The organism is Streptomyces sp. NPDC001513 (genome assembly GCF_042894695.1).
GTDB lineage: Bacteria > Actinomycetota > Actinomycetes > Streptomycetales > Streptomycetaceae > Streptomyces.
Genome location: NZ_JBIAVU010000019.1, coordinates 1 through 57142, shown reverse-complemented (window position 1 = coordinate 57142; position 57142 = coordinate 1). Strand labels below are relative to the sequence as shown.

Sequence of the window (57142 nt, the reverse complement as noted above, 5' to 3'; positions counted from 1 at the left end):
TGCCCGACTACCTCGGCTGGGACTGGACCTCGAAGGCCGGGATCCCGATCGTGTGCGTACCGGGCTGCCCGATCCAGCCGGACAACTTCTCGGAGACCCTGACCTACCTGCTCTACCAGGCGGCCGGCTCGGCCCCCATGATCCCCCTCGACGACAAGCTGCGCCCGACCTGGCTCTTCGGAGCCACCGTCCACGAGGGCTGCGACCGCGCCGGCTACTACGAGCAGGGCCAGTTCGCCGAGACCTACGACTCCCCGCAGTGCCTGGTCAAGCTCGGCTGCTGGGGTCCCGTCGTCAAGTGCAACGTCCCCAAGCGCGGCTGGATGAACGGCATCGGCGGCTGCCCGAACGTCGGCGGCATCTGCATCGCCTGCACGATGCCCGGCTTCCCCGACAAGTTCATGCCGTTCATGGACGAACCCCCCGGCGCCAAGGTCTCCACGAAGGCCAGCGGCGCCTACGGCGCCCTGATCCGCAAGCTCCGGGCGGTCACCGCCCACACCGTGGACGAGGAACCGAAGTGGAGGCACGGCGGCCGCAGCCTGACCACGGGCTACCGCCCGCCCTGGTGACGGCCGCTCGTCCCCTCTCCCGCAGCGCAAGCGCACCGCAGCAACTCCCGCTCCCCGCATCGAAGAAGGGTCACGGCAGACACGATGGCAGCGAACACGAAGGCGGCCGGCGACGGCAGCGGTCTGGTGGAGATGTCCTGGGATCCGATCACCCGGATCGTGGGCAGTCTCGGCATCCACACGAAGATCGACTTCAAGCAGAAGCGCGTCGCCGAGTGCTATAGCACCTCGTCGGTCTTCCGCGGCTACAGCGTCTTCATGCGGGGCAAGGACCCCCGCGACGCGCACTTCATCACCAGCCGCATCTGCGGGATCTGCGGTGACAACCACGCCACCTGTTCCGTGTACGCGCAGAACATGGCCTACGGGGTGAAGCCGCCCCACCTCGCCGAGTGGATCATCAACCTCGGCGAGTCGGCGGAGTACATGTTCGACCACAACATCTTCCAGGAGAACCTGGTCGGGGTCGACTACTGCGAGAAGATGGTCCGCGAGACCAACCCCGGTGTGCTGGAGCTCGCCGAGCGCACCCCGTCCCCGCACGCCGGGGAGCACGGCTACAAGACCATCGCCGACATCATGCGCTCCCTCAACCCCATCGAGGGCGAGTTCTACCGCGAGGCCCTCCAGGTCAGCCGCTACACGCGCGAGATGTTCTGCCTGATGGAGGGGCGCCACGTGCACCCCTCCACGCTCTACCCGGGCGGCGTCGGCACCATCGCCTCCGTCCAGCTCTTCACGGACTACATGAGCCGCCTCATGCGGTACTGCGAGTTCATGAAGAAGGTCGTCCCCCTCCACGACGACCTCTTCGACTTCTTCTACGAGGCCCTGCCCGGCTACGAGGAGGTCGGCCGCCGGCGCGTCCTGCTCGGCTGCTGGGGCGCCCTCAACGACCCCGAGTACTGCGACTTCACGTACGCCAACATGACCGACTGGGGACGGAAGATGTTCGTCACCCCGGGCGTGGTCGTCGACGGCAAACTGGTCACCAACGACCTCACCGAGATCAACCTCGGCATCCGCATCCTGCTCGGCAGCTCGTACTACGACGACTGGCAGGGCCAGGAGCAGTTCGTCACCCACGACCCGCTCGGCAACCCGGTCGACCCCCGCCACCCGTGGAACCAGCACACCATCCCCGCCCCGCAGAAGCGGAACTTCGACGACAAGTACAGCTGGGTGATGTCCCCGCGCTGGTTCGACGGCAAGGACCACCTCGCGCTCGACACCGGCGGCGGCCCCATCGCCCGCCTGTGGTCCACCGCCCTGTCCGGGCTCGTCCACACCGACTACGTCCAGGCCACCGGGCACAGCGTCGTCATCACCCTGCCGCGCACGATGACCAAGCCCGAGACCCGCTTCGAGTGGAAGATCCCGAAGTGGAGCAACGCGCTGGAGCGCAACCGCGCCCGCACCTACTTCCAGGCGTACGCGGCCGCCATCGCCCTGCACTGCGCCGAGAAGGGCCTCGCCGAGGTCCGCGCGGGACGCACGCAGACCTGGGAGAAGTTCGAGGTCCCGGACGAGGGTCTCGGCGTCGGCTTCACCGAGGCCGTACGCGGCGTCCTGTCGCACCACATGGTGATCCGCGACGGGAAGATCGCCAACTACCACCCGTACCCGCCGACGCCCTGGAACGCCAGCGTCCGCGACAGCTACGGCACACCGGGACCGTACGAGGACGCCGTGCAGAACACCCCGATCTTCGAGGAGAACACCCCGGAGAACTTCAAGGGCATCGACATCATGCGCGCGGTGCGCAGCTTCGACCCCTGCCTGCCCTGCGGCGTCCACATGTACGTCGGCGGCGGCAAGACCGTGAAGACCATGCACGTGCCCACCGGCCTGAGCGGACTGGGCGGATGAGCGCGGTGCTCGACGCCGCCCAGGCGGGGCGCAGGGTCGAGGAGGTGCTCGACCGCATCGCCGCCACGGGCGACCGGGCGGCCTGCGCGGCCGCCGAGGAACTGGTGCGGGTCCTCATGGACTTCTACGGAGCCGGGCTCGCCCGGCTCGTCGGGGGAGTGGGCAAGGGCCCGCTCGACGCGGTGCTCGACGACGAACTCGTGGCGAGCCTGCTCTCCCTGCACGGCCTGCACCCCGAGGACGCGCCCACCCGGATCGCCCGCGCCCTGGGCTCCGTGGCCGACCCGGTGGAACTGGTCGGCTTCGACGAGAGCACCGGCGTCCTGCGGCTGCGCCCCGGGGCCGCCTCCGGCGGCTGCGGCTGCGGCAGCGGCGGTCAGGACGCCGCCCGGCGGACCCTGGAGGACACCCTCGCCTGCTTCGCGCCCGAGGTGACGAGCGTGGAGATGGAACCCGCCGCGGCCCCGCCGCCCGCCCTGCTCCAGATCGGCACCCGGCCCCCCAGCCCGGCGCGGGTGTCGTGACCGGGCCCGGAATCCGTACGGACGGCCCGCGCGCCCCGCGCGGGCTGCGCCGGTTCGCGGGCCCGCGCCCGCCCCGGCCCGAGACCTGCGAACTGTGCGGGGTGATCGTGCCCGGGGAGTCCCACCGCCACCTGGTGGAGACCGAGAAGCGGACGCTGCTCTGCGCCTGCACCCCCTGCGCCCTGCTGTTCGACCGGCCGGGCGCGGCCACCGGACGGCTGCGGGCCGTCCCCGTCCGCTACCTCACCGACCCGGGCCACCGGCTCGACGACGGCGCGTGGGAACTCCTCCAGATCCCGGTCGGGGTCGCGTTCTTCTTCCGTAACGCCGCCCTCGACCGGCTCGTCGCCCTCTACCCGAGCCCGGCCGGAGCCACCGAGAGCGAACTCGCCCCGGAGACCTGGCAGACCGTACTGGGCGCGGGCCGGCTCGCCGAGCTGCTCGAACCGGACGTGGAGGCGCTGCTGCTGCGCCGCTCGGAGGGCCGCACCGAGTGCTACCTGGTGCCCATCGACATCTGCTACGAGCTGGTGGGGCGGATGCGGCTGCTGTGGCAGGGCTTCGACGGCGGGGCGGAGGCCCGGGCCGCACTGGGCGCGTTCTTCGCACAGGTGGAGAGCCGGGCCAGGGTCCTGGCGGAGGAAGGGGTCCGATGACAGCGATGCCTTCGACGCCGGTGACGCCCATTACGTCGGTGACCACGGGAACGACGGAGACGGCGGGGATGACGGAGCTCGGCTTCACCTGCACCGGGGTGCGGGCCGACCCCTACGCCGCCGGCCCCACCCTCGTCTTCCGGCTGCGCATCACCGCCGCCGGGGGAGCCCGCGTCCACGCCCTCGCCCTGCGCTGCCAGATCCGCATCGAACCGGCCCGGCGCGGCTACGGCCCCGCCGAGGCCGAAGGGCTGGCGGACCTGTTCGGGGAGCGCTCCCGGTGGGGGACCACGCTCAAGCCCGTGCAGTTCGCCCAGGTCCAGGCGATGGTCCCGAGCTTCACCGGGGAGACCGAGACCGACCTGGTCGTGCCGTGCACCTACGACATGGACATCGCCGCGACCCGCTACTTCGAAGCCCTGGCGGACGGGGAGGTACCGCTGCTGATGCTGTTCTCCGGCACCGCCTTCACCGGTGACGGCGGCTTCCGGGTCGAGCCGGTGCCCTGGGACCGCGAAGCCGCGTACCGGATGCCCGTGGCCGTGTGGCGCGAGATGGTCGAGCAGCACTTCCCCGGCTGCGGCTGGCTCCGGCTGCCCCGCGACACGATGGACGAGCTGCTCGCCTTCCGTTCCCGCAACGCGCTCGCCTCGTGGGAGGCGACCGTACGCGCCCTGCTGGACGCGGCCGCCCCGCCGCCGCAGCCACCCCCGCCGGGGGCGCCCCGGCCGGGTGCGGTCCTGCCCCGTCGCACCGGGAGGACCGCCCCGTGACCGGTTCCCCGACCACGACGACCACCACCGCCGCCGAGTCCCGCTTCACCGTCGCCCGGCAGGTGGCCGACGCCGTCCTCCTCGAGGGGTACGTGCTCTACCCGTACCGGGCCTCGGCGGCCAAGAACCGGCTGCGCTGGCAGTTCGGCGTGCTCGTCCCCCCGGCGTGGGGCCGCGCGCACGACGAGCACGCCTTCCAGCAGACCGAGCTCCTGATGGAGCCGCGGGGCGAGGCGACGCTCGCCCTGGAGCTGCGGTTCCTGCGGCCGCAGCGCCGTACGGTCCACCAGGCCCTGGAAGACGGCCGTTTCGCCGAGGTGGCCGAGCTGCACCTGGAAGACCGCGTACTGGTCCCCTGGGACGAGGGCGTCGAGGAGCGGGTCGAACTGTCCGTCCCCGTCGCCGAGCTGGCCGCCGGGGAGGTGACCGTCCCCTTCCGCCGCCCGGCCCGCGACGAGACCGAGACCGTCCTCGACGCCGCCGGGCGGACGGTGGGCCGCCTGGTGCGGCGTACCGAGGAGACCGAGGGCCTCGTCCGGCTCCGTGCCACCGAACTCGACGGTGCCTACCGGGTGTTCCGGCTCCGGGCGGTGGTGGAGAACACCAGCCCGTGGGCCCCCGCGGCCGGGTCCGGAAACGGCTCCGCCGACCGGGAGGCCGCCCTGCCGTACGCGCTGGTCGCCGCCCACCTCCTGCTGGGCCTCGACTCCGGCTCCTTCCTGTCCATGACCGACCCGCCCGAGTGGGCCCGGGAGGCGGCGGCGGCGTGCGTCAACCGCCACACCTGGCCGGTGCTCGCGGGCGAACCCGGCCGCGCCGACGTGGTCCTGTCCTCCCCGATCATCCTGGAGGACCACGCGGCCATCGCCCCCGAGAGCGCGGGCGCGATGTACGACTCCACCGAGATCGACGAGATCCTCGCCCTGCGCACGGCGGCCCTGACCGACCGGGAGAAGCGCGAGGCACGCGGTACGGACGCCCGGGCGGCCGCCGTGATCGACCTCGCCGACTCGATGCCCCCCGAGGTACTGGACCGGCTGCACGGCGCGGTGCGCGCCCTGCGGGAGATCACCGGCCCGGACCAGCCGCCCCTGCTGACGGAACTCCCCTCCGAGGACACGGTGTTCAGCCCCGACACCCCCTGGTGGGACCCCGCCCGGGCGGAGACCGCGGACCCGGCCCGTGACCGGATCACGATCGCCGGCGCCTCGGTCGGCCCCGGCAGCCGGGTCCTGCTCCGCCCCGGACTGCGGCGCACCGACGCCCAGGACCTCTTCCTCCACGGCCGCGCCGCGCTCGTCGAGGCGGTCCTGCACGACGTCGACGGCGGGGTCCACCTCGCCGTCACCGTGGAGGAGGACCCGGGCGCGGACATCCGCCGCGAGCAGGGCAGGTTCCTCTACTTCCAGCCCGACGAGGTCACCCCCCTGGAGGACGCGTGAGCGGCAGGGTCCTGATCGCGGGCATCGGCAACGTCTTCCTCGGCGACGACGGCTTCGGCGTCGAGACCGTACGGGCGCTGTCCGCGCACCCGCTGCCCGACGGGGTCGAGGCGGTGGACTTCGGCGTGCGCGGGGTCCACCTCGCCTACCAGCTCCTCGACGGCTACGACACGCTCCTGCTGATCGACGCCACCGCACGCGGCGGCGAGCCGGGCACGCTCTACCTGATCGAGATCGAGGCCGACGGGGGCGGGGATCCCGGCACCGCGGGCCCCGCGGGCCCGGCGCCCGGCGCCCCCGTCCTCGACGGCCACCACATGTCCCCCGACGCCGTCCTCGCGCTGCTCGGCACCCTGTGCGCCGGGACCGGCACCACCCCGCCACGGCGCACCCTGGTCCTCGGCTGCGAACCGGCCTGCCTCGACGAGGGCATCGGGCTCAGCGCCGCCGTGACCGCCGCCGTCCCGGAAGCCGTACGCATGGCCCTGGACCTGATCCGCACCCCGGCCCCCGACGAAGCCGGCGGCCCCCACCGCGAACTGAGGAGAACCCCATGAAGAACGCCGTCATCGGCGGGGCCGCGGCCGCCGCCCTCGCCGCGGTCCTGGTCCTGGTCCTCCCCGACCTCAGGCGCTACCTGCGCATGCGCAGGATGTGACGCCGCTGCCCCTGCCGCGCCCGAATGGCGTACGGGGCGCGCCGCGCACCGGCGTGCCCGACCGTGACGACCCCGTCCCGCCGGTGTAATGAGCCCCGGCAGGACGGAGTCCCATGCACGAGATGTCCATCGCCATGGCCGTTGTGGGCCAGGTGGAAGAGGCCGCCCAAGCGGGCGGCGCGCGCGCCGTCACCTCCGTACGGCTGCGGGTCGGCGAGCTGGCGGGCGTGGTGCCCGACGCACTCGCCTTCTGTTTCGAACTGGCCTGTGCCGGAACCGTCCTCGACGGCGCGTCGCTCGTCACCGAGTCCGTGCCGGCCCGCGCCCGCTGCGCCTCCTGCCCCGGCACCTGGGCCGTGGGGATGCCCCCCGAACTGTGCTGCCCCGGATGCGGCAGGGCCACCGACGTGGAACTGCTGTCGGGCCGTGAGCTGGAGATCCTCAGCGTGCGCTGGGAGGACGGCCCCGCCGGTGCCCGTACCCGCGAACCGATTCCCGAGGAGGCCTGAACCATGTGCCGAGTGGTCGATCTGCGGCAGGCGGTACTCGCCAAGAACGACATGGCGGCCCAGGTCCTGCGCGCCGAACTCACCGCCCGTGGAACGACGGTGGTCAACCTGCTCTCCAGTCCCGGCAGCGGGAAGACGGCGCTGCTGGAGCGCGAACTGCTCCTCGCCCGTGAGCGGGGCGTGGCCGTGGCCGCGCTGACGGCCGACCTGGCCACCGAGAACGACGCGCAGCGGCTGGCCCGTTCGGGCGTACCGGTCAAGCAGGTGCTCACCGACGGGCTGTGCCACCTGGAGGCCGGGATGCTCGGCCGGCACCTGGACGGCTGGCTGCCCGAGGACACCCGGCTGCTGTTCGTGGAGAACGTGGGCAACCTGGTCTGCCCGGCCTCCTACGACCTGGGGGAGTCGCTGCGCGTGGTCCTGGCGTCGGTGACGGAGGGCGAGGACAAGCCGCTGAAGTACCCGACGGCCTTCGGACTGGCCCAGCTGGTGGTGGTCACCAAGACCGACATCGCGCGGGCCGTCGAATTCGACGAGGCCGCCTTCCGCGCCCATGTCGAGCAGGTCAATCCCGGTGTCGAGGTGGTCCTCACCTCGGCCCGCGCGGGTGAGGGGCTCGGCCTGCTGCTCGACCGGGCGCTGGCGGCGGGGGAGGGCGCCGTACCGCACACCCCGGTCATGGCGGGCCTGCCGCAGTCGCACGGCCACGATCACGACCACGACCACGACCACGGGGACGGCCATGTGCACGTCCACGGAGACGACCACGTCCACGGGGACGGTCACGAGCACGAGCACGACCACGAGCACCCGCACCCGCACGTGCGTTCCGCCGCGCAGACCCGCTGATGGAGGCCGTGCAGCGCCGCCGGGTCACCGTCCGCGGCGTGGTCCAGGGCGTCGGCTTCCGGCCCTACGTCTACACCCGCGCGACCGGACTCGGCCTCGCCGGGCACGTCACCAACACCCCCGAGGGCGTCGTCGCGGAGGTCGAGGGCGCCCCGGCCGACGTCCACCGCTTCTGTGAGCGGCTCGCCGCGGACGCGCCCCCGCTGGCCGTCGTGGACGCCGTCGACCACTGCGAGGTCCCGGTCTCGGGCGGCGCCGGATTCACCATCATCGCCTCCCGGACCGGCGGCCCGGCCCGCACCCTGGTCTCCCCGGACGCGGCCACCTGCGCCGACTGCCTCGCCGAACTGGCGGACCCGGCCGACCGCCGCCACCGGCACCCTTTCATCACCTGCACCCACTGCGGGCCGCGGTTCACCATCGTCACCGGGCTGCCGTACGACCGCGCCCACACCACCATGGCCCGCTTCCCGATGTGCGCCGACTGCGCCCGCGAGTACGGCGACCCGGCCGACCGCCGTTTCCACGCCCAGCCGGTCGCCTGCCCGGCCTGCGGCCCCCGGCTGCGGCTGCTCACCGGGCAGCCGCCCCGAGAGACGCCGGACGTCGATCCGATCGCCGAGGCGCGCCGGCTCCTGGCGGCCGGGGCGATCCTCGCCGTGAAGGGCCTGGGCGGCTACCACCTGGCGTGCGACGCCACCCACCCGGGAGCCGTGGCCGAACTGCGCCGCCGCAAGAACCGCGGTGACAAGCCCTTCGCCCTGATGGCCCGGGACCTCTCCGACGCCGAGCGGTTCGCGCACATCGGCCCCGAGGAGCGCGCGCTGCTGGCGGGAGGCGTACGGCCCATCGTGCTGCTGCGCCGGCGCGACGGCGGCGCGGCGGGTCCGGGTGCCCCGGGCTCCCTGGCCGACGGGGTGGCCCCGCGCTGTCCCGACCTCGGCGTGATGCTCCCGTACACCCCGGTCCACCACCTGCTGCTCGGCCTGCCCGGCGACCCCCCGGGCCCCCGCCTGCTCGTCATGACCAGCGGGAACCTCGCCGGCGAGCCCATCGTCACCGACGACGACGAGGCCCTGGACCGGCTCGCCGGCCTCGCCGACGCCTGGCTCACGCACGACCGCCCCATCCACGTGCCCTGCGACGACTCCGTGGTGCGGGTCTGCGACGGAGAGACGCTGACCCTGCGGCGCTCGCGCGGGTACGCCCCGCTCCCGCTGACCCTGCCGCTGACCGTCCCCCCGACCCTCGCCGTGGGCGGGGACCTGAAGAACGCGTTCTGCCTCGGGGCGGGGCGCCAGGCCTGGCTGTCCGCCCACGTCGGCGACATGGACGACCTCGCCACCCAGTACGCCTTCGAACGCGCCGAGCGCCAGCTGGAGTCCATCACCGGCGTCGGCCCCCGGCTCCTCGCCGCCGACCGGCACCCCGGCTACCGCTCCACCCGCTGGGCGGGGCGCGCCGCGGCCGGCCGGCCGCTCGTGCGCGTCCAGCACCACCACGCGCACATCGCCTCCGCCATGGCGGAGCACGGCCTGGACGGCGGCCGTCCGGTCATCGGCATCGCCTTCGACGGCACCGGCCACGGCGACGACGGGGCCGTGTGGGGCGGCGAGGTCCTCCTCGCCGACTACGCCGGGTACACCCGCTTCGCCCACCTCGGATACGTCCCGCTCCCGGGCGGGGACGCGGCCGTGCGGCGCCCGTACCGCATGGCGCTGGCCCATCTGCGGGCCGCGGGCATCGACTGGAGCCCGGACCTGCCCTGCGCCGCCGCCTGCCCGCCGGACGAAATGCCACTCCTGGAACGCCAGTTGGAACGCGGCCTGAACTGCGTCCCGACCTCCAGCATGGGCCGGCTCTTCGACGCCGTCTCCTCCCTGGCCGGCGTCTGCCACCGGGCGGGATACGAGGCGCAGGCCGCGATCGAGCTGGAGGGCGCGGCGCTCGGCGCGTGCGCGGCCGGCCCCGGCTACTCCTTCGGCCTGCGCCTCCCGCCCGGCCCGCCCGGTCCGGCCGGCAGTGGTCCGGTCACCGCCGATCCCGCGCCCGTACTGGCCGCCGTGGTGGCCGACGTACGTGCGGGCACGCCCCCGGGGCTGATCGCCGCCCGCTTCCACACCGCCGTCGGCGCCCTCGTCGGCACGCTCTGCGCCCTCGCGCGCGAGCGGCACGGACTGGACACCGTCGCACTGACCGGCGGGGTCTTCGCCAACACCCTGCTGTCGTCCGCGTGCGCCCGCAGTCTGCGCGCGAGCGGTTTCACCGTCCTGCGCCACGGCCGGGTCCCCCCGAACGACGGCGGTCTGTCCCTCGGCCAGCTCGTGGTGGCGGCCGCCGCCGACACCGACACCGACACCGCGCACCACCCACAGCAAGGAGAAGCCCATGTGCCTGGCGGTACCCGGCAGAGTGCTTGACATCGGGGAGAAGGACGGCACCCGCATGGCTACCGTCGACTTCGGCGGCGTGCAGAAGGAGGTGTGCCTGGAGTACCTGCCGGACCTCCAGGTGGGCGAGTACGCCATCGTCCACGTGGGCTTCGCCCTCCAGCGCCTCGACGAGGAGTCGGCACGCCAGACCCTCGAACTCTTCGCGGAACTCGGCATGCTCCAGGAGGAGTTCGGCGACCCCTGGGAGCAGGCCGCCGAAGCCGGCGGCGACCCCTGGCCCTTCGCCGACGGACCGGCCGTCGCCGCGCCGCAGGGGGAGGTCGCGCCGTGAAGTACATCGACGAGTTCCAGGACCCGGAGCTGGCCCGCCGCCTGCTCGACGACATCCACGCCACCGTGACCCGCCCCTGGGCGCTGATGGAGGTGTGCGGTGGCCAGACCCACACCATCATCCGGCACGGCATCGACCAACTCCTCCCGGATCAGGTGGAGTTGATCCACGGTCCGGGCTGTCCGGTGTGCGTGACCCCGCTGGAGGTCATCGACAAGGCGCTGGAGATCGCCTCCCGCTCCGACGTGATCTTCTGTTCCTTCGGGGACATGCTCCGGGTGCCCGGGACCGGCCGCGACCTGTTCCGGGTGCGGAGCGAGGGCGGCGACGTACGCGTCGTCTACTCCCCGCTCGACGCCCTGAGGGTCGCCCAGGAGAACCCCGACCGGCAGGTGGTGTTCTTCGGCATCGGCTTCGAGACCACCGCACCGCCCAACGCCATGACGGTCCACCAGGCGAAGAAGCTCGGCATCCGCAACTTCAGCCTGCTGGTGTCCCACGTCCGGGTGCCCCCGGCGATCGAGGCGATCATGCAGTCGCCGAGCTGCCGGGTCCAGGGGTTCCTCGCCGCCGGGCACGTGTGCAGTGTGATGGGCATCGGTGAATACCCCGCGCTGGCCGCGCGCCACCGCGTGCCGATCGTGGTCACGGGCTTCGAGCCGCTGGACATCCTGGAGGGCGTACGGCGGGCGGTGCGGCAGCTGGAGCGCGGCGAGCACACCGTCGACAACGCGTACGCGCGGGCCGTCCGCCCGGAGGGCAACCCGGCGGCCCTCGCCATGCTGGAGGACGTCTTCGAGGTCACCGACCGGGCCTGGCGCGGCATCGGCGTCATCCCCGACAGCGGCTGGCGGCTGTCCGCCCGCTACCGGGACTTCGACGCCGAACACCGCTTCTCGGTGACCGGCATCAACACCCGCGAGCCCGCGGCGTGCCGCAGTGGCGAGGTGCTCCAGGGGCTGCTCAAGCCGCACGAGTGCGAGGCCTTCGGCACGCTGTGCACCCCGCGCAGCCCGCTCGGCGCCACCATGGTCTCCAGTGAGGGAGCCTGCGCCGCGTACTACCTCTACCGGCGGCTGGAACTGAAGACGGTGCCCGCCGCCCCGACCGCTCCGCTGGAGGCGAGTCCCGTTGTCTGACACCGCACTCGACATCACGGGCTGGACCTGCCCGGCCCCGCTGCGCGACCACCCCCGCGTGGTGATGGGCCACGGCGGCGGCGGAGCGCTCTCCGCCGAACTGGTCCAGCACCTCTTCGCCCCCGCCTTCGGCGGCGAAGCACTCGCCCAGCTCGGGGACTCCGCGGCCATCTCCCTCGGGGGAGTCCGACTGGCCTTCTCCACCGACTCGTACGTGGTGCGGCCGCTCTTCTTCCCCGGCGGCACCATCGGCGACCTCGCGGTCAACGGCACGGTCAACGACCTGGCCATGAGCGGGGCCCGGGCCGCCTACCTCTCCTGCGGATTCATCCTGGAGGAGGGCGTCGAGATGTCCGCGGTGGCGCGCGTGGCCGAGGCCATGGGCGCGGCCGCGCGGGCCGCGGGCGTGGAGGTGGCCACGGGCGACACCAAGGTGGTCGAAGTGGGCCACGGGGACGGCGTCTACATCAACACCGCGGGCATCGGGATCATCCCCGACGGGGTGGACCTGCGCCCGCAGCGCGTGGTCCCCGGCGACGTCGTCATCGTCAGCGGCGAGATCGGCCTCCACGGGGTGGCGATCATGAGCGTCCGCGAGGGACTGGAATTCGGCGTGGACATCCAGAGCGACTGCGCGGCCCTCGGCGGCCTCGTGCAGAGCATGCTCGCCGTCACCCCGGACCTGCACGTCCTGCGCGACCCCACCCGCGGGGGCCTGGCGGCCGCGCTCAACGAGATCGCGGCCGCCTCCGGCACCGGCGTCGTGATCACCGAGAGCCGCGTCCCGGTCCCGCCGGCCGTCGCGAACGCGTGCTCCATCCTCGGCCTCGACCCGCTCTACGTGGCCAACGAGGGCAAGCTGGTCGCCTTCGTCCCGCGCCAACACGCCGACGCCGTCCTCGACGCCATGCGCGCCCACCCCCTGGGCCGGCACGCCACGGTGATCGGCGAGGCCGTCGACGCACACCCCGGCATGGTCGTCTCCCGCACCGCCCTCGGCGGCACCCGCGTCGTCGACCTCCCGCTCGGGGAACAGCTCCCGCGCATCTGCTAGCCGGCCCGGCTCCGGCCGCGGTCCTCAGCGTACGAAGAAGCCCCTGGCGGGACGGGTTCTCGACCGAGATCCCCGGCTCCGCCAGGGGCTTCGGTCTACGCTGGGACCTCAGGGGGGTACGGGCGTGAGGGACGCACTGCTCAGGGAACTGTCCGACAGGATCCGCGACTTCGGCGACGGCGAGGCGCCGGACGCCGTGCTCGACGAGGCGGGGGCGAGGGCCGCCGCGCAGCTGCTGGGGCTCGCGGGCCTGGAGCGGGGCGACCCCCGGACGGTGGACACCGACATCCTGCACACGGTCGCCGCGTACCACTGGGCACGGTCCCTCGCCCACGGTGACGCCGCGCTCTCGGCCGCCGAGCACGCCCGGGCGATGGACGTCTTCGCGCTGCTGTTCCTGGCCGACCACCGGCGCGTGCCCCGCGCGCTGTGGCCCCGGCTCACCGAAGCCACCGGCCGCGACCCGTGGCAGGACCCCGTGGACCACGCGAGCGACCTCGTCATGGACGTGGAGGAAGGCGGCGATCCGGCCGCCCTCGACGAGGCGGTGGACCTCCTCCACGGTGCGCCCGCCGGCCCCTACCGCGACACCACCCTCGGCCTCGCCCTCCGTGGGCGGGCGGCGGACCCCGCCCGCCCGGCGGCCGACCGCCTGGCCGACGCCGACGCGGCCGTGGAGCTGCACGCCCGCGTGGCCGGGCTCCCCGAGGAGTCGCCCGACCGGCGGGCCCGGCGCCGCGTCACCCTCGCCTCGGCCCACATCCAGCGCTTCGCGCTCTCGGCCGGGCCGGGCGACCTCGCCGCGGCGGAATCCGCCGCACGCACGGCGTTCGCCGAGGCTCCGGAGGGCTCGGGCGTGCGGGCCGACGCGGCGGCGGCCGTCGGAATGTCCCTCGGCCGGCGCGCCGAGGCGGCCGACCGCCCGCAGGACGCCGACCTGTTACGGGAAGCCGTCGCATGGCTGCGCCTGGCCGTGGACCTCGCCACGGCCTCGGGACGGGAGCCGGACCGCGCGAACCTGCGCAGGGCGATGGGGCTCCTCCTCGACCGCACGGCCCCGCCACCCGAGCAGGAACACGCGGAACACGCGGAACACGGAGCCGAGAGTGAGGGCGAGGACGGGGGCGGGGTCGGGGGAGCGGCCGAGGCGGCCGTCGCCGCCGCCCCGCCGGCCGTGTCCCCGGACACCGTGCTGCGCCAGGCCCGGGACCTCGCCGCACTCGGCTCGAAGGTCATCGCGCGGATCCTCCCGGAGGCCGAAGCCGTCCGGCGGGTCGTGGACCCGGACTTCGCGCTCACGCCGGAGGCCGTCACCTCCGTCCTGACCGGCGCCGCCCGCCTCGTCGGCTCCGGCTCGCCCCAGGACGCGGTGCCCGTACTCACCCTCGTCCTGGAGGCCGCCGCCACGCGCTGGGGAACGGGCCCGGAGAGCCCCTGGTGGCCCGCGGCCGACGTCTACGTCGAGGCCGCGCGGCTCAGCCTGGTCGCGCGCCCCGACGGACTGCTGTTCCGGCGCGCGCACGACACCGTACGGGCCCAGATCGACGCACTGCGCGCGTCCCCCGGCGCCGAGGCGGCCCACGAACTCGCCGAGACCCTCTTCGCCGCCGGACTGCTCCACCTCAGCCCGTACTTCGGCGAACAGCCGGGACTGGACTTCGCCGGCGCGCTCGGCATCCGGGAGGAACGCCAGAAGCGGTACCGGTCCCTCCACCCCGACGATCCCGCTCACGCCACGGCCCCCGACATGCCGTCCCCCGCGGACGCGGCCGACGCCGCCGTCGAGTACCTCGTCGACGCCGCCGGCCTGGCGTCGGGGCACGAGCTGGGCCGGGTGCTCAAGGCCCTCGCCGAGGCGCTGTCCTTCCTCGCCGGGATGCGGGAGGAGTCGTACGACGGCGACATCCTCCTCGCCGCCCGGAAGGCGTTCGACGTCCTCGATCCTCGACGCGACCCGCTGGGCCGGCTCTACGTCCTGCGCATCCTGTACCGGTGCGGTGAACTGGCCCTGCCCGCCGACCTGCCCGGGCTGCTCCCCGTACCCCTGGCGGCCGTCAGGGAGCGGCAGGGGGACCACGAGGCGTCCTGCGTCTTCGCCGAAGCGCTCACCCTCGCCCAGGAGGCCCACCGCGTCGACCTGCAGGCCGGGATGCTCGCGGCGGCCGACCGTGACCTGCCGCGCCTCTCGATGGACGCCCACCGCCGGCTGCGCTGGTCGAGCGAGGTGCACTGCCTCGCCGGAGGCCGTCTGATGTGCGATCCGGGACCGATGGCGGTGGGCCCGCTCGCCGACCGGGTGCGGTCCGCCGCGGAAGCCGGAGCCTGGCCCGCCGCGGACCGCGCGGCGACGCTCCTCCACCTCGCCGCGCACGCCGACCCGGCGCGGGACGGCGATACCTGCCGCGAACTCGTCGACGAGGCGCGGCGGCTGGCGCCCGACCTCGTGCGCAAGCACGCCGACGCGGTCGACTACCTCGACGCCGTGCTCGCCCACGACCTGGGCGTACGGGCCCAGGAGCAGCGGCAGCCGGAGACCGCGGCGGGCCGGTTCGCCTCCGCCGCCTTCCTCTTCGCGCTGTGCCGGCAGACCGATCTCGCCCTCGCGGCCCTCGACGCCGGGCTGGGGTGCGCGCACCAGGCCGAGGGGACGGCGGCCGAGCGGGCGGCCACCGCGCTGCTCCCGGCCTCCGTGTTCCTGCGCCAGGGATCCGACGAGACGGTGGACTGGAAGCTGCGCGACCTCTACCAGTCCCTGGCCTTCAAGGTGAGCGGCCCCACCGTCAACCTGTCGCTGATGTCCGGCATCCACCAGGCCGCCAAGGGCATGGACTTCACCCTCTCGGCAGGGCGCCCGGGAGCACTGGAGTTCTCGCGCGGCCTGCACGGGATCCTCGACCGCGCCCGGCGCGCCGAAGCGGCCCTGCCGGGACCGCTGCCCGACTTCGACCTGCCCGGAGGGGCCGAGACGGCCATGCTCTACTACCTCGGCTCGGGCGAGTCCGAACCGGACGGCGACGCCGAGGCCGAAGTGCGCAACCTGCAGCGGGCCGCCGACCGCTGGATCAGCGGGGAACTGCGCGCGGCACGCGGCTCGACGTGGTTCCCGCTGATGCAGGTCGACGAGGTCCGGGCGCTGCTGCCGCCGGACACCGTGCTGCTCTCCCTCTTCCTCGGTCAGGTCCACCACCAGGCCTCCGGCAAGACCGTCATGGCCCTGCAGGGGATGGCGATGACGCGCGAGGACCTGCTCCACCGCACCATGCTCTTCCCGACGTACGAGGGCACGCTGTACCGGATCTCCAAGGCAGGCCACACCCTCAACGTGTCGCCCGCCGCACTGCAGATCGCGGGAGTGCGCGAGGAGCTCACCGCCGACCCGCTGCACCGCGACGTCACGCGCACGGCCGCGCGGTTGCTCGCCGAGGACTCCGCCTCCTACCTGGCCGGGTTCACGGACTCCCTGCCGTCCTGGCTGCGCCGGGGCAAGACCCACCTCTGCGTCTGGCCGAACGGCCCCCTGCACTACCTCCCCTTCCACCTGCTGACCGCCGACGGCCGCCCGCTGGCCGACGACTGGACCGTCACCCAGGTGCCCAGCCTCTCCTTCCTCAGCCGCCCCGCCGGCCCGGCTGCGCGTGGTTCGCGTGCTTCGCGCGCTTCCCGTACGGGACTTGCCGCCTTCGCCTTCGACAGCGCGGGCACGCACACCCTGGAGGCCCACACCGCGCGGATCGCGGCCTCGATGGGCAGCGCCGCACCGGTCCTGGGGGCCGCCGCCACCCCGCGCCGTTTCCTCGAAGCACTGTCGGAGGCCCGCTACGTCCACGTGGCGGCCCACGGCTCGCACAACGAGTGGGCGCCCTGGCACCAGTGCCTGTTCCTGTCGCCGGACCCGGAGCGGGGCGACGACGGCCGGGTCTACGCCCACGACGTCCTCGGGACCGATCTGCGCGGGGTCGAACTCGTCACCATGAGTGCGTGCGAGTCGGCGCTCGGCCGCTTCGACATCAACGACAACCTGCACGGCCTGCCCGCCGCGTTCCTCCAGGCCGGCGCCGCCGCCATCGTCGGCTGCCTCTGGCCGGTGGCGCCCGACGTGGCCACCGCGTTCTTCGGCACCCTCTACGAACAGCTCGCCCTCACCCGGGACCGGCGCACGGCGTTCCGTACGGCCCAGTCCACGACCCGCGCCCGCCACCCCGCCTACCGGGACTGGGGTGCCTTCTGCTTCATCGGGGACTGGCGCGCCACGACCGCCACCGCCACCGCGACCACCGACGACTCACACGGAGCCACCGAATGATCCCTCCCGACAGGCCGACGGGAGCGAAGGAAGAGGCCTCCTACGACCTCACCCTGCTGCCGACGCTCCTCCTGCAGACACCCACCCCACAGCCCCCGCTGACCGGGCGGATCTCGCTGGGCGCGCCGGTGGTCCGTCCGCTCACCGGCGTACAGGCAGCCGAGGGCGACGGCGACTGGGGGGCCTTCCTGGAGTCGCAGGCCGACCAGTACGACTACCTCCTCCTCAGCCTCGTCTGTTCGTTCCGCCCCGTCTCCGACGGGCCTCCCTTCACGGACGCGGGCATCGGCATCCTGCTGGAGGCCCCCGGCGAGCCGGCGGACCGGCAGCCCATCGCGTGGTCCATCTCGCCGAAGAAGCGGGCCGTCCCCGTCACCCCCTCCGGCTCGCTGACGCTCACCGCCAACCTGATGCTCGTCGACGCGGGCGTGGAGTACACACCCCACCAGGGCGGGCAGGAGAAGCTGTTCGTGGTCGGCATGGGCGAGCGCGACAGCGACCCGGAGTGGAGGTTCACCGCCACCCCCGGCACGCCCCTGGTCGGCGACGAATCGCTCGCCCTCATCGTCCGGACCCCGGCCGACACCCCGACACGGGCCCACATCACGGTGGCCGCGACCGTCAGACAGCGCCGCCTCGGGCTGATCCCGTATCGTGCCGAACTCCCCCCTGCCCTGCGCACCATCGCCGTCCGCTGACGGCGAGCGACGGATCGGAGAGACGGCCGTGACCGGCATGGACCACCTCGCCTCGTTCACGGCGACCGGACGCCTGCACGGGATCGGCATCGGGTCCACCCTCGGCGAGGTCGACCAGGCCTTCCCCCACCGGTTCGTCGACGTCGTCGACGAGAGCGGGCAATCGCTGCGCCGCGACTACGGATTCGTCGAGTTCTACTTCAACCCCGGCGAGGAGTGGGTGATGACGGGCGGGTCGGTCGAGCTCCACCGCCTCGCCTCCGGCCACGCCATGGCGAAGACGTGGGCCCGGGCGACGGGGGTGACCTTCCCGCGCCACACGGCCTGGGCGGACCTGCGGCAGGCGCTCGCGGGCGTCCCCGGAGCCCCGGTGTTCGAGGTCACCGACCAGGGCGGCTTCCTCGAATTCCGGGCGGCGGCGTCCCACGTCTCCGTCATCGTCGTGGACGACGCCGAGGAGGAGCGGGGCTGCCACGTGGGGCACGGGGACGTGTGGAGCATCGGTCTGTGGGCGCCCGTACGGGCGGGGTGACGGCCCGCCCGGCCCGCTACTGACCTGCGGCGGCGTCGGCGAGGGCCGGGCTCACGACCGAGCGCACGACCTTGCGGACGTCGGCGACCTCGGGCGCGACGCCCCCGCGGCCCGCGAACAGCAGGTGGCCGGATCCGATCAGGGTGAGGGCGAGCGTGTCGACGTCGAGGCCGGCGTCGGCCACGAGGCGGCCCCGCTCGTGCTCGGCGCGGAGGTACGAGGCGATCATCGCGGTGGCCTCGGCCAGGACCGGAACTCCCGTGGAGCCCGCCCGGTGCAGTCGTGCGCGCAGCTCGTCCCGGGCGGTGACGAGGCCGACGATCGCCACGGCGACCGACTTGAACAGCTCCGTCAGGGCGGCGGTGAGGTTGTCCACGACCGTCCCCGTCCCGGCCGAGGCGGACAGGGCGGCGGCCTGGACCCGGATCCGGCCGATGCGGTCCAGGACGAGCTCGGCGAGGAAGGCGTCGAAGTCGGCGAAGTGCCGGTGTAGGACGCCCTTGGCACAGCCCGCCTCGGCGGTGACCGCCCGGCTGGTCAGCGCGTTCGGCCCGTACTGGAGCAGGACGCGCTCGGCTGCGTCGAACAGCTGCCGGGACACGTCGTGGATCGCCACCCCGGTGGGCATACGGGCCTCCCCCTCACCTTCCTCGTGGAGCCGCGGGCAGCGGCAGGTCGTGACGCGTACACGGTACCCGCGCCGGTCCGCCGCGGGCTCGTGCCGTCGGCAGGAGGCAGAAGTAGCCGGTGAGCAGCAGGGGTTGACGAGTGGGCGATCGCCCCTTCAGAGTGGGCACATGCCCACTAGCCCGCACGGTGAAGTGCATCGGCAACGACAGGTCGCGGAGTCCTTCGGCGCGGACGCCGAACGCTACGACCGGGCCCGGCCCCGGTACCCCGAAGCCATGGTGGAACGGATCGCCGCCGGCGCTCCCGGGAGCCCCGGCAGCGGCGGCCCGGGCGGCCCCGGCAAGCAGGTGCTCGACGTGGGCACCGGCACCGGGATCGCCGCCCGGCAGTTCCAGGCGCTCGGCTGCCGGGTGTCCGGCGTCGAGCCCGACCTGCGACTCGCCGAACTGGCCCGCCGGTTCGGCCTCGCGGTGGACGTGGCGACCTTCGAGGAGTGGGACCCGGCCGGCCGCCGGTACGACGCGGTGGTGGCCGCGCAGGCCTGGCACTGGGTCGACCCGGTCACGGGCGCGGCCAAGGCCGCGCGGATCCTGCGCCCCGGCGGCCGTCTGGCGGCCTTCTGGAACGTCTTCCGCTTCCCGCCCGAGGCGGCGGACGCCATCGCCGAGGTCTGCCGACGGGTGATGCCCGAAGCACCGTTCGACTTCGGCGCGATGCTGACCGGCGCCACGGACGGCTACCAGGTCTTCTTCGCCAAGGCTGCCGAGGGGATCCGCGAGTCCGGCGGCTTCGCGGAGCCGGAGCAGTGGCGCTTCGACTGGGAGTGGACCTACACCCGAGACGCCTGGCTGGACCAGATGCCCACACTGGGCGCCTTCACCCGGCTCCCCCCGGACAGGATGGCCGAGGTACTCGACGGCGCCGGTACCGCCATTGACGCGATGGGTGGCAGCTTCACCATGCACTACGCCACGGTGGCGATCACGGCGGTACGCACCGAGGCCTGACGCTTAACGCCTGACGCCGCACGTCTGAGGCCCGAAGACCACGGCCGCGCCGGGCTTGAGGGGGCGGCCCGGCGCGGCCGTGCGATCACTTGGCGCCGTTCCGCTTGACCTCGTCGCGTACCGCGCGAAGAGAACGGATCGCCGTGATCATCTTCTGAGACAGTGCCGGTACCTGGTCGAAGAGATGCCCCACGACGGCAACACCTCCCGCGACCGAGGTGACGGCAACCGTCACCCAACCTGCCAGTTCCATAGAGCGCCTTTCGAAAGAGGATGATGCGTGGCCGTGGGAGGCCCTCCGGGCTCCCCTCGCCCCCCCAACGGGTCCTCATCGCTCCGGCTCTCCGCAATCCCTCACGCTCGAACGGCAACTACACAACCAGCGGTCTGAGTTGAGCGTACCGACCAGCGGTGCCGCATGTCCTCAGGATCGGGAGGGTGGGTCGTATCGGGGCGAAACTTGCTGGTGGGGCCGGGAACGTCCCGGTTAGCATCCGACGATGACGACGCCCACGGACCAGCCCTTCGACGATGCGGTGCGTCGAGCCGACGTCGGCTGGTTGTCCGGCCGTCTCGACGCGCGGCTCTGCCCGCCGGCCGTCTTCCGACGGCTCATCCGGCACGAGGATCCCCGCCTGCGGTACCTGGGGTTGGTGCTGCTCGACGAACGCGTCACCTCGGGCCGGACGGGCGACGCGTCCGAGACGGCCGAACTCGCGGGACTGCTGCCGGTGTCGGTGGAGGGGTCGCCGGAGTCGCTGCTCGTCCTGGCGCGGCTCCATGAGCGACTGGGCCCGTACGCCCCGGAGTCCCGCCGGCCTGCGTGGCGTACGGCCGAGCTACCGGTACGCGTACGGATCGCCTGGCTGCGCGCCGAGCTCATGAACGAGCCGAAGGTGATCCGGAAGGAGCCGCCGGGCGAACTGCTGTACCAGGCCGTGCGGGAGGCGACCGTCACCCGCGCGCACCGGCCCGCGCACCTCGTCAACGAGCTGGTGGCCAGCGGCGACCCGGTGTTGCGGGCCGAGGCCCTGCGGCTGGCCCGGCAGGGGCTGCACGCCGGTCTGCTGGCTCCCGCACTGGTACGCGGACACGTGATGAGCCTGCTCGGCGCAGGCGCAGGCTCCGGCAGCGCGGAGGTGGTCGCCGCCACACTGGGTGAACTCGCCGAGCCGTGGACGGCGTTGGATTCGCCGCGGCCCGGACTCCTGTCCCCCTTCCTCACCGCCGAGTCGGTGATCGCACGGCCCGAGGCAGCCGATGCCGCACTCACGGCTGCCGCCCATCACGGGCACGGCGGGCTGCTGTGGCAGGTCATCGACGATCCGGACCTGCCGCCCGGACTTCGCCGGCGCGGGATGGAACTGCTCGGCGACCTGGCGGACCGCGGCGACATCGGCCCACTGACGGCCATCGCCGCACAGGACCCCCTGCTGTTCGGCGGGCCTGCGGTGACGTGCCTGCGAGGGCTCCACCGGCGCGGGCACTTCCCGGACGGTGCGCACGTCCCGGCCGTCATCGGCCTCGCGCTGGCCGACCACACGATCGCTCCCCACGAGGTCGCGACGATCCTGTTCACCTGCCGACAGGCGATGTTCCGTGCACTGGTGGACGCGGCCCCCGACGACCCGAGCTGGCCGCGCCGGCTCACCCTGCTGGTCGCCCTGGCCGCACAGGGGACGGGGGAGCTGCCGATCGGGGACGCGATCACACGGGTTCTGCCGTCGGCGCCCGCGCCGGGGCCGTTTCTCGCCGCGATCCGCACGCTGCGCCACACGGATGCCGAAGACGCGGTGATCGCTCTCCTGCCCTCGGCACCCGCCGCGGCCCTGGACGCCCTGGAGGCCATCGGCGGGCACCGGACGGCGGAAGCACTGAGGGAAGGACTCGGCCTGACCGCGGAGGCGGGCGCGGCCGAGGATGTCGGCACGGGCGCGGGCGCAGGCACGGGTCCGGTCGCGGGCACGGTCGTCGGCGCGGCCCCGGGCGTGATCGCGCCGCACCTGCGCGCGGTACGGAACACCGCCCTTGAACTGCTGTGGCACCTCACCCACGATCCGGCACGGCGGCGGGCCCTCCTCGTCCGTCTCGACCCCGCCGATCTGCCCGCCCGCATCGCGGCGGACCTCGGCGGCCCGGACGAGCGGGAACTGGCTCTCCTCCGTTCCCACCTCGACCCGGACCACCCGGTGGCGGCCCTGTGCCGACTGGCCGCCCACGGCAGCGCCGCCACGCTGCCGGCCATCGCCGACCTGCTCCTGCGCGTCGTGGCCGAACTGGCGGCCTCCCGGGAGTCGGGCGCGGCCGCCCCGCCCCCCGAGCACGGGCAGCCGGCCGGGGAGCCCGCGGTGCCCCAGGAGGTCGTGGACGCCGTACACGGTCTGGGCCGTCGTCTCCACGAGCGAGGCCGCATCAGGCCCGTCTGCCTGCTCGACGCGGCGACCGCACCGGAGGCCGGACACGCACTCGTCGGATCCCTCGCGCTGGATCTGCTGGACCGGCCCGGACTGTCGAGCGGCGAGCAGGCGATCCTGCTCGAACTCCTGCTCCGTGTCCCCTGCCCGAGCACCCGGGCGCGGACGCACTGCCTGCTGCGGCACCGCGACCGGCACGTGCGCAAGCACGTGATCGCGTTGCTCGCCCGCGACGCCACGGGGGACGACGCGCAGGCGTTGTCGGCGACCCTGATCGCGCTGACCACCGCGCAGGACATCCAGACCGTTCGCCAGGCCCTGCTCGCCCTCGGTCACGCGCGGGCCCGCTGGGCCTCCGCCGCGATCGCCGCGTGCCTCGGCCATCCGAACATGAACATCAAGAAGACCGCGGCCGAGGTGCTGGTCCGCGCGGGCACGCCCACGGCCGTACCGACGCTGCTCCACTGGCTCGGACATCACGACAATCCGGGCCTGCGCGGCAAGCTCGTCGAGGCGCTGCGCACCATCCTCGGCGGCGCCTACCTGGCGACCGTCCTCGCCGCCGCCGAACACAGCGAAGACGCCCGCGCCCGCGCACTGCTCCTGGAAGGCCTCGACCGCACCCTGCCGGCGAGCTCGGTCCTCGCCCTGGCCGACCAGGCGCCACAGGTCGCACCCACCCTGCTCGCCCTGGTCGCGGCCGGCCGGGTCGGCCTCGCATCCGGCACGATCGAGGACCTGTCGACGGCCATGGCCACGTACGGGATCAGCACGCCCGCCGTGCCCTGGCCGGCGGCCGGGACCGGAGCGGACCGCGACCTCGGGTCGCTGACGGCCGGGAGCTGGAATCCGGCGGCCGCGCTCCGCATCGCCGAACGGCACGAGCTGCCGCACCCCACCCGGTTGCATGCGCTACGGCCCATGCTGGCGGACTGGCTTCGCCTCGCCGGCTCCGAACCCGCCGCCCGGGGCCGCGTACTGCGACTCACGCTCCGGCTGTGCCCCGCCCCGTGGACGACCGAGGAACTGGCGGCCTTCGCCCGATCCGCCACGGTCCTCCTGGACGCCCTCGCCGAGGCCGCGGCCGGGGACCGGGCCGAACTGATCGCCGTACTCGAAGCGGTCGCGCCGACTCTGCCGGCCGTGGAGAGGTCGACCGCCGCCGACGCGGTACGCGCGCTGCCCGCCGTACCCGCGGGAAACCGGTCCACCCTGCCGCTGCTCCGCGGCCTCGGCGCGGTGCTCGTCCGCGCCGACCTCGACCAGGCCCTCGCCGCGGCCCGGCTGGACGCCCAGCCCGGGCAGGCCGAAACCGCCGTGCTACGGGACGCGTTCGGGGACCGGCCATCCGCCGCGGCCACGCATCCGGACGCGACGTGGCGAACGGCACTGGAGGCCGCGACCCGCACACCGAGCACCCTCCGGGCCTTCCGCCACCACCCCCTGGCACCCGGCTCCAGGGACCAACTGACCGAACTGATCGAGGTCTACGCTCCCGCCGGCCCTGAGGTCCGGGCCGCCCTCGTCGACTGGATGGAGGACCTCCAGCCCCTCGACGCACCACCCTGGACCATCACCGAGACCGCCCACATGCCGGCGCCCCGGCCGCGGACCGTGCACGAGGACGACCTCGACCAGCCCCGCTCGACCGCCCTGCGGGAGCGCCTGCTGGCCATGCTGCGGGCATCCGCTCCGGACCGTCGGCGCGCCGCGGCCCTGGCGCTCCTGGAGTGGCCCGAGCCCGAGGCGCGGCTTCCGGTGCTCCGGGCGTTTCTGCGAGGCAGCGTCGACATACCCGCCAGTGCCGACCTGGCCCGCACCCTGAACACCATCGACGGGACGGAACTCCGCGCGGACGGCGTCCTGCACGAGCGGGTGGCCCGCGCGGCGGAGCGGCTGGCCCCGTGCGACCTGGAACCGCTGGTCCCACTGCTGCTGGAAGGGTGGGAGCACGACCGGCCGTCCGGCAGGGCGGCGGCCGCGCAGGCGCTGCGCAGCGTCCCCGCCGACGTCCTGGCGGAACACCTCGCCGACCGCCTCGACTCCGGTGCCTGGGGCTTCCTCGACCTGCTCTGCGGACGTCCCCTGCTGCGCACCCCCGCACTGGCGCGGACCTGCCGGCGGCTGCGCGCGGAAGGACGCGAGGACCTCGCGGACGGACTGCTCCTCGTGGACGGTCCGCTGCGCCACCCGGACGCCGCCCGGCAGGACGCCGCCGCCCTGACGGCCCTCCGCGACCGCACCCCGCCGGAACCCTCGCAACCCCCTTCCCTCCAGGCCCTGTTGACCCTGGCCCGTACCGGCAGCCCGGCTGAGATCCACCAGGCACTCAACCGGCTCACCGAGGAACACACGGGCCCGGGCCCCCATGAGGACCCCGCCCTGCGCGACCTGATCGGCGCGTTGCTGCACCACCCCAAGCCCGGGATCCGCCTGCACGCCCACCGCACCTCGCGCGCCCTGCTGGACCGCCAGACCTACCTGCACCACACCTCGCTCCTCCTGGACGACCCCCAGCCCGACCTCGTCCGCATGGCGATCCGCACCCTCAGCCACGCCACCTGGCCACCCGCCGTCCCGGCGATGGCCGCCCTCCTGGAGCACCCCCACCCCACCATCCGCACAACCGCGACCGAAGCCCTCAAAACCCTGGGCGCAGCGGCCATCCCCACCCTCAAACACGCCGCCACCCACGCCCGCCCCGACAAACGCCCCCTCTACACAGCACTCCTCCACCACATCACGACCACCGGTTCCGCGTAGCGCCGGTTCACCCCCACCGAGGTCGGCAGGAGGCCGCGCCTTCGCGGAGGAGCGGGCCGACGAACTGCCGTAGCGGCACGTCGAGTCAGGAGCGGCCATGGTTCGGCAATCCCGGTACGCCCGGGCCGGACGCGGCATGGCCGGGCGCCCGTACCGGCCCGGGAGGGTTCAGCCCCTGGCGTGCTGGTGGAGCGTGGCTGCCAGGAGATGGGAGTCGAGCAGGGAGACGTCAGCCGTCCTGTCCGCCCGTGCGAAACCGGCCAGCATGCGCTTGGTCAGGACGAGTGCTTCGGGCGAGCGTCGCACGAGAGGCCTCGTCCAGGAATCGATCACCTTGTCCAACTGGGCGAGGGGGGCGGTCCGGTGGAGCAGGCCGATGCGGTGGGCCGTGTCGGCGTCGAAGACGTCGCAGGTGAGCATGAGCTCGCGAATCCTGGAGGCGCCGGCCTCGGAGACCAGGCGTCCCATCGCCCCGCCCCACGCCGGCGGTAGCCCGATGCCGACCTCCGGCATGCGAAAGCGGCTGGTGTCCGCACCGGCGCGCAGATCGCAGAAGGAGGCGAGGGCGAGACCCGCGCCGATGACCCGCCCGTGCAGCCGGGCGATGGTGACCGCGTGGGTGTTCTCCAGGGCCTGGCACAGCCGGTGCGCCTTGTCGGCGATGCGCCGCAGGCCCACTCCGGACGGATCGGCGGCCAGCGCCTCCTGGTACTCGTTGCGGTCGGCACCCAGGCAGAAGTCCGTACCCAGTGACGACAGCGTCAGGATCCGGACGTCGGGTCTCTCGTGGAGGTCGTCGAGCAGGGCGATGAGGTCGTCGAGGACCGCGGTGTCCAAGGTGTCGTCCTGCCCCCAGGGGTTGAGGCGGACGTGGAGCACGGGGCCGTCCTGCTCGGTGCGTATCGCCTTGGGAGCGGGCCACGCGCGTGCGGGGGCGGGGGCGGGGGCGGCGGGGACGGGAGTGGGGGCCGATTCGGTCATGCGAGGGCTACGTCCAGATTCAGCAGTCGCCGGAACGCCACACGGGGCGCCATGGACGGGGGGCGTACGAGGGTGAGGCGGGGGAGGCGCCGGATCAGCTGGCGGAGCAGGGTCTGGGCCTCGAGGCGCGCCAGCGGCGCGCCGAGGCAGTAGTGGATGCCGCCACTGAACGCGAGGTGCGCGGCCGTGCGTTCGGGGTCGAACCGGTCCGGGTCGCCGTGTCGGGCCGGGTCCCGGTGCGCCGCTCCGATCATGAGGTGGACCATCTCGTCGCGCCGGATCTCGATGCCTCCCAGCACGGAGTCCTGCGATGCGACCCTGCTGATCACGTGGGTGGGCGGGTCGTAGCGAAGCGTTTCCTCGACGAACCCGGGTACGAGGTCCGGGTTGTCGGCGACCATGTCCCAGCGCTCCGGGCTTTCGACGAGCCGGAGCGTCATCGTCGAGAGGAGGGTCGCGGTGGTTTCCAGGGCGGCCAGCAGGACGAACAACACGAGGAAGTAGACTGCCTCGTCGGCCTTGTCCTGGTCGGGCTCGATCGCGTCCCACGTCTGGATCCACCGGGTGACGGGGTCATCGCCGGGGTGGGAGCGCCGATCACGCACCAGCTCCATGAAGTAGGTGCGCAGTTCCGCCGTGGCCTCGTCGGACAGGGCCAGTTGGCTGGCCGACGGCAGCAGCTCCTGGGTGAAGACCTGATCGTGCGTCAACTGGCGGAGTCTGGGCCAGTCGGCCTTCGGCAGACCCAGCCATTCCCCTATGGTGGCGACCGGCAGCTCCTCGCAGACAAGCTCCGAGAAGTCCGCCTCGCCGGTGCGTATTCGTTCCGTGAAGGAGTCGAGGAGCTGATCCGCGGACCGGCTCACCGTGCGGCCGATGCGTTCCACCGTGCCACGGTCGAACGTGCCGGCCGCTCGTCTCACCTTGGTGTGGTCGGGGGTGTTGAGCGCGGCGAGCGTGTTGCTCATCTCCCGTGAGGAGGGCGCGTTCCAGCGCGTCCCGAGCCCTTGGCGCTCCCGCCATTCCCGGTCGGGCTCCAGCCATTGGCGGCTGCGCAGGACCTGATCGCAGGCAGCGAAGCCCGTCACGGCGAAGCCGCCCCAGGGGGCGGGCACCACCTCGCCACGGGCGAGGAGTTCGGCGTAGATCGGGAAGGGGTCGGCCTGCCCTCCGGCCGTCCGCAGACGGGAGAAGAGGGAGGCGGACGCCCGGCGGTCATACGACGGAGTTGTGGCGACGCCCATGACGGCGGCTCCTTTCTGAGAATCAGCCGCCATGCATACCCGCATGATCATTAGAGCATCCCCTACCACTGGGTACTCACGGGGTTATTAGAATCACACTTGCCTCACTCGCCCCTGGTCCAGGCCAGGAAGCGGCTGAACAGGCCGCCCTTGGGCTGTGGCGTGAAACCGGCCTTCGCACGCGAGGGTCCGGCGCCGGCGGGTGAGGAGGCGGCAGTCTGCTGCTGGGGCGTCTGACCCGCGTTCGATCCGGACGATCCGGACGCCCCGGCCGACCCGGCTGCCTGGGCAACGGCCCGCGGGGAGAAGCGGATCGGGAGGGTGACCAGCGAGCGGCTCCACGGGCTCGGCGCCCAGGTGAGGGCCTTGAACGGGACGCGCAGCTCGACGTCGGGCAGCTGGTTGAGCAGGGTCTCGACGGCCGTCACGGCGATCATGAAGGCCGGGTCCTTGGCGGGGCAGGCGTGCGGGCCGGCTCCGAACGCCAAGTGCGCCTTGGCGCTGAGCTGTTCGCGGTGTTGGGTCAGCTTCGGGTCGGTGTTGGCCGCGGCGAACGAGACGAGGACCGGGTCGTTGGCCCGAAGCAGCCTGCCGCCGAGCTCGATGTCGTGAGTCGGGTAGTGCGCCGCGTAGTTGGCGATCGGCGCGTAGTTCCAGAGCGTCTGGGAGATGGCCTCCTCGACAGGGAGGCCGACCTGCCAGTCCTCACCCAGGTACAGGGCGCTGCTGGTGCCGATGGTCGCGGCCAGCGGCGCGGTGCCACCGGAGAGCAGCGTGACCAGCTGGTGCAGCACCTCCTCGTCGCTCAGCTGGGCCGAGTGCTCCATCAGACGCGTGGTCAGGTCGTCCGTCGGGCGCCGCCGCTTGAGGGCGATCAGCTCGGTGAGCGCCCCGCCGAGCACCTCGTCGGCCCCGGGGGTTCCCTCGAAGATGCCGCTGATACCGGCGATCACGCGGTCGCCGATCTCGGGCGGGCAGCCGAACAGGTCGCTGAAGACCAGCAGGGGCAGCGGCTGGGCGTACTCGGCCATCAGCTCCGCCTGGCCGAGGACGTCGGTACTGAACTGGCTGATCAGGTAGTTGGCGGACTGCTGCGTCTGCCGGATGAGCTGGTGCTCGTTGACCGTGGCGAGACTGTCGGTGACGGCGCGGCGCAGCCGGGCATGTGCCGCACCGTCGCTGAAGAGCGCGTTGGGGCGGTAGCCCATCATGGGCAGTGCCGGGCTGTCGGCCGGGACGCGCCCTTCGTTGAGGGCGTTCCAGCGGCGGGAGTCGCGCACGAAGGAGGCGGGGTTCTGCAGGACGTACAGCGCCGCGTCGTAGCTCGTGACGAGCTCGGCCTGGACGTCCGGGGCGATGTCCACGGGCGCGCTGTGACCGAAGGAACGCAGCTGTGCGTAGTGGCTGTCGGGGTCGGCTCCGAACGAGGGGCCGTACATCCGGACGTTCCCGTGCGCGGGGCAGCCGGGGGGTATCTCCTGCGTTTCACGTGGCTGTTGCATTCCTGCGCTCCTAGCCGAGTTGGGACATGAGGTGTTGCACGAGGGTGATGAGGGCCTGCGCCGAGGAGGTCTCGTCCCGTACGTCGCACTCCACGATGGGGGTCTCGGCGGTGAGGTTCAGGGCCTCGCGCACCTCGTCGAGCGGGTAGTGCGTGGTGCCCTCGAAGTGGTTCACGGCGATGGCGTAGGTCAGGCCGAAACGCTCGACGAGGTCCAGGATGGGGAAGGACTCGTGCAGGCGCTCCGGGTCGACGAGGACCAGTGCGCCCAGAGCGCCCCGGGAGAGCTCCTCCCACATCTCCTTGAAGCGTTCCTGGCCGGGCGTTCCGAAGAGGTAGAGCACCAGGGTGTCGCTCAGGGTGAGCCGGCCGAAGTCCATGGCGACGGTGGTGGTCTTCTTGTCGGGCGTGCCCGACAGGTCGTCGAAGCCCACGCTGGCTTCGGTGATCTCCTCCTCGGTCCGCAGCGGCTCGATCTCGGAGAGACTGCCGATGCAGGTGGTCTTGCCGACCCCGAAGTGCCCCACTATGAGGATCTTCACCGCGTGGGAGACGTGTGGATCCAGGTACACGCGCTACGCTCCGAATCGATTCTTCAGGCCCTCGAGCACGGCGCTGACCAGTTCTCTGTCGACACGTTCGGCGCGCGGGATCGGTGTCCTCGCGAGGATGAGACCGTCCTCCTCCAACTGCGCCAGCAGGATGCGGACGATGCCCAGGGGCAGGTGCGTGTGCCCCGCCACCTCGGCCACGGATAGGAAGCCGTCCGCGACCAGGTCCATGACCTGCCCCGCTTCCGGGGACAGCGTGCGCGCCGCGACCTGTTCGTTCTCCGCCGCCATCGTCACGAGCGTCGTGTGCTCGTACTCGTGGTCGGGGGGCAGAGCTCGTCCGTTCGTGATCACGAAGAGGGGGACTAAGGGAGACGTCAGTTCCAGCTCGTCATCCTGTTCGAACCCATCACGCATGGTCAGTCGCCTTCCCCGGTGTCGCCGCCGAGGTCAGTCCGGGAACCACCTCGTGCAGACGCGTGGTGAACTGTTCTATGTCGCAATCGTGTTCGGCGGCAGCGGCCAGAAAGGCATCGGGTCCGGCCGCCATCAGGAAGATCCAGCCGTGCTGGAACTCGATGACCGTCTGACGCCATTCCGCGTCCTCGACGACCCCCGCGAACTGGGACGTGACCCTGCTGTAGGCGTGGATGCCCGTCATGGCCGCGGAGACCGTGTCCGCGAGGTCGCGGCTCATCCCGTTGGTCGCCCCGCGGGGAAGGCCGTCCGAGCCCAGCAGCACGGCGTGGCGCGCGCCCTTGACCTCGGACATCACCTGGTCCAGCTCGCCCAGGGAGAACCCCGCGTCACCGGAGCTCTGCTGCCGGGGGGCGTTCCCCCGGGGACCTCCGGCGTCCTCGGCGCTCACCCGCGGCGGCGAGGTGAGGTTGTTGCCCAGTCTCGCGACGAGGCGGTGCATGCGGAAGGAGATCTGCTGCATGTCCACATCGGGCGCGGCCGCGGCGGCGAGGTACGAGCCCTGCCCTGCCCCGATCAGGAAGATCCAGCCATGAGAGAACTCGATGACGGTCTGGTTCCACTGCCGGTCGTCTTCCGGCCCGGCGAAGTGGGCCGTCGCCCGGCTGAGCGACTGCATCCCGGCCATGGCCGCGGAGATGGTGCGCACGTCCTTCTCGGCCAGGCCTTCGGTCGCGCCGCGAGGAAGGCCGTCCGCGGACAGCAGGACGGCGTGCCGTGCATGGGGCACGTTGTGCACGATGTCCTCGAGCATCCACGACAGGTCTGCGGTCATGCCTCTTCGGGCCCTTCGGACGAGGTGGGGTCAAGATTGCGGCCGGAGAGCGTGCCGCGCTGGAAGGCCCCCAGGCTGCGCCCGGAAGCGCGGCCCGTCTCTCCCGCGATCCGTGGCGCCGGCGAGGTGGAGTCGGGATCGGGGACGCTCGCGATGGGCGCCTGGCGTGCGCCGCGCTTGGGCAGACCGTGCATCGTGCGCGACGTCGCGCTCGGGGGCCTGCTCTCGGTGACGCGCCGGATGTCGCTGACCGGAGCCTCCGGGGCGGGCGGCATCTCCTCCATGGTCCACAGCTCCTCGGGCAAGAGGACGACGGCCCTGACGCCGCCGTATCGGGAGACCCCGGTGACGTCGGCCTTGAAGCCGTGCTGACGCGCGATCAGGCCGATGACCGGGAAGCCGAACTTCGGCTGAGTGCCGAGCTGCGACAGCCGGGGGGCGACTTCTCCGGAGAGCAGCGCGGTCGCCCGCTGGCGCTCTTCGTCGTTCATGCTGACACCGGCGTCGTCGATGACGATGCACAGGTTGTTCTGGACGCGCTGGAAGGTCACTTCGATCGGTGCGTCGTGCTGCGAGAAGCTGGCGGCGTTGTCCAGCAGCTCGGCCACGGCGAGGGCGACGGGCGCGACCGCGGACGCCTTCAGGGCGAGACTGGTCTGCTGCATGACGGCGACCCGGTGGAAGTTGCGGATCTGGCCCTGGGCATTGCGCACCACGTCGTAGACGCTGGCGGGCCTGTTGCGGCGGCCGAGCGGCGCACCGCACATGACGGCGATGCCCTGAGCCTTGCGCGCCATCTGGGCGTTGGCGTGGTTGACGTCCAACAGGTCGCTGAGGACGGCGTGTCCGCCGTACTTGCGCTGGATGCCGTCCAGAAGCGTCGTCTGCTCGGCCGCGAGGCTCTGCAGGAGGCTGGCGGCACCCTTGAGGACGGCCTTGGTGTTCTCCTCCGCCGCTTCCTTGGCTTCGCGGAGCGTGGCGTCCTGCTCGTACCGGATCCTCTGCAGCTCGGCGTGCGACGCGCGCAGGTGGCCGTCTGCCGTGAGGAGCTGGTGCCTCAGCTCGGCCTCGCTGTGCTTCTTCTTCGCCTCCAGCGCTCTGTTGCGGGCGACGAGTGCCACGACCGCGACAACGGCTATCGCCGCCACCGCAACCAAGCACCACACAAGTGCGTCTCGATTCATGGAAACCTTTCCCGGCGCATGGCATGCGGACGGCTGCAGATACACCTCGCGAGGCCCCGCAACACAGCTGATCGGCACGGCCCGCCCGCTGTTAGGCGGAGAGCATGCGCCGATCACACATCAGCATCTGCGTCAAATTGGATCAAGATCACAGATGTCGGGATGCTATCACCGGATCTTCGCCCCCTCGGACGCCTGCTATGGCGTCAGATCCGGCCAACCCGGGTGTCACAGCAGCGGGTTGACAAGGCCTTTCAGTCCCGCATCTGCTACCGGCCACCCCTCTTGCTAACGATTCGTCAAGCAGTTCTTCACGAAAGGAGTGGCAATCTCTCACATCGATCCGGGAGACCGCCAACCGCCCCCTGGACGGGCCTCATCGGTGGCTGGCGAAGACCTGTTCACGGGGTGCCGGGTGTGTGTGAGGTATTGCCCATATGTGTGGACATCACTTGAGGATCGGATCGCGGGATCCGAGTGGCGGCGGTTCGAGCTGTCCTGACGTTCGCAAGGGCGAAGTTGATGGGCTTTTGATGAGCCGCCTACAGCCTGTCGTGCTTCTTGGCGATGACGTACAGGCTTGTACAGACGGTCGGCACGCCGGTCGCCACCACGCCGGCCAAGGCCTTGCCCCTGTCGACGCACGGGCGCCGGTGCTCCTCGGGCGGCCTTCCGGTTCATTCGACGGTCAGCCGATGGAACAGATCTTCGTGAGAATCCCCGTGCCGACGGCTCTGGCGTGATCGAGCCGTTCCTGGTTCACGGCGATCCGTTCCTGGCTTACGGCGATGAGCTCCCTGCACGCGCCGCCCGCGGTGGTGGTCGGCCCGAGGGTGTCGCACACGGCAGGGCGGAGCCACTTCGCGGCGGCCCGTACGGAAGCCGGTCAGCCGGCGAAGCCCGGGACCACCAGGCCGGACTCGTAGGCGATCACCACCGCATGGGTCCGGTTCTGCGCGCCGAGCTTGGTCAGCACATTCCCGACGTGCGTCTTGGCCGTCTCCAGGCTCACCGTGAGGGACTCCGCGATCTCCGGATTGGAGAGTCCCGTGGCCATCAGGCGCAGCACCTCCTCCTCCCGGCCGGTGAGGGCGGCCCGCGGCAGGGCCTCTGCGGAGCCCAGCGGGCGGGGGGCGACCATGCGGCCCAGTGCGGCCGGGAAGAGCACCGCTTCGCCCGCCGCCACCACCCGGACCGCCTCGGCGATCCGGCGGACCGGGAGGCGCTTGAGGACGAAGCCGCTGGCGCCCGCGCTGAGGGCGGCGGTGACGTAGCCGTCGTTCTCGAAGGTGGTGATCACCACGACCTTCGGCGGTTCGGCCGCTTCGGCAAGGAGCCGGCGGGTGGCCTCGATCCCGTTGAGACGCGGCATCCGGACGTCCATCAGGACCACGTCCGGGCGCAGGAGCCTCGCCCGTTCGACCGCCTCGACCCCGTCGGCGGCCTCGCCGACCACCGTGATCCCCGGCTGCGCGGCGAGCAGCAGGCGCAGGCCGCTGCGGGTGACCTCGTCGTCGTCCGCGATCAGGAGGGTGACGCAGGGGCTGATGGCGGAAGGGCTGCTTTGGGAAGGTCCGGTGACGGAAGGCAGGGCCGTGCCGTCGCCCGCGTCGGATCCGTTCACGCCGACACCTGTGCCGGCAGCCGGCAGGTCAGCCGCCAGTGCTGCGTCCCGTCCGGGCCGGACCGGAACTCACCGTGCAGCAGTTTGACGCGCTCGGCCAGTCCGGGCAGACCGTGGCCGGAGGTCGGGAAGGTATCCGGGCCCGGTCGCGTCCGTGCCCCGGTCCGGTTGACCACCGTGAGATCCAGTCCGTCCGGTCCGGCCGCCACCCGGACCTCGATGGGGCCGCCCGCCCCGTGGCGCAGCGCGTTCGTCAGCCCCTCCTGGAGAATCCGGTACGCCGCCCGGGAGAGCGTCCCCTGCACCTGTGCCAGCGGACCCGACAGCTCAGGTTCCACCACCGCCCCCGCGTGCCGCAGGCGGTCCAGCAGCTCGGGGAGGTCGGCCAGGGTCCGGGTCGGCGCCGTCCCAGACTGTTCCTCGCGGAGCACTCCGAGTACGTAGTCCAGGTCCTCCAGCGCGGCCCGCGTCGACTCCTCGATGCTGCGCATGGCGGCCCGCGCCGCCTCCGGGTCGGCGGAGAGCACCTCGCCGGCCACCGCCGCCTGGATGGTGGCCGCCGTCAATGTGTGCCCGATCGAATCGTGCAACTCGTGCGCGATCCGGTTGCGTTCGGCCAGCAGCAGTTCCCGTTCGGCGGCCAGCGCGAGCCGTTCGGCTGCCGACGGTCCCAACAGCCGTGGCGCCGACCACCGCAGGGTCTTCGTGACCAGTACGCAGACGGCCGCCGCCAGCAGGATGCACACGGCCGCCACCACCCAGCTGCTCCACCCGTCCGACACCCGGACCGACGTGCCGAACAGACTCGCCCGCGCCTCTCCGCCGAGCCAGTTCCCCGGCAGGGAGACGCCCATGAGGAACAGCACCCCGCTCGCCAGCGCCCCCGCCCACCCGACGGCCACGTACAGCACCAGCCAGAGCGGGGTCCGCCAGCGGTCGAGGCCGGGAGAACCGGAAGTCCGGCGACCGGCCACCGGATTCGGCAGCGGCACCCGCAGCAGCCGGCGGGCGGACACGACCAGCGCCCGCCGTACGGGCCGCGCCAGTCCGGCCACGCCGACCAGTACCGCCCAGACCAGCAGGACCAGGACGATCTGCACGCTCTCGGGAGCGGATCGCCACGACAGCGCCGGCAACAGGGCGAAAGGCAGCAGCGGAAGGCTCGCCAAAGCGCCGCAATAGGCGAAGAGCGCACCCGAATACGTGGAGCCGCGCAGCAGCGGCCGAATTCCCCTGATCATGATCGCCAGTATCGCCGGGCAGCGCACCGGCAGCCTCCCCCGATCGGGGGAGTGATTTCTCCCGCCTTCCCGCGATGCGTTCAGAGGGCCCTGGAAACCAGGATTCGTGCTCCGACCGAACGATTCCCCAGGAGTTGACTCATGCGAACTCAGACCCGGCAGGGCTTTCCTTCCCCGACCCGGCAGCAGCAGGGCGGCGGGCGGCGACGAGCCCTGTCGGCCGCGGCCGCGCTGGTCATCGGCGTCATGACCACGGGCGTCCTCGCCCCGTCCAGCGCCTCCGCCGCTGCCACTGCCAGGCCGGACGCCGTCCAGCGGGCCCTGAACGCGCTGGTGCGCGACGACGGGATGCCCGCCGCGCTGGCGAGCGTCCAGGACCGTGACGGCCGCACCCGCACCTACACCGCAGGAGTCGGCGACCTGGCCACCGGCTCGAAGGTGCCCAGGGACGGCCAGGTACGGATCGGCAGCAACACCAAGACCTTCGTCGCGGTCGTCGTCCTGCAGCTGGTCGGCGAAGGGAAGATCGGCCTCGACACGATGGTGGACACCTACCTGCCCGGACTCGTCCGCGGGGAGGGGATCGACGGACGGCGCATCAAGGTCCGCCACCTCCTCCAGCAGACCAGCGGACTCCCCAACTACAGCAATTACCTCGGGGACGACGTGCGGTACTACACCCCCCGCGAACTGCTCGACACAGCCCTCCGGCACCCGGCCGACTTCGACCCCGGGACGAGCTGGAAGTACAGCAACACCAACTACGTGCTCGCCGGCCTGATCGTCCAGAAGCTCACCGGCCGCCCCCTCGCCGAGGAGATCGACCGGCGCATCATCAAGCGCATCGGGCTGCGCCACACCTACTTCCCCGCCCCCGGTGACGCGAGCATCCGGGAGCCCCACCCCCACGGATACCTCCGCGACGCGGCGGACGGACCGCTGCGCGACATCACGGAGATCGACCCCTCCTGGGGCTGGGCGGCAGGCCAGATGGTCTCCACCAACTCCGACCTCAACCGCTTCTTCGGCGCACTCCTGGCGGGCCAACTCCTGCCCCCGGCCCAGCTCGCCCAGATGCGCTCCACCGTCCCCGCCGAAGCGACCTTCGGCCCCGCCGCCCGCTACGGACTGGGACTCGTCAGCAGGCCGCTGCCGTGCGGCGGCCTCTCCTGGGGCCACGGCGGCAGCTTCCCGGGGTACGAGACCCGGGGCGGCGCCACCGACGACGGCCGTGCCATCAACGTCGCGGTCACCATGCAGCTCACCGACGAGGCCGGCCGGAGAAGTCTCGAACGCGCCGTGGACACCGCCCTGTGCCGCTGAACCCCGCCGGGTGCGTTCCGCGAAAACGACCAATGACCCCGACAAGACGCCGACCCCATCGGCCTCCTGGCCCCGTTCCTCACGACACGGGCGCACCACGAACTCTCACAGCCAGTCGCGCTTCTTGAAGATGACGTACAGGCTCGTGCAGACCACCGCCATCAGCAGGATCGCGAAGGGGTAGCCCGCCGCCCAGTGCAGTTCCGGCATGGTCTCGAAGTTCATGCCGTAGATGGTGCCGACCAGGGTGGGGGCGAAGAGGATCGCGGCCCAGGAGGAGATCTTCTTGATCTCCTCGTTCTGTTCGAAGCCGGCTTCGGCCAGGGCGCGCATTTCGGCGTTCTGCTGTTGGGAGACCAGGGTGGCGTTGACCGTCAGGATTTCGGTGAGGGCCTGGCGGAAGCCGTCGACGCGTTCGCTGGTGTGCGTGACGTGGTCGGCGACGTCGCGGAGGTAGCGCTGGAGTTCCTCGTCCGTGCCGTACTTCGCGAAGCCGGCCATCAGGGCGTGGAGCATGCCGACCAGCGGGCGGGTGGCGCGTTGGAACTCGACCATCTCGCGCGAGAGTTCGTAGATGCGGCGGGAGACCGCCGGGTCGCCGCGGAATACCTCCGTCTCGATCTCGTCGATGTCGGTCTGGACGCCCTCGACGACCGGGGCGTACCCGTCGACCACCGCGTCGAGGATGGCGTACAGGGCGGCCTCCGGGCCGAGCGAGAGGAGCTCCGGGTTCTCCTCCATGCGGTGGCGGACGGAGGAGAGGTCCGGGGCGCCGCCGTGGCGGACCGTGATCAGGAAGTCCGGGCCGACGAAGATGTGCAGCTCGCTGAAGTCGACCTCCTCCTGGACGTCGAGGTAGCGGGCGGCGCGCAGGACGACGAAGAGGGTGTCGCCGTAGCGCTCCAGCTTGGGGCGCTGGTGGGCCTCCAGGGCGTCCTCTACGGCGAGTTCGTGGAGGTCGAACTCCGCGGCGAGGGAGTGCAGTTCGGGCTGGGTGGGCCGGTGGAGGCCGATCCAGGCCATCCCGTCGGGCAGCTCGTGCAGCTGCCGGAAGGTGTCGGCCAGGGTGGTGGGGGAGGCGACCCGGCGGCCGTCGCGGTAGACGGCCGAGTCGATCACGCTGCGGTGGTTCGTGGGAGCGGCGGCCGGCGGTACGGGCTGCGGGGCGGCCGGCGGCCCCGCCGGGGGTGCGGCGGCCGGAGCGGGGCCGCGCCGCCAGGGCGGGCGCTTCGCGGCGGGCGGCGGCGGGGTGCGGCGGTCTGGGCGCTCCGACATCGCAGGTCAGCTCCCGGTCGAGGTGCGTTCAGTGCGGGTTTCGTTCCGGCAAGGGGCAGGGTCAGGGTATCGGGGGGAAAGGGCGTTACGTGCGCAAGGAATGGAGTTGCGGACCGGGGCTGTCCGCAAGGGGGGCTAGCTTGTTGTCATGGCCTCCACGACGACGCATCCCGTACTCGGCACCCGCGCTCTGAACCGTGCCACGCTCGCCCGCCAGCTGCTGCTCAGCCGCGCCGAGATGTCCGCCGAGGGCGCCGTCACCCACCTGCTCGGACTGCAGGCGCAGAACGTCAAGCCGCCCTACTTCCAGCTCCACGCCCGGCTCGCCGGCTTCCGGCCCGCCGAGCTCGCCGGGCTCATGGAGTCCCGCGAGGTCGTCCGGATGGTCACCATGCGCTCCACCATCCACACCCACACCGCGCACGACGCCCTGACCCTGCGCCCCCTCGTCCAGCCCGCCCGCGACCGCGAGGTCACCTACTTCCGCAAGGGGCTCGTCGGCGTGGACCTGGACCGCCTCGCCGAACGCGCACGCGCCTTCGTCGACAGCGCGCCGCGCACCATGGCCGAAATCCGCGAGGAACTGCTCCGCGAGTGGCCCGAGGCCGACCCGCAGTCGCTGTCCGTCGCCGCGCGCTGCCGGCTGCCGCTGGTCCAGGTCACCCCGCGCGGGGTGTGGGGGAGCAGCGGGCAGGTCCGGCTCACCACCGCCGAGAACTGGCTCGGCCGGCCCGCCGGGGCGCCGCAGCCCGTGGACGACGTCGTACTGCGCTACCTCGCGGCCTTCGGGCCCGCCTCCGTCAAGGACATGCAGATCTGGGCCGGCCTCACCCGGCTGCGCGAGGCCTTCGAGCGGCTGCGGCCGGACCTGGCGGTCTTCCGCGACGAGAACGGCGTCGAGCTCTTCGACCTCCCCGACGCGCCCCGCCCCGACCCGGACACCCCGGCGCCGCCCCGCTTCCTCCCCGAGTTCGACAACCTGCTCCTCTCGCACGCCGACCGCACCCGCGTGGTCGCGCCCGAGATCAAGGGCCGTACCTGGACCGGGAACCAGGCCCACTGCACCCTGCTCGTCGACGGGTTCGTCGCCGGGCTGTGGAAGCTGGAGGGGGCGGTGCTCACCGTAGAGCTGTTCGATCGAGCCTCGAAGGCGCAGAAGGAGGAGATCGTCGCCGAGGGGGAGCGGGTGATCGCCGACATGCGGGACGGGGACAGGGGCGGGAACGGGGGCGGTCGCGGGGGCGGTCGCGGGCGCGGGGCCGGCAACGAGGCCGGGCCCGCTGCCGTGGCATCCGTACGCTTCGGAACGACGTCCCGCGGCTGACCCTCGTGCCGGCTGCGGCCGGATCTTCGTCAACGGTCAACTCGCGCCCGGCGTCGTACTGGTGGTCCGTACGGCGGACGCGGCACGATACCTGCCATGACGACCGAAAGTACGCAGAACAGCGGCACCGCCGAGTTCCTCGCCGCGCGGGACTTCCTGCTCGAGCGCCGCGGTGACTACGAGGCCGCCCACAGCGGATTCACCTGGCCCCGCCCCCACCGCTTCAACTGGGCGCTGGACTGGTTCGACCACATCGCCGCCGGCAACGACGCCGACGCCCTGCGCATCGTCGAGGAGGACGGCACCAGCGAGGCGCTCACCTTCGCCGAGCTGGCCGCACGCTCCGGCGCGGCCGCCAACTGGCTGCGCGAGCAGGGCATCGCGCCCGGCGACCGGATCCTCGTCATGCTCGGCAACCAGCGCGAGCTGTGGGAGGTGATGCTCGGCGCGATGAAACTGCGCGCCGTCGTCATCCCCGCCACCCCCCTGCTCGGCCCGGCCGACCTGCGCGACCGCGTCGAGCGCGGCCAGGTGCGCCACGTCATCGTGCGCGCCGAGGACACGGCCAAGTTCGACGAGGTGCCGGGCGGCTACACCCGGATCGCCGCCGGTCCGCAGATCCCGGCCGGCTGGCGGCGGCTCGCGGACATGCGGGGCGCGGACACCGCCTTCACCCCCGAAGGGGAGACCCTCGCCACCGACCCGCTGATGCTGTACTTCACCTCCGGCACCACCGACCGCCCCAAGCTCGTCGAGCACACGCACGCCTCGTACCCCATCGGGCACCTCTCCACCATGTACTGGCTCGGGCTGCGCCCCGGCGACGTGCACCTCAACATCGCCTCGCCCGGCTGGGCCAAGCACGCCTGGTCCAACCTCTTCGCCCCCTGGAACGCCGGCGCCACCGTCTTCGTCCACAACTACACCCGCTTCGACCCCGAGCGGCTGATGGCCGAGATGGACCGGCACGGCGTGACCACCTTCTGCGCCCCGCCCACCGTGTGGCGGATGCTGATCCAGTCCGACCTCACCCGGCTCGCCAGGCCCCCGCGCGAGGCCGTCGCCGCCGGTGAGCCGCTGAACCCGGAGGTCATCGACAAGGTCCGCGAGGCCTGGGGCATCACCATCCGCGACGGCTTCGGCCAGACCGAGACCACCCTCCAGGTCGGCAACTTCCCCGGGGTGCCGGTCAAGCCCGGCTCCATGGGCCGCCCGGCGCCCGGCTACGAGATCGTGCTGCTGGACCCCGTCACCGGCAAGGAGTCCCCGGACGAGGGCGAGCTCTGCGTGAACCTGGGCGCCCGGCCCGCCGGGGTGACCACCGGCTACCGCGACGACCCGGAGCGCACCGCCGAGGCCATGGCGGACGGGCTCTACCGCACCGGCGACATCGCCGCGCGCGACGCCGACGGGTACCTCACCTACGTCGGGCGCTCCGACGACGTCTTCAAGGCCTCCGACTACAAGATCAGCCCGTTCGAGCTGGAGAGCGCCCTGCTGGAGCACGAGGCGGTCGCCGAGGCCGCCGTCGTCCCGGCCCCCGACGAGCTGCGGCTGGCGGTCCCGAAGGCGTACGTCACCCTCGCGGGCGGCTGGGAGCCCGGGCCGGAGACGGCCCGGGTGCTGTTCGAGCACTCCCGCGCGGTGCTGTCCCCGTACAAGAGGATCCGCCGCATCGAGTTCGGCGAGCTCCCGAAGACCGTGTCCGGCAAGATCCGCCGGGTGGAGCTGCGGGAGCTGACCGCGGCCGGCTCGAAGGGGGAGTACGACGAGGCCGACCTGGGCTGAGCCGAGCCCGCACAGCCTCCCGTACGGGAATCCGAGCCCGTGCGGCAAGCCGAGCCCGTACGGGAATCCGCGTCCGCGGGGGAACCGCGGCCGAGTCCTTACGCCGGGAGGTGTGTCTCGATCGCGGCGATGACCTCGGGGGCCTCGGGCTCGGTGCGCGGACGGAAGCGCGCGACGACCTCACCGGCGGGGGAGATCAGGAACTTCTCGAAGTTCCACTGGATGTCCCCCGCCTCGCCCTCCGCGTCCGAGGCCTTCACCAGCTCCCGGTACAGCGGGTGCCGGTTCTCGCCGTTGACCTCGGACTTCTCCAGGATCGGGAAGGTGACGCCGAAGCCGGCCGCGCAGAAGGTCTGGATGTCCTCGGCGTTGCCGGGCTCCTGCTCGCCGAACTGGTTGCAGGGCACGCCGATGACGGTGAAGCCCTTCTCCTCGTACTTGAACTGCAGACGGGCCAGTCCCGAATACTGCGGGGTGAGCCCGCACTGCGAGGCGGTGTTCACCAGGAGGATCGCCTTGCCCTTGTACGCCGCGAGGCTCGTGGGCTCGTCGGACAGGGTGGTCAGCGGGATGTCGTACAGGCTCATCGGGCTCTCCTCGGCAGGCGTAAGAAAGTAAGCAAGTAACGCCTACGAGCTTAAGCGCCCCCCTTGCGGATCATGCCGACGCCCAGGCCGTCGTCCTAGGCCCCCGATCCGACCAGGTCGTCCGCCGGGTCGTTGACCGGCTGCGGCATTCCGGTGAGGTCCATGACGAACAGCGGTATGCCGAGATCGTCCGCGCGGGTGCGGGCGTCCTCCGTGTACCCGGCGAGGGCGAAGTAGACGCTGGTCGCGGAAGCTGTGAGTCCGTTCAGCCAGACGCACTCCACCGCCCGCAGCCCGGCCGGCGCGGTGGTCGGGTCCACCTGGGCGACCAGACCCGGAGCCCGCAGGTCGACGGCCGCGGAGGGGATCGGGCGCGCGTCGGGCTGCCGTACGTCCTGGAAGCCGAGCCAGCGCAGGTACAGCGCGGCCGTGGCCACCGCGTCGCGGGCCGTACGGATGGTCACCGGCCGGAAGGCGGGCCGCGGCAGCGGAGCGGTCGGCGGCAGTGGCACCTGGGCCGGCCGGCCGCCGGCGGTGCGGCCTGCCCCATCCGCGCCGCGCGGATCGGGCCCCGCGTCGTGAGGATCCGGCCCGGGGCCGGACCGGCGGCGGTCCGGGCCGTCCAGGACCGCGCCCCGCCCCGTAGTCGCGCCGTCCCTCTGTACCCCGCCGCCGGCCCGCCCCTGAGCGGCCTCGTCCCCGTCCCCGTCCCCTTCTCCGGAGTCCACGCCCTCCAGCGGGTGGACCGGAATCCGCACCACCGTCCCGCACGATCCGCAGCCCAGCTCGGGCTGCGGCCACTCGCTCTCCCGCCCGCAGGCCGTGCACCGCACCGCCACCCAGCTGTCCGACCAGGTGCGATGCGTCAGCGGCACCGGCGGCGCGGCCAGGTCCAGCGGGGGATGGACCGGGCTTCCGCAGGCGCAGGGGAAGACCGGCGCGGTGTAGCCGTTGTCGCGCAGGCACGCCGGGCAGCGCACCGGTACCGCTTCCGCCATGAGACCTGGACCCCCTCGTCGCTGTGCGTAGGTCCATGCTCCACCACCGGCGACGGCGGGGGCGAGAGCGCACGCCATTTCCGGGGGATTCGGGTCGCCGGATCGGTCATTTGTACAACTCACCGAGCGAGACGCGGCTTTTGGTGGGTTCCGGGGTCCCCTACCGCCTTGACGCCGACGGAGCCGCCACTTAGCTTGTTCCGTATAGCAGAACAAAACTTCCGGATTACGGAAAAGCCTGACCGCCAGACCCGCAGGAGAACCTGATGCCTCGTATGACAGCCGCCGCCGCTGCAGTTGAGATCCTCAAGCTCGAGGGTGTCGAACAAGCGTTCGGCGTGCCCGGTGCTGCGATCAACCCGTTCTACCGCGAGCTCAAGAACGTGGGCGGGATCGCGCACACGCTGGCCCGCCACGTCGAGGGCGCCTCGCACATGGCCGAGGGCTACACGCGGGCCAAGGCGGGCAACATCGGTGTCTGCATCGGCACCTCGGGCCCGGCCGGCACCGACATGATCACCGGCCTGTACTCCGCGATCGCGGACTCGATCCCGATCCTGTGCATCACCGGTCAGGCTCCGGTCTCGAAGCTCCACAAGGAGGACTTCCAGGCCGTCGACATCGCCTCGATCGCCAAGCCCGTCACCAAGAAGGCCACGACCGTCCTGGAGGCCGCGCAGGTTCCCGGCGTGTTCCAGGAGGCCTTCCACCTGATGCGCTCCGGCCGTCCCGGCCCGGTCCTGATCGACCTGCCGATCGACGTCCAGCTGACCGAGATCGAGTTCGACCCCGAGACCTACACGCCGCTGCCGGTCTACAAGCCGCAGGCGTCCCGCGCCCAGGCCGCCAAGGCCCTGCAGTTCCTGCTGGAGTCCGAGCGCCCGCTGATCGTCGCCGGCGGCGGCATCATCAACGCCGACGCCTCCGACCTGCTGGTCGAGTTCGCCGAGCTGACCGGCGTCCCGGTCATCTCCACCCTGATGGGCTGGGGCACCATCCCGGACGACCACGAGCTGGCCGCCGGCATGGTCGGTGTGCAGACCGCCCACCGTTACGGCAACGCGACGTTCCTGGAGTCGGACTTCGTCTTCGGCATCGGCAACCGCTGGGCCAACCGTCACACCGGTTACAACCTCGACGCGTACACCAAGGGCCGCAAGTTCGTCCACGTCGACATCGAGCCCACCCAGCTCGGCAAGATCTTCGCCCCGGACTTCGGCATCGCCTCCGACGCCAAGGTCGCGCTGGAGCTCTTCATCGAGATCGCCAAGGAGCTCAAGGCCGAGGGCAAGCTGCCGGACTTCTCCGCCTGGGCCGCCTCGGCGCAGGAGCGCAAGGCCACCCTGCAGCGCCGTACGCACTTCGACAACATCCCCCTGAAGCCGCAGCGCGTCTACGAGGAGATGAACAAGGTCTTCGGCCCGGAGACCCGCTACGTCACCACCATCGGTCTCTCCCAGATCGCGGCCGCGCAGTTCCTGCACGTCTACCGCCCGCGCCACTGGATCAACTGCGGCCAGGCCGGCCCGCTCGGCTGGACCATCCCGGCCGCGATCGGTGCCGCCACCGCGGACCCGGAGACCCCGATCGTCGCGCTCTCGGGCGACTACGACTTCCAGTTCATGATCGAGGAGCTCGCGGTCGCCGCGCAGCACAAGGTCCCCTACGTCCACGTCCTCGTGAACAACGCCTACCTGGGTCTGATCCGTCAGGCGCAGGGCGGCCTGGGCATCAACTTCGAGGTCAACCTCGAGTTCGAGAACATCAACACCCCCGAGCTGGGTGTCTACGGTGTCGACCACGTCAAGGTCGCCGAGGGCCTGGGCGTCAAGGCGATCCGCGTCACCGACCCGGACAAGCTGGGCGAGGCCTTCGAGGAGGCCAAGAAGCTGGCCCAGGAGTTCCAGGTCCCGGTCGTCGTCGAGGCGATCCTGGAGCGCGTCACCAACATCGCGATGAGCAAGACGGTCGACATGAGCGACGTCACCGAGTTCGAGGAGCTCGCGACCGAGCCGGGCCACGCCCCGACCGCGATCAAGACCCTCAAGGTCTGATCGGAACGCCCCGAGCAGTACGCGACGACCCCCGCCCCTCCGTCAGGAGGAGCGGGGGTCGTTCCGCGTCCGGGGGCCGTTCAAGAGCAGATCCGGAGGGACCTGCCCGCCGGGCAGGGCCTACGCGGGGACGGGGCCGAGCTCCGCGTCCACCGCGCCGGTCAGCAGCGCGCGGGCCCGGTCCAGGGACAGGGAGCCGCTCAGCCAGCGCTCGCTGAGGCCCTCCACCAGGGCGGTGAGCCGCTCGGCGGCGTCCAGCGGCGTGACGTGCAGATCGGCGAGGCCGGCCGCCTGGGCGTCCGAGATGGCCTCCGCCGTGTCCTCGGACCAGGAGCGGGTGGACTCGGCCAGGGTCGCGCGCAGGTCGGTGTCGAAGACGGCGCTGGCCCGGAGCTCGCCCCAGGCGATGCTGTTCTCGCGGACCCGGGGGGTGTCCTGGAGCTCGCTCAGCAGCAGCTGCAGCAGCACCTCGCGGGCGTCCTCGGTGTCCTTGAGGGCCTCTTCGGTGTAGCCGGTGGCGCGGTCGCTGATGAAGGCGAGCGTGCGCTGGACCAGGCCGGCGCGGTCCTTGAAGTGGTAGTAGATCAGCGCGGTGGAGACCCCCGCCTCGGCCGCCAGTTCCTCGACGCGCAGCCCTCTGACGCCGTTGCGCGCGATGACGCGTACGGCTGCTTCCAAGATCAACGCCTGGCGGTCGGCCACTCTTGCCCGCACCTTTCGGTTGGTTGCCGGATACCTCTTGACTGACCTTTCAGTCAGGACTCACCATAGCCCCAACCCGACATCCTGACGTGCCTTTCAGTCTCTTCGATCCTGACTGAAATTTCAGTCAGATCGTTAGTGGTCGTCGGATCGTCCTCATCGCACCGAGGGCGCACCCGCATGAATCAGCGCATGCCCGCCGAATGGGCCGCGCACGAGGCCTGCCTGATGGTCTGGCCGACCCGCGCGTCCTTGTGGGGGCCGGCCTTCGAGGCCGCCAAGCAGCAGTACGCCGCGGTGGCCCGCGCCATCTCCGCGTTCGAGCCCGTGATCATGATCGCCGCGCCCGGACTGGCCGACGAAGCCCGCAGCATCTGCGGCGCGGCCACCGCGGCCACCGCGGCCGACACCGCGGACACTTCCGACGGTCACGGTCACGGTCACGGTCACGGCCACGGCCACGGCATCGAGGTCGTGGAGCTGCCGGCCGACGACTCCTGGCTCCGCGACTCCGGTCCGATCTTCGCCTACGACGAGCACGGAGACCGGGTCGGCGTCGACTTCCGCTTCAACGCCTGGGGGGAGAAGCACTACCCCTGGACCGCCGACGACAAGCTCGCCTCGCTCCTCCTGGACCGGCTCGGCACCCGGCGCGTCCACTCCTCGATGATCCTCGAAGGCGGTGCCATCACCGTCGACGGCCAGGGCACCCTGATCACCACCGAGCAGTGCCTGCTGCACCCCAACCGCAACCCCCGCATGAGCCGCACCGAGATAGAGGACGAGCTGAAGCGCCGCCTCGGCGTCGAGAAGGTCATCTGGCTGCCCTACGGCGGCCTGGAGGACACCGAGACCGACGGCCACGTGGACGGGGTCGCCGCCTACGTGGCCCCCGCCAAGGTGGTCGTCTCCCTCCCCGAGGACCCCGCCCACCCCGACTACGCCCGGATGCGCGCCAACCTCGCCGTCCTGGAGGCCTCGACCGACGCCCGCGGCCGTGCCCTGGAGATCGTCGTCCTCCCGCAGACCACCTACGGGGAGGTCGCGGGGACCCCCGTCGAGGTCGGCTACCTCAACTTCTACCTCGCCAACGGCGGTTGCGTGGTCCCCGTCAGCGGGGGCCCGGAGGACGAGGCCGCCCTCGCCGTCCTCGCCTCCGCACTCCCCGGCCGCACGGTGGTCGGCGTACCGACCCCGGTCCTCGCGTACGGCGGCGGCGGGATCCACTGCATCACCCAGCAACTCCCCGCGCGGCGCGAGGACCTGACGGCATGAGCTACGCACTCCTCACCTCCTACGGCTCCCCGCTCGGCTCCCCGGCCCGCACCGAGCCCGCCGAGCGCGTCCCCCTGCGCGTCGGCCTCGTCCAGATGCGCTGGTACGCCGACGAGCACGAGCACGACGGCCGGCTCCGGGAGGGCGTGGCCCTGGCCGCCGCCGAGGGGGCCACCGTCGTCTGCCTCCCCGAGCTCACCCGCAGCCCGTACTTCTGCACCACCGACGATCCGATGGCGCAGGGCGCGGCGCGCCACCTCGAAGACGTCGAGGACGGACCGACCGTCCGGCTGGCCGCCGAGCTCGCCACGGACCTCGGCATCACCGTGCACGCCTCGCTCTACGAACGCGCCGAGGACGGCGGCCTCGGATACAACACCGCCGTCTGCGTGGCCGCGGACGGCAGGCTGATCGCCCGGACCCGCAAGAACCACATCCCCGCCTTCCCCGGCTACCGCGAGGACCTCTGCTTCCGCCCCGGCGACAGCGGCTTCCCGGTCGTCTCCCACCAGGGCGCCCGCTTCGGCTTCCCGACCTGCTGGGACGAGTGGTTCCCCGAACTCGCCCGCGCCTACGCCCTGAACGGCGCCGAGATCCTCGTCCACCCCACCGCCATCGGCTCCGAGGTGGGCCTGCCGGACTTCGACACCCGGCCCATGTGGGAACACGCCATCAGCGCCAACGGCCTCGCCAACGCCCTGTTCATGATCGTGCCCAACCGCACCGGCACCGAGGGCCGCTCCACCTTCTACGGCTCCTCGTTCATCTCCGACCCCTACGGCCGGGTCGTGCTGCGCGCGCCCCGCGACCGGCCCGCCGTCCTCGTCGCCGATCTCGACCTCGACCAGCGCCGCGACTGGCTGGAGTTCGGCCTGCTGCAGACCCGTCGCCCCGAGCTGTACGGCCGGCTCACCGAGCCCCTCGGACAGCGACTCGGGTAGTGGACCGGGCGGGGGGAACGACAAAGCGCCGAGTCACGGGACCGTCCGTGACTCGGCGCTCTGGTTGTTACCGCCCGACGGTGCGAGGCTGGCGCGACAGGACGTTCGCACCGCCGGGCGGAGTGGGTTGGGGAGGTGGGTTCCTCCGCGTGCAGGGGGCTCTGTGCGTAGCCCCTGTACGGAGAGGATTGGCTGGGACCGTGGCGGTCGGCGACGAGAACTCCGGCTTCGTCTCCCTCAGGTCAAGAGACGGGCCTCGGAACCCATTACCACCGCACTGGCTCGCACGCCCGCCACGGTCCTCGTCCTGCCCTCGCCGCGTACCACCCCTCATCCGGGTCCACGGGTCGGGCTCAGCACCCGGGGCCTGACCTCCCGTCAGGCCCCCGGTACAGCTGTGCGGCTCAGGCGTCGCGCAGGGCGCGCACGGCCTCCTCGACGCGACGGCCGTAGTCGGCGTCCGCGGCGTGGAAGTGAGCCAGGTTCTTCTCGATGACGTCCTCGAGGGTGACCTGAGACAGGCCGCCGGCGATGTTCGCCACCAGACGCTGCTTCTCGGCCTCCGACATCAGGCGGTAGAGCTCACCGGCCTGGAAGAAGTCGTCGTCCTTGGTGTGGGCCGGGGCCTCGTGGGTGCCCGTGTAGCCGGAGACGGCCTTCGGGGCGCCCAGCGCCAGACCGGTCTCGGCCGGACCCTGGTACGAGTTGGGCTCGTAGTTCTTGTCGTGGCGCGAGCCGTTGCGCAGCGCCATGACGCCGTCGCGGCCGTAGTTGTCGGCCTGCGTCGCCTTCGGGGCGTTGACCGGCAGCAGGGTGTGGTTCACACCGAGGCGGTAGCGCTGGGCGTCGGCGTACGCGAAGAGACGGCCCTGGAGCATCTTGTCCGGCGAGGCGGTGATGCCCGGGACGAAGTTGTTCGGGGAGAAGGCGGACTGCTCGACCTCGGCGAAGACGTTGTCCGGGTTGCGGTCGAGGACCAGACGGCCCACGCGCTGCAGCGGGTAGTCGCTGTGCGGCCACACCTTGGTGAGGTCGAACGGGTTGAAGCGGTAGTCCGCGGCCTCGGCGGCGGGCATGATCTGGACGTAGAGGGTCCAGCTCGGGTTCACACCGCGCTCGATCGCCTGGAGCAGGTCGGTCTGGTGCGAGTTCGCGTCCTTGCCGACGAGCTCGGCGGCCTGCTCGCCCGACAGGGAGCGGATGCCCTGGTTCGTCTTGAAGTGGTACTTGACGAAGAAGGCCTCGCCCTGCTCGTTCGTCCACTGGTACGTGTGGGAGCCGTAGCCGTTCATGTGACGGTACGACGCCGGGATGCCGCGGTCACCCATCAGCCAGGTGATCTGGTGCGTGGCCTCGGGGGCGTGCGCCCAGAAGTCCCAGACGTTGTCCGGCTCCTGCTTGCCCGTGAAGGGGTCGCGCTTCTGGGAGTGGATGAAGTCGGGGAACTTGATCGGGTCCTTGATGAAGAACACCGGGGTGTTGTTGCCGACGAGGTCGTAGTTGCCCTCTTCGGTGTAGAACTTGAGCGCGAAGCCGCGCGGGTCGCGGACCGCGTCCGCGCCGCCGAGCGAGTCGGCGACGGTGGAGAACCGCAGGAAGGTCTCGGTCTTCTTGCCGACCGTGTTCAGGAACGCGGCGCTGGTGTACGCGGTGACGTCGTCCGTCACCTCGAAGTAGCCGTACGCGGCGGAGCCGCGGGCGTGCACCACGCGCTCCGGGATGCGCTCGCGGTTGAAGCGGGCAAGCTTCTCGAGGAGCTGCTGGTCCTGGACCAGGAGCGGGCCACCGACGCCGGCGGTGGCGGAGTTCTGATTGTCGGCGACCGGGGCGCCGGACTCGGTCGTCAGCGTGCGCTTCGACATGGTGACCTTCCGTACGGGTAACTGCTGACGGAAAGCGTCTTCCGTCATGCGGAACAGCCTAATTTCGGCGGCAACTAAACGTCAACAGTTTGTTGAACGAAGTTGAAAGACGAGTGGTGATCCGGACGGCGCCGGCGCTTGGGCGCGACAGGACAGGTGTCAGCACCGGCGCCATCCGGAGACTCGGATCCCCTGGGAGAGGGGAAGTGCTCAGATCTGAGCGCCGGAGAGGCGCTCGACCGCACGGAGCAGGGCGGAGTGGTCCAGGCCGCCGTCACCCTGGGCGCGCAGCGAGGCGACCAGCTGGGCGACGACCGCGCCGACAGGGAGGGCCGCACCGACGTTGCGGGCGGCGTCGGTGACGATGCCCATGTCCTTGTGGTGCAGGTCGATCCGGAAACCGGGCTTGAAGTCGCGGTTCAGGAAGTTGTCCTTCTTGCGGGTCAGGACCGTGGAGCCGGCCAGACCGCCGTTGAGGACGTCCAGGGCGGCCTGGAGGTTCACGCCCGACTTCTCGAGGAAGACGACGGCCTCGGCGCACGCCTGGATGTTCACCGCGACGATGAGCTGGTTGGCGGCCTTCACCGTCTGGCCGGAGCCGTGCGGGCCGCAGAGGACGATGACCTTGCCGAGCGCCTCGAGGATCGGCAGAGCGGCGTCGAAGTCGGCCTGCTCGCCACCCACCATGATCGACAGGACGGCCTCGATGGCGCCGGCCTCGCCGCCGGACACCGGGGCGTCGATGACGCGGATGCCCTTCTCGGCGGCGTTCTTCGCGAGGTCGACCGAGGTCTGCGGGGTGATCGACGACATGTCGATGATCAGCGCGCCGGACTTCGCGTTCTCGAGGATGCCGTTCGCACCGTAGGAGATGGCCTCGACCTGCGGGGAGGCGGGCACCATCGTGATGATGACGTCGGCGTCCTTGACGGCCTCGGCGATCGAGCCGGCCACGGAGCCGCCGGCGGCGGCCAGGCGGTCCAGCTTGTCCTGCTCCAGGGTGAAGCCGGTGACCGAGTAGCCGGCCTTCAGGAGGTTCTCGGCCATGGGGGAGCCCATGATGCCGAGACCGATCCAGGCAATCGACGGGAGCGCAGCGGGGTTGCTCATGATGAGGGTCCTTCTCTTAATGCTTTGTACGAAAAGTTCGTGACGTGCCTGGCTGATCGCCTGGACTTTGTCCGCCTACTTCGCGGCGCGGGCCTCGGCCGGCAGCCATGCGAAGGACGCGGCAGCGTCGGCGGCCTTGTACTCCAGGCCTACGTAGCCCTCGTATCCGGCCTTCTTCAGCTGGTCGAGCAGCTCCTCGAGGGGCAGCTCGCCGGTGCCGGGGGCACCTCGTCCGGGCTTGTCCGCGATCTGGACGTGCCCGGTCTTGGCGGCGTACTTTTCGATGACCTCGGAGAGGTCCTCATCGTTCATCGCCAGGTGGTACAGGTCGAGCAGGAACTTGGCGTTGCCGAGGCCGGTGGCCTCGTTCACCTTGTCCACGACCTCGATGCCGGCCGGGGCGCTCACCAGCGGGTAGAGCGGCGACTCGGGCTTGTTGAGGGTTTCGATCAGGAGGATCGCGCCGACGCGGTCCGCGGCCCGGGCCGCCACGACCAGGTTCTTCAGCGCGAGCTCGTCCTGTACGGCCGGGTCCACGCCTTCGACGCGGTTGCCGTACAGGGCGTTCAGCGCCTTGCAGCCGACCGAGGCCGCGAAGTCCGCGGCCACGTTGATGTTGGCGTTGAAGCGCTCCGACTCCGCACCGGGAACCGAGACCGCACCGCGGTCCGGGCCCGGCAGTTGGCCGGCGTAGAAGTTCAGGCCCACCAGCTGGGTGCCGGCGTCCTCAAGAGCCTTCTTGAGGGCGTCGAGCTCCTCCTGTGCGGGGGTGGGGGTCTCGATCCAGGGCCACCACAGCTCGACCGCCGTGAAGCCCGCCGCGGCGGCAGCCGCGGGACGCTCCAGGAGCGGGAGTTCCGTGAAGAGGATCGAAAGGTTTACATCGAAGCGCTGGTCCGTGTATCCCATGAGGGGTGTGCGCTCCTTCCGTATTGCGGAAGTTAGTTTCTGCTTGATGGAAGACTGCATCGGGCTTGTCCCGGATGTCAAGTACGGACTGCCGGAAAAACCGGACCGCGGGGTAGCTTGACCGCGTGCGATTGAGAGTGGAGTTCACGACCGAGCCCTTCGACCTCGAAGAGGCTCCTGCCCATGCCGTGGCCGCGCGAGAGGTCATCCAGAAGGCCCGGCTGGACGCGGTGGACGTCGGTCCGTTCGGCAACACCGCCGAGGGCGAGGCCGACCAGGTACTGGCTGCCGTGGGCGCGCTGCTGCGCGATTCCCTGGAGGCCGGAGCCACGCGCGTCTCGCTCCAGGTCAACGTGATCGGGGAGGACACCCCATGACGGAGCCCCGTGACCACCCCTTCGTCACCGCGGTCAAGCCGCTGGTGGACGCCATGGGTGGCGAGCTGATGGATCCGGCCCTGGCGCAGCCCGACGACGTCGTGCTCAGCTGGGAGGGCCAGGACCTGCTGGCCGTGCGCCTGCCGCAGCTCTCGGATTCGCTGGACCACATCCTGGCGGCCCTGGAGCGCCGGCACGGCGTACCGTTGTCGCAGCTCGACCGGAAGTCCAAGCAGGACGTGGTGCGGATATTGGAGGCGCGGGGCGCCTTCTCCGTGCGGCACGGGGTGGAAACGGTCGCGGGCGCCCTGGGCGTAAGCCGCTTCACGGTCTACAACTACCTGAACCGGGATTCCGGCCCCAAAGGCAGCGCCAAGAGCAGCCAAGAGTGAGAGACTGCTGACCCGCAGTGACGAGCCGCCGCCCAATTCACCCGGGCGGCGGCTTTTGTGTACGGGAAGTTTCAACAAAGTGTTGACGCCGTGTTGTCGAGGGCGTTAGCTATGCGCAGCCCGTCAAAGCAACAACAGGCCACGGAGGCCTACCGTGACTTCGAGTCCGACCCCGGGTCTCACCCGGTTCAACGCCTTGGACGACAGCGCGGCCGCGGCCGAGCTGCACGAGGTGTGCGCCAGCTCGGCGTGGGGGAGCAAGCTGCTCGCCCAGCGCCCCTTCACCACCGCGGAATCCCTGTTCGCCGCGAACGAATCCGCCATGGCGGAGCTCACCGCGGACGACCTGGGCGAAGCGATGGGAGGCCACGCGCCGATCGGCCGGCCGAAGCCGGGAGACCCGACCTCCGCCCGCGAGCAGCGTGGCATGGCCGGCGCCTCGGAGGAGCTCAAGAACGAGCTCCTCGAACTGAACCTGGCGTACCAGGAGAAGTTCGGCCACGTCTTCCTCATCTGCGCCACCGGTGCGACCGGTGAGTTCATGCGGGACGCGGTCAAGGTCCGGATCGACAACTCGCCGGAGCGGGAGCGGGAAATCGCCCGCGGCGAGCTCGTCAAGATCAACAAGATCCGCCTGACCCGCCTCGTCGAACGCGTTGAAGGAGAGTGAGACCGATCATGAGCACCGAGACCACCGCGTCGGTGTCCACGCACATCCTGGACACCAGCATCGGCAAGCCCGCCGAGGGCGTCGCCATCTCCCTGTCGGCCCGTACGGGTCTGGACGGCGAGTGGGCGGCCCTGGGCGGCTCCGCCACCGATGCGGACGGGCGCTGCAAGGACCTGCCGGCGCTGCCGGAGGGCACCACCCACGTGCGTCTCGATTTCGAGACCGAGACGTACTTCGAGAAGAAGCAAGCCGAGGCGCAGCAGGACGCCCCCCGCGTAAGGGACAGCGGTGCGTTCTTCCCCGAGGTCACCATCACCTTCGCGGTGAACCCGGGCGAGCACTACCACGTACCGCTGCTGCTCAACCCGTTCGGCTACTCCGTTTACCGAGGGAGCTAGCATGGCCACGATTCTGGGCCAGAACCAGTACGGCAAAGCAGAGAACCGCGTCGTCAAGATCACGCGGGACGGCGACACGCACCACATCAAGGACCTGAACGTCTCGGTCGCCCTCTCCGGCGACATGGACGACGTCCACTACTCCGGCTCGAACGCCAACGTCCTGCCGACGGACACCACCAAGAACACGGTGTACGCGTTCGCCAAGGAGTACGGCATCGAGTCCGCCGAGCAGTTCGGCATCCACCTGGCGCGCTGGTTCGTCAACAGCCAGGAGCCGATCCAGAAGGCGCGCATCCGGATCGAGGAGTACTCCTGGTCCCGGATCGCCACCTCGGACGCCAACTCCAAGTTCATCGGCTCCGACGAGGTGAACCACTCGTTCGTCCGCAACGGCGGCGAGACCCGGGTCACCCAGATCACGTACGACGGCAAGAACTGGGAGGTCATCTCCGGCCTCAAGGACCTCGTCGTCATGAACTCCACGAACTCCGAGTTCTGGGGTTACGTGAAGGACAAGTACACGACCCTGAAGGAAGCGTACGACCGCATCCTCGCCACCCAGGTGTCGGCCCGCTGGCGCTTCAGCTGGTCGGACGACGACCAGCGGATGCCCAACTGGGAGAAGTCCTACGCCGAGACCCGGAAGCACATGCTCCAGGCCTTCGCGGAGACCTACTCCCTCTCGCTGCAGCAGACCCTGTACCAGATGGGTTCGCGCATCATCAACCACCGTTCGGAGATCGACGAGGTCCGCTTCTCGCTCCCGAACAAGCACCACTTCCTCGTGGACCTTGAGCCCTTCGGCCTCAAGAACGACAACGAGGTCTACTTCGCCGCGGACCGCCCGTACGGTCTGATCGAGGCCACTGTTCTCCGGGACGGCGTTGACGCCCGTATCCCCGTGGACATGACCAACCTCTGATGCGGCACGCGCGTCCCGGGGCTCCGCAGTGGCCCCGGGACCGCGCGACACTCTTCAGCTTCCTGAATCGGCACCCGGACGCATCACTCGGGGCGGCAGTACTGTCAGCTGTCAAGGCCCCCGGCTCCGGCACTCAAATCTCCTGGGCCTTGCCGTGCCCATACCGCCACTGAAAGCACGAGGAAGTCCCATGGCAGCATCGGCAGCCCCTGACAGCGCGGTCGAGCGCATCGTCATCGAGAACTGTGCGATCGCGACCGTCGACGCCAACGACACCGAGTACGCCTCGGGGCACATCGTCGTCGCCGGCAACAGGATCGAGTCGATCGGCGCGGGCAAGGCCCCCGAGAACCTCGAGAACGTCGTACGTCGCATCGACGGCACCGGGCACCTCGTGACCCCCGGTCTGGTCAACACGCACCACCACTTCTACCAGTGGATCACGCGTGGTCTGGCCACCGACCACAACCTCTTCAACTGGCTGGTCGCGCTGTACCCGACGTGGGCGCGCATCGACGAGCAGATGACGTACACGGCCGCGCAGGGCTCCCTCGCCGCGATGGCCAAGGGTGGCGTCACCACCGCGATGGACCACCACTACGTCTTCCCCAAGGGCTCCGGCGACCTGTCCGGCTCGATCATCCGCGCCGCGTCCGAGATGGGCGTCCGCTTCACCCTCGCCCGCGGCTCGATGGACCGCAGCGAGAAGGACGGCGGCCTGCCGCCGGACCACGCGGTCGAGACCCTCGAAGGTGCGCTCGCCGACACCGAGGCGACCGTCAAGAAGTTCCACGACGCCTCCTTCGACTCGATGACCCAGGTCGCCGTGGCACCGTGCTCCCCCTTCTCGGTCTCCACCGAGCTGCTGAAGCAGGGCGCCGAGCTGGCGCGCCGGCTGGGCGTGCGCATGCACACGCACGGCTCCGAGACCGTCGAGGAAGAGCAGTTCTGCAAGGAACTGTTCGGCATGGGCCCGACCGACTACTTCGAGTCGACCGGCTGGCTCGGCGAGGACGTGTGGATGGCGCACAGCGTCCACATGAACGACTCCGACATCGCCGCGTTCGCCCGTACCAAGACCGGTGTCGCGCACTGCCCGTCCTCCAACGCCCGTCTGGCCGCCGGCATCGCCCGCGTCCCGGACATGCTCGCCGCCGGCGTCCCGGTCGGCCTCGGCGTGGACGGCACCGCCTCCAACGAGTCCGGTGAGCTACACACCGAGCTGCGCAACGCGCTCCTCATCAACCGCCTGAACCCGGTCCACCGCGAGCGTGCCCTGAACGCGCGCCAGGCCCTGCGCCTGGGTACGTACGGTGGCGCCCAGGTCCTCGGCCGCGCCGACAACATCGGCTCGCTGGAGGTCGGCAAGTGCGCCGACCTGGTGCTGTGGAACCTGAGCACCTTCCTGCACTCCTCGATCGCCGACCCGGTCACCGCGCTGGTCTTCGGTGCGGCCGCCCCGGTGACCGCGTCGTTCGTCAACGGCAAGCAGATCGTCGAGAACAACCGCCTTCTCTTCGCCGACGAGGACGCCATTGCGGTGTCCACCCGGGAAGAGGCCCAGCGCCTGGCGCGGATCTCCGCGCAGGGCTGACCCTCCCCAGCCACCGCTGGGGGGCACCCCAGAAGTCCGGCCGGGGGGGACGGCCCCCGGCCGGCGGTCGCGGACCCGAGCGGGGTCCGCGGCAGCCGTTCCCGGGTAGCGCCTGAGGAAATCCGAAGGCGCCCCGGGGGCGGTGACTCGTGCCACTTGCGCTGCCGCGCGCGCTTCGCGCCATGGCCACGGCACCTCCAGCCCCCGCGGCTGGAAGAACAGCGCGGAACCGGTTTTGGGCGAATCGTTTCTGCACCCCTTGGGACACGCAGTCGCACCACCCACAACTCCATACAGGCTCGACTCGCACTCCTTTCGCACCACCTCCAAGACACCCACGTCCCTGCCGACGTGTTACCCGACCGGAGGAAGCCGTGGCCGCAATGCCCAGGTTTCGCAAAGACGCAGTCGCCGTACCGCAGGTCTCCGGGGAGAAACACCCGGTCGACGAGACCTTGCCTCCGCTGAAAATGTTCACGAGCGGTCTCCAGCACGTGGCCGCGATGTACGCGGGTGTTGTCGCCCCGCCCATGATCGTCGGCCCTGCCGTGGGGCTTTCCGCCACCGAGACCGCCTTCCTGATGGGCGCCTCGCTCTTCACCGCCGGCCTCGCCACCCTCCTCCAGACCCTCGGGTTCTGGAAGATCGGCGCCAAACTCCCCTTCGTCAACGGCGTCTCGTTCGCCGGTGTGACCCCGATGATCGCCATCGGCAAGGGGGAGGGGGACAACGCCATCCCCGTCATCTTCGGCGCGATCATCGTCGCCGGAATCCTCGGCTTCTTCGCCGCCCCCTACTTCGGGAAACTCGTCCGCTTCTTCCCGCCGGTCGTGACGGGCACGGTCATCACCCTCATCGGCGTCTCGCTCCTGCCCGTCGCCTTCAACTGGTCGCAGGGCGGGAACAGCACCGCCGCCGACTACGGCTCGATGAAGAACATCGGCATGGCCGCCGGCACCCTCGTCATCGTCCTGCTGATGCGCAAGTTCCTGCGCGGCTTCCTCCAGCAGATCTCCATCCTGCTCGGCCTGGTCGCGGGCACGCTCATCGCCCTGCCGCTCGGCATGACCAGCTTCGACGCCGTCAGGAACGCGTCCGTGGTCGGCTTCCCGACCCCGTTCCACTTCGGCGCCCCGCAGTTCCAGGTCGCCGCGATCATCTCGATGTGCATCGTCATGCTCGTCTGCATGACCGAGTCCACCGCCGACATCCTGGCGCTGGGCAAGATCGTCGGACGTCCCGCGGACGCGAAGACCATCGAGGGCGGCCTGCGCGCCGACACCCTCGGCAGCGCGCTCAGCCCGCTGTTCAACGGTTTCATGTGCAGCGCCTTCGCCCAGAACATCGGGCTGGTCGCCATGACCAAGGTGCGCAGCCGGTTCGTGGTCGCCGCGGGCGGCGGCATCCTGATCCTGCTGGGCCTGTGCCCGATGGCCGCCTCCGTCATCGGCGTGGTCCCGCTGCCGGTCCTCGGCGGCGCCGGGATCGTCCTCTTCGGGTCGGTCGCCGCCAGCGGCATCCAGACCCTGGCCGGCGCGGCCATGGAGAAGGGCGAGAACGCCCTGATCGTCGCAGCCTCCGTGGGCATCGGCCTGATCCCGATCGCCGCGCCCGACTTCTACCACGCCTTCCCGAAGGACCTGCTGGTCGTCCTCGACTCCGGCATCAGCACCGGCTGCGTGGTGGCCATCCTGCTGAACCTGGCCTTCAACCACCTCGGCGCCAAGAAGGGCGCGGCCTCCGCGGCCGCACCCGAACCGGTGCCGGTGCACTGACCGGCACCGCCGGACCACACGGCGGCGCCGGTACGTACGGCGGTGGGGGCGGGCCCCCCCCCCGGGGGGGGGGGGGCCCCCCCCCCGGGGGGGGCCCGGCCCCCCGGGGGGGGGGGGGGGAGGGGCCCCCCCCCCCCGGGGGCCGGCCGGGCCGGGGCCACACCCCCCG

General features: G+C 71.6%; 50 protein-coding genes (1 of these 50 cut by a window edge). 32 read left to right on the top strand and 18 right to left on the bottom strand.

All coding sequences use genetic code 11. The features are described from left to right. The 17 genes from ACFYZ4_RS34655 to ACFYZ4_RS34575 form a co-directional block, all read left to right on the top strand. Positions 1-572 carry the 3' portion of a hydrogenase expression protein HypE gene (locus tag ACFYZ4_RS34655; protein ID WP_351287052.1) on the top strand. The gene continues 484 nt to the left of window position 1, outside the view, so the window shows 572 of its 1056 coding nt (coding positions 485-1056); its start codon lies beyond the left edge, outside the window; the stop codon is at positions 570-572. 84 nt (positions 573-656) lie between these two features. Then, positions 657-2441, top strand: coding sequence for a nickel-dependent hydrogenase large subunit (locus ACFYZ4_RS34650; protein ID WP_351287054.1), 1785 nt, complete (start codon positions 657-659; stop codon positions 2439-2441). Further along, on the top strand, positions 2438-2965 hold the full coding sequence (locus tag ACFYZ4_RS34645; protein WP_390785797.1) for a hypothetical protein: 528 nt from the start codon (positions 2438-2440) through the stop codon (positions 2963-2965). The genes ACFYZ4_RS34650 and ACFYZ4_RS34645 overlap by 4 nt, the downstream gene beginning before the upstream one ends. After that, complete coding sequence (locus tag ACFYZ4_RS34640) at positions 2962-3621, top strand: DUF5947 family protein (RefSeq protein ID WP_351287057.1); 660 nt, start codon at positions 2962-2964, stop codon at positions 3619-3621. Before ACFYZ4_RS34645 ends, ACFYZ4_RS34640 begins: the two co-directional genes overlap by 4 nt. A 68-nt stretch (positions 3622-3689) precedes the next feature. Then, positions 3690-4394: a DUF6084 family protein gene (locus tag ACFYZ4_RS34635; protein ID WP_351287058.1), complete on the top strand. Its 705-nt coding sequence runs from the start codon at positions 3690-3692 to the stop codon at positions 4392-4394. Further along, the gene (locus tag ACFYZ4_RS34630; protein ID WP_390785796.1) at positions 4391-5836 is read left to right on the top strand and encodes a hypothetical protein; all 1446 of its coding nucleotides are present in this window, start codon (positions 4391-4393) and stop codon (positions 5834-5836) included. Before ACFYZ4_RS34635 ends, ACFYZ4_RS34630 begins: the two co-directional genes overlap by 4 nt. Beyond that, positions 5833-6393, top strand: a complete 561-nt coding sequence (locus ACFYZ4_RS34625) for a hydrogenase maturation protease (RefSeq protein ID WP_390785795.1) — start codon at positions 5833-5835, stop codon at positions 6391-6393. The genes ACFYZ4_RS34630 and ACFYZ4_RS34625 overlap by 4 nt, the downstream gene beginning before the upstream one ends. Beyond that, positions 6390-6494: a DUF6893 family small protein gene (locus ACFYZ4_RS34620; protein WP_384340150.1), complete on the top strand. Its 105-nt coding sequence runs from the start codon at positions 6390-6392 to the stop codon at positions 6492-6494. The genes ACFYZ4_RS34625 and ACFYZ4_RS34620 overlap by 4 nt, the downstream gene beginning before the upstream one ends. A gap of 113 nt (positions 6495-6607) precedes the next feature. After that, positions 6608-7003, top strand: coding sequence for a hydrogenase maturation nickel metallochaperone HypA (locus ACFYZ4_RS34615; protein ID WP_351287063.1), 396 nt, complete (start codon positions 6608-6610; stop codon positions 7001-7003). A 3-nt stretch (positions 7004-7006) separates the two neighbouring features. After that, entirely contained in the window at positions 7007-7852 is an 846-nt protein-coding gene (gene hypB / locus ACFYZ4_RS34610; protein WP_390785794.1) for a hydrogenase nickel incorporation protein HypB, read from the top strand. After that, positions 7852-10272 (top strand): carbamoyltransferase HypF, encoded by a 2421-nt coding sequence (hypF, locus tag ACFYZ4_RS34605; protein ID WP_390785793.1) that lies wholly within the window; start codon positions 7852-7854, stop codon positions 10270-10272. The genes hypB and hypF overlap by 1 nt, the downstream gene beginning before the upstream one ends. Further along, a complete protein-coding gene (locus tag ACFYZ4_RS34600) occupies positions 10241-10576 on the top strand; it encodes a HypC/HybG/HupF family hydrogenase formation chaperone (RefSeq protein WP_351287069.1) in 336 nt (111 codons plus the stop codon). Before hypF ends, ACFYZ4_RS34600 begins: the two co-directional genes overlap by 32 nt. Further along, positions 10573-11715, top strand: coding sequence for a hydrogenase formation protein HypD (gene hypD / locus ACFYZ4_RS34595; RefSeq protein WP_351287070.1), 1143 nt, complete (start codon positions 10573-10575; stop codon positions 11713-11715). The genes ACFYZ4_RS34600 and hypD overlap by 4 nt, the downstream gene beginning before the upstream one ends. After that, positions 11708-12769 (top strand): hydrogenase expression/formation protein HypE, encoded by a 1062-nt coding sequence (gene hypE, locus ACFYZ4_RS34590; RefSeq protein WP_351287071.1) that lies wholly within the window; start codon positions 11708-11710, stop codon positions 12767-12769. Before hypD ends, hypE begins: the two co-directional genes overlap by 8 nt. Positions 12770-12893: 124 nt before the next feature. Further along, complete coding sequence (locus ACFYZ4_RS34585; protein ID WP_390785792.1) at positions 12894-17072, top strand: CHAT domain-containing protein; 4179 nt, start codon at positions 12894-12896, stop codon at positions 17070-17072. Beyond that, a complete protein-coding gene (locus ACFYZ4_RS34580; protein WP_390785791.1) occupies positions 17069-17770 on the top strand; it encodes a hypothetical protein in 702 nt (233 codons plus the stop codon). The genes ACFYZ4_RS34585 and ACFYZ4_RS34580 overlap by 4 nt, the downstream gene beginning before the upstream one ends. Positions 17771-17798: 28 nt before the next feature. Next, positions 17799-18302, top strand: coding sequence for a hypothetical protein (locus ACFYZ4_RS34575; RefSeq protein ID WP_390785790.1), 504 nt, complete (start codon positions 17799-17801; stop codon positions 18300-18302). A gap of 16 nt (positions 18303-18318) precedes the next feature. Here the strand turns inward: ACFYZ4_RS34575 and ACFYZ4_RS34570 are convergent, their stop codons facing one another. Further along, on the bottom strand, positions 18319-18930 hold the full coding sequence (locus tag ACFYZ4_RS34570) for a TetR/AcrR family transcriptional regulator (protein ID WP_351287079.1): 612 nt from the start codon (positions 18928-18930) through the stop codon (positions 18319-18321). A 169-nt stretch (positions 18931-19099) separates the two neighbouring features. Between ACFYZ4_RS34570 and ACFYZ4_RS34565 the strand changes: the two genes are divergently transcribed. Beyond that, entirely contained in the window at positions 19100-19939 is an 840-nt protein-coding gene (locus tag ACFYZ4_RS34565; RefSeq protein ID WP_390785789.1) for a class I SAM-dependent methyltransferase, read from the top strand. Between the two features lie 85 nt (positions 19940-20024). On the opposite strand, the gene ACFYZ4_RS34560 is transcribed toward ACFYZ4_RS34565, so the two are convergent. Beyond that, complete coding sequence (locus ACFYZ4_RS34560) at positions 20025-20192, bottom strand: hypothetical protein (RefSeq protein WP_351287082.1); 168 nt, start codon at positions 20190-20192, stop codon at positions 20025-20027. 247 nt (positions 20193-20439) lie between these two features. On the opposite strand from ACFYZ4_RS34560, the gene ACFYZ4_RS34555 reads away from it, so the two are divergent. Further along, a complete protein-coding gene (locus ACFYZ4_RS34555; protein ID WP_390785788.1) occupies positions 20440-25116 on the top strand; it encodes a HEAT repeat domain-containing protein in 4677 nt (1558 codons plus the stop codon). Positions 25117-25284: 168 nt separating this feature from the next. On the opposite strand, the gene ACFYZ4_RS34550 is transcribed toward ACFYZ4_RS34555, so the two are convergent. From ACFYZ4_RS34550 to ACFYZ4_RS34510, 9 genes are all read right to left on the bottom strand, one after another. After that, the gene (locus tag ACFYZ4_RS34550) at positions 25285-26097 is read right to left on the bottom strand and encodes an enoyl-CoA hydratase/isomerase family protein (RefSeq protein ID WP_390785787.1); all 813 of its coding nucleotides are present in this window, start codon (positions 26095-26097) and stop codon (positions 25285-25287) included. Next, entirely contained in the window at positions 26094-27341 is a 1248-nt protein-coding gene (locus ACFYZ4_RS34545; RefSeq protein ID WP_384340173.1) for a cytochrome P450, read from the bottom strand. Before ACFYZ4_RS34545 ends, ACFYZ4_RS34550 begins: the two co-directional genes overlap by 4 nt. 104 nt (positions 27342-27445) lie before the next feature. After that, on the bottom strand, positions 27446-28843 hold the full coding sequence (locus ACFYZ4_RS34540; protein ID WP_390785786.1) for a cytochrome P450: 1398 nt from the start codon (positions 28841-28843) through the stop codon (positions 27446-27448). A gap of 10 nt (positions 28844-28853) precedes the next feature. After that, positions 28854-29414: an ATP/GTP-binding protein gene (locus tag ACFYZ4_RS34535; protein ID WP_390785785.1), complete on the bottom strand. Its 561-nt coding sequence runs from the start codon at positions 29412-29414 to the stop codon at positions 28854-28856. A gap of 3 nt (positions 29415-29417) precedes the next feature. Next, complete coding sequence (locus tag ACFYZ4_RS34530; RefSeq protein WP_351287092.1) at positions 29418-29810, bottom strand: DUF742 domain-containing protein; 393 nt, start codon at positions 29808-29810, stop codon at positions 29418-29420. Continuing rightward, positions 29803-30645 (bottom strand): roadblock/LC7 domain-containing protein, encoded by an 843-nt coding sequence (locus tag ACFYZ4_RS34525; protein ID WP_390785784.1) that lies wholly within the window; start codon positions 30643-30645, stop codon positions 29803-29805. The genes ACFYZ4_RS34530 and ACFYZ4_RS34525 overlap by 8 nt, the downstream gene beginning before the upstream one ends. After that, positions 30642-31829, bottom strand: a complete 1188-nt coding sequence (locus ACFYZ4_RS34520) for an ATP-binding protein (protein WP_390785783.1) — start codon at positions 31827-31829, stop codon at positions 30642-30644. The genes ACFYZ4_RS34525 and ACFYZ4_RS34520 overlap by 4 nt, the downstream gene beginning before the upstream one ends. An 886-nt stretch (positions 31830-32715) precedes the next feature. Beyond that, a complete protein-coding gene (locus ACFYZ4_RS34515) occupies positions 32716-33420 on the bottom strand; it encodes a response regulator (RefSeq protein ID WP_390785847.1) in 705 nt (234 codons plus the stop codon). Positions 33421-33449: 29 nt separating this feature from the next. Further along, positions 33450-34694 carry a sensor histidine kinase gene (locus ACFYZ4_RS34510; protein ID WP_390785782.1) on the bottom strand — a complete coding sequence of 415 codons (1245 nt, stop codon included), beginning with the start codon at positions 34692-34694 and terminating at the stop codon, positions 33450-33452. Positions 34695-34835: 141 nt separating this feature from the next. Here ACFYZ4_RS34510 and ACFYZ4_RS34505 point away from each other — a divergent pair, with 141 nt between their 5' ends. Further along, entirely contained in the window at positions 34836-36017 is a 1182-nt protein-coding gene (locus tag ACFYZ4_RS34505; RefSeq protein ID WP_390785781.1) for a serine hydrolase domain-containing protein, read from the top strand. Between the two features lie 105 nt (positions 36018-36122). Here the strand turns inward: ACFYZ4_RS34505 and ACFYZ4_RS34500 are convergent, their stop codons facing one another. Further along, positions 36123-37292, bottom strand: a complete 1170-nt coding sequence (locus tag ACFYZ4_RS34500; protein ID WP_390785780.1) for a magnesium and cobalt transport protein CorA — start codon at positions 37290-37292, stop codon at positions 36123-36125. A gap of 148 nt (positions 37293-37440) precedes the next feature. Here ACFYZ4_RS34500 and ACFYZ4_RS34495 point away from each other — a divergent pair, with 148 nt between their 5' ends. Together ACFYZ4_RS34495 and ACFYZ4_RS34490 are read left to right on the top strand one after the other, a co-directional pair. Continuing rightward, positions 37441-38616 carry a winged helix DNA-binding domain-containing protein gene (locus tag ACFYZ4_RS34495; RefSeq protein ID WP_390785779.1) on the top strand — a complete coding sequence of 392 codons (1176 nt, stop codon included), beginning with the start codon at positions 37441-37443 and terminating at the stop codon, positions 38614-38616. Positions 38617-38712: 96 nt separating this feature from the next. Further along, positions 38713-40404, top strand: a complete 1692-nt coding sequence (locus ACFYZ4_RS34490; protein ID WP_390785778.1) for an AMP-binding protein — start codon at positions 38713-38715, stop codon at positions 40402-40404. Positions 40405-40502: 98 nt separating this feature from the next. Here the strand turns inward: ACFYZ4_RS34490 and ACFYZ4_RS34485 are convergent, their stop codons facing one another. Both ACFYZ4_RS34485 and ACFYZ4_RS34480 read right to left on the bottom strand, forming a co-directional pair. Further along, positions 40503-40991 carry a glutathione peroxidase gene (locus tag ACFYZ4_RS34485; RefSeq protein WP_390785777.1) on the bottom strand — a complete coding sequence of 163 codons (489 nt, stop codon included), beginning with the start codon at positions 40989-40991 and terminating at the stop codon, positions 40503-40505. Between the two features lie 95 nt (positions 40992-41086). Beyond that, the gene (locus tag ACFYZ4_RS34480; RefSeq protein ID WP_390785776.1) at positions 41087-41989 is read right to left on the bottom strand and encodes a hypothetical protein; all 903 of its coding nucleotides are present in this window, start codon (positions 41987-41989) and stop codon (positions 41087-41089) included. 266 nt (positions 41990-42255) lie between these two features. Here ACFYZ4_RS34480 and gcl point away from each other — a divergent pair, with 266 nt between their 5' ends. Next, the gene (gcl, locus tag ACFYZ4_RS34475; RefSeq protein ID WP_351287110.1) at positions 42256-44043 is read left to right on the top strand and encodes a glyoxylate carboligase; all 1788 of its coding nucleotides are present in this window, start codon (positions 42256-42258) and stop codon (positions 44041-44043) included. A 120-nt stretch (positions 44044-44163) separates the two neighbouring features. On the opposite strand, the gene ACFYZ4_RS34470 is transcribed toward gcl, so the two are convergent. Then, positions 44164-44745, bottom strand: a complete 582-nt coding sequence (locus ACFYZ4_RS34470) for a TetR/AcrR family transcriptional regulator (protein WP_390785775.1) — start codon at positions 44743-44745, stop codon at positions 44164-44166. A gap of 180 nt (positions 44746-44925) precedes the next feature. Here ACFYZ4_RS34470 and ACFYZ4_RS34465 point away from each other — a divergent pair, with 180 nt between their 5' ends. Further along, positions 44926-46020, top strand: coding sequence for an agmatine/peptidylarginine deiminase (locus ACFYZ4_RS34465; RefSeq protein WP_390785774.1), 1095 nt, complete (start codon positions 44926-44928; stop codon positions 46018-46020). Then, the gene (locus ACFYZ4_RS34460; protein WP_351287115.1) at positions 46017-46961 is read left to right on the top strand and encodes a nitrilase-related carbon-nitrogen hydrolase; all 945 of its coding nucleotides are present in this window, start codon (positions 46017-46019) and stop codon (positions 46959-46961) included. Before ACFYZ4_RS34465 ends, ACFYZ4_RS34460 begins: the two co-directional genes overlap by 4 nt. Positions 46962-47365: 404 nt before the next feature. On the opposite strand, the gene ACFYZ4_RS34455 is transcribed toward ACFYZ4_RS34460, so the two are convergent. The 3 genes from ACFYZ4_RS34455 to ACFYZ4_RS34445 all read right to left on the bottom strand — a co-directional run bounded on the left by ACFYZ4_RS34455 (position 47366) and on the right by ACFYZ4_RS34445 (position 50842). Further along, a complete protein-coding gene (locus ACFYZ4_RS34455) occupies positions 47366-48823 on the bottom strand; it encodes a catalase (protein WP_351287157.1) in 1458 nt (485 codons plus the stop codon). 210 nt (positions 48824-49033) lie between these two features. After that, positions 49034-49933 (bottom strand): 2-hydroxy-3-oxopropionate reductase, encoded by a 900-nt coding sequence (locus ACFYZ4_RS34450; RefSeq protein WP_351287117.1) that lies wholly within the window; start codon positions 49931-49933, stop codon positions 49034-49036. A 75-nt stretch (positions 49934-50008) separates the two neighbouring features. After that, the gene (locus tag ACFYZ4_RS34445; protein ID WP_351287118.1) at positions 50009-50842 is read right to left on the bottom strand and encodes a TIM barrel protein; all 834 of its coding nucleotides are present in this window, start codon (positions 50840-50842) and stop codon (positions 50009-50011) included. A gap of 125 nt (positions 50843-50967) precedes the next feature. Between ACFYZ4_RS34445 and ACFYZ4_RS34440 the strand changes: the two genes are divergently transcribed. The 7 genes from ACFYZ4_RS34440 to ACFYZ4_RS34410 all read left to right on the top strand — a co-directional run bounded on the left by ACFYZ4_RS34440 (position 50968) and on the right by ACFYZ4_RS34410 (position 56973). Further along, the gene (locus ACFYZ4_RS34440; RefSeq protein ID WP_351287120.1) at positions 50968-51219 is read left to right on the top strand and encodes a thiamine-binding protein; all 252 of its coding nucleotides are present in this window, start codon (positions 50968-50970) and stop codon (positions 51217-51219) included. Then, positions 51216-51611: a helix-turn-helix domain-containing protein gene (locus tag ACFYZ4_RS34435; protein ID WP_030715200.1), complete on the top strand. Its 396-nt coding sequence runs from the start codon at positions 51216-51218 to the stop codon at positions 51609-51611. Before ACFYZ4_RS34440 ends, ACFYZ4_RS34435 begins: the two co-directional genes overlap by 4 nt. A gap of 154 nt (positions 51612-51765) precedes the next feature. Continuing rightward, complete coding sequence (gene uraD / locus ACFYZ4_RS34430) at positions 51766-52281, top strand: 2-oxo-4-hydroxy-4-carboxy-5-ureidoimidazoline decarboxylase (protein WP_390785773.1); 516 nt, start codon at positions 51766-51768, stop codon at positions 52279-52281. 8 nt (positions 52282-52289) lie between these two features. After that, positions 52290-52679, top strand: a complete 390-nt coding sequence (gene uraH / locus ACFYZ4_RS34425) for a hydroxyisourate hydrolase (RefSeq protein WP_030390359.1) — start codon at positions 52290-52292, stop codon at positions 52677-52679. A gap of 1 nt (position 52680) precedes the next feature. Next, positions 52681-53604 (top strand): factor-independent urate hydroxylase, encoded by a 924-nt coding sequence (gene pucL, locus ACFYZ4_RS34420; protein WP_254381168.1) that lies wholly within the window; start codon positions 52681-52683, stop codon positions 53602-53604. Positions 53605-53794: 190 nt separating this feature from the next. Further along, on the top strand, positions 53795-55198 hold the full coding sequence (locus ACFYZ4_RS34415) for an 8-oxoguanine deaminase (RefSeq protein ID WP_351287125.1): 1404 nt from the start codon (positions 53795-53797) through the stop codon (positions 55196-55198). Between the two features lie 374 nt (positions 55199-55572). Next, positions 55573-56973: a nucleobase:cation symporter-2 family protein gene (locus tag ACFYZ4_RS34410; RefSeq protein WP_390785772.1), complete on the top strand. Its 1401-nt coding sequence runs from the start codon at positions 55573-55575 to the stop codon at positions 56971-56973. The last annotated feature ends 169 nt before the right edge of the window (positions 56974-57142 follow it).

Bases quoted from the DNA above. Each gene is read 5' to 3' on its own strand.
- ACFYZ4_RS34520 (WP_390785783.1), bottom strand. From the start codon at position 31,829: ATGAATCGAGACGCACTTGTGTGGTGCTTGGTTGCGGTGGCGGCGATA.
- uraH (WP_030390359.1), top strand. From the start codon at position 52,290: ATGAGCACCGAGACCACCGCGTCGGTGTCCACGCACATCCTGGACACC.
- ACFYZ4_RS34560 (WP_351287082.1), bottom strand. From the start codon at position 20,192: ATGGAACTGGCAGGTTGGGTGACGGTTGCCGTCACCTCGGTCGCGGGA.
- ACFYZ4_RS34500 (WP_390785780.1), bottom strand. From the start codon at position 37,292: ATGTCGGAGCGCCCAGACCGCCGCACCCCGCCGCCGCCCGCCGCGAAG.
- ACFYZ4_RS34490 (WP_390785778.1), top strand. From the start codon at position 38,713: ATGACGACCGAAAGTACGCAGAACAGCGGCACCGCCGAGTTCCTCGCC.
- ACFYZ4_RS34580 (WP_390785791.1), top strand. From the start codon at position 17,069: ATGATCCCTCCCGACAGGCCGACGGGAGCGAAGGAAGAGGCCTCCTAC.
- ACFYZ4_RS34620 (WP_384340150.1), top strand. From the start codon at position 6,390: ATGAAGAACGCCGTCATCGGCGGGGCCGCGGCCGCCGCCCTCGCCGCG.
- gcl (WP_351287110.1), top strand. From the start codon at position 42,256: ATGCCTCGTATGACAGCCGCCGCCGCTGCAGTTGAGATCCTCAAGCTC.
- ACFYZ4_RS34540 (WP_390785786.1), bottom strand. From the start codon at position 28,843: ATGCAACAGCCACGTGAAACGCAGGAGATACCCCCCGGCTGCCCCGCG.
- ACFYZ4_RS34555 (WP_390785788.1), top strand. From the start codon at position 20,440: ATGACGACGCCCACGGACCAGCCCTTCGACGATGCGGTGCGTCGAGCC.
- hypB (WP_390785794.1), top strand. From the start codon at position 7,007: ATGTGCCGAGTGGTCGATCTGCGGCAGGCGGTACTCGCCAAGAACGAC.
- ACFYZ4_RS34510 (WP_390785782.1), bottom strand. From the start codon at position 34,694: ATGATCAGGGGAATTCGGCCGCTGCTGCGCGGCTCCACGTATTCGGGT.
- ACFYZ4_RS34550 (WP_390785787.1), bottom strand. From the start codon at position 26,097: ATGACCGAATCGGCCCCCACTCCCGTCCCCGCCGCCCCCGCCCCCGCC.
- ACFYZ4_RS34480 (WP_390785776.1), bottom strand. From the start codon at position 41,989: ATGGCGGAAGCGGTACCGGTGCGCTGCCCGGCGTGCCTGCGCGACAAC.
- ACFYZ4_RS34435 (WP_030715200.1), top strand. From the start codon at position 51,216: ATGACGGAGCCCCGTGACCACCCCTTCGTCACCGCGGTCAAGCCGCTG.
- hypF (WP_390785793.1), top strand. From the start codon at position 7,852: ATGGAGGCCGTGCAGCGCCGCCGGGTCACCGTCCGCGGCGTGGTCCAG.
- ACFYZ4_RS34600 (WP_351287069.1), top strand. From the start codon at position 10,241: ATGTGCCTGGCGGTACCCGGCAGAGTGCTTGACATCGGGGAGAAGGAC.
- ACFYZ4_RS34455 (WP_351287157.1), bottom strand. From the start codon at position 48,823: ATGTCGAAGCGCACGCTGACGACCGAGTCCGGCGCCCCGGTCGCCGAC.
- ACFYZ4_RS34450 (WP_351287117.1), bottom strand. From the start codon at position 49,933: ATGAGCAACCCCGCTGCGCTCCCGTCGATTGCCTGGATCGGTCTCGGC.
- ACFYZ4_RS34645 (WP_390785797.1), top strand. From the start codon at position 2,438: ATGAGCGCGGTGCTCGACGCCGCCCAGGCGGGGCGCAGGGTCGAGGAG.
- ACFYZ4_RS34485 (WP_390785777.1), bottom strand. From the start codon at position 40,991: ATGAGCCTGTACGACATCCCGCTGACCACCCTGTCCGACGAGCCCACG.
- ACFYZ4_RS34415 (WP_351287125.1), top strand. From the start codon at position 53,795: ATGGCAGCATCGGCAGCCCCTGACAGCGCGGTCGAGCGCATCGTCATC.
- ACFYZ4_RS34460 (WP_351287115.1), top strand. From the start codon at position 46,017: ATGAGCTACGCACTCCTCACCTCCTACGGCTCCCCGCTCGGCTCCCCG.
- ACFYZ4_RS34505 (WP_390785781.1), top strand. From the start codon at position 34,836: ATGCGAACTCAGACCCGGCAGGGCTTTCCTTCCCCGACCCGGCAGCAG.
- ACFYZ4_RS34545 (WP_384340173.1), bottom strand. From the start codon at position 27,341: ATGGGCGTCGCCACAACTCCGTCGTATGACCGCCGGGCGTCCGCCTCC.
- ACFYZ4_RS34465 (WP_390785774.1), top strand. From the start codon at position 44,926: ATGAATCAGCGCATGCCCGCCGAATGGGCCGCGCACGAGGCCTGCCTG.
- ACFYZ4_RS34565 (WP_390785789.1), top strand. From the start codon at position 19,100: ATGCCCACTAGCCCGCACGGTGAAGTGCATCGGCAACGACAGGTCGCG.
- ACFYZ4_RS34530 (WP_351287092.1), bottom strand. From the start codon at position 29,810: ATGCGTGATGGGTTCGAACAGGATGACGAGCTGGAACTGACGTCTCCC.
- ACFYZ4_RS34570 (WP_351287079.1), bottom strand. From the start codon at position 18,930: ATGCCCACCGGGGTGGCGATCCACGACGTGTCCCGGCAGCTGTTCGAC.
- ACFYZ4_RS34635 (WP_351287058.1), top strand. From the start codon at position 3,690: ATGACGGAGCTCGGCTTCACCTGCACCGGGGTGCGGGCCGACCCCTAC.
- ACFYZ4_RS34650 (WP_351287054.1), top strand. From the start codon at position 657: ATGGCAGCGAACACGAAGGCGGCCGGCGACGGCAGCGGTCTGGTGGAG.
- ACFYZ4_RS34495 (WP_390785779.1), top strand. From the start codon at position 37,441: ATGGCCTCCACGACGACGCATCCCGTACTCGGCACCCGCGCTCTGAAC.
- ACFYZ4_RS34445 (WP_351287118.1), bottom strand. From the start codon at position 50,842: ATGGGATACACGGACCAGCGCTTCGATGTAAACCTTTCGATCCTCTTC.
- ACFYZ4_RS34525 (WP_390785784.1), bottom strand. From the start codon at position 30,645: ATGACCGCAGACCTGTCGTGGATGCTCGAGGACATCGTGCACAACGTG.
- pucL (WP_254381168.1), top strand. From the start codon at position 52,681: ATGGCCACGATTCTGGGCCAGAACCAGTACGGCAAAGCAGAGAACCGC.
- ACFYZ4_RS34615 (WP_351287063.1), top strand. From the start codon at position 6,608: ATGCACGAGATGTCCATCGCCATGGCCGTTGTGGGCCAGGTGGAAGAG.